The organism is Tessaracoccus antarcticus, assembly GCF_003688855.1.
Classification (GTDB): Bacteria; Actinomycetota; Actinomycetes; order Propionibacteriales; family Propionibacteriaceae; genus Arachnia; species Arachnia antarctica.
Genome location: NZ_REFW01000001.1, coordinates 686265 through 743353, shown reverse-complemented (window position 1 = coordinate 743353; position 57089 = coordinate 686265). Strand labels below are relative to the sequence as shown.

At 68.3% G+C, this 57089-nt stretch carries 50 protein-coding genes and 1 riboswitch (2 of these 51 cut by a window edge); of the genes, 29 read left to right on the top strand and 21 right to left on the bottom strand.

What is annotated here, in order from left to right; genetic code table 11:
- The 4 genes in view from cobI to EAX62_RS03125 are tightly spaced (at most 1 nt apart) and all read left to right on the top strand, a layout consistent with a single transcriptional unit that may run on beyond the window.
- Positions 1-574, top strand: partial view of a precorrin-2 C(20)-methyltransferase gene (cobI, locus tag EAX62_RS03140; RefSeq protein ID WP_121900188.1) — the 3' portion only. The gene continues 239 nt to the left of window position 1, outside the view; 574 of the gene's 813 nt are visible here — the last part of the coding sequence; the start codon falls outside the window, past its left edge; it ends in the stop codon at positions 572-574.
- Positions 571-1428: a precorrin-4 C(11)-methyltransferase gene (cobM, locus tag EAX62_RS03135; RefSeq protein WP_121900187.1), complete on the top strand. Its 858-nt coding sequence runs from the start codon at positions 571-573 to the stop codon at positions 1426-1428. Before cobI ends, cobM begins: the two co-directional genes overlap by 4 nt.
- 1 nt (position 1429) lies before the next feature.
- Positions 1430-3817: a precorrin-3B C(17)-methyltransferase gene (cobJ, locus tag EAX62_RS03130; RefSeq protein ID WP_121900186.1), complete on the top strand. Its 2388-nt coding sequence runs from the start codon at positions 1430-1432 to the stop codon at positions 3815-3817.
- On the top strand, positions 3814-5031 hold the full coding sequence (locus EAX62_RS03125) for a CbiX/SirB N-terminal domain-containing protein (RefSeq protein WP_158600486.1): 1218 nt from the start codon (positions 3814-3816) through the stop codon (positions 5029-5031). Before cobJ ends, EAX62_RS03125 begins: the two co-directional genes overlap by 4 nt.
- A 30-nt stretch (positions 5032-5061) precedes the next feature.
- Here the strand turns inward: EAX62_RS03125 and EAX62_RS03120 are convergent, their stop codons facing one another.
- Complete coding sequence (locus tag EAX62_RS03120) at positions 5062-6177, bottom strand: cobalt-precorrin-5B (C(1))-methyltransferase (protein WP_121900184.1); 1116 nt, start codon at positions 6175-6177, stop codon at positions 5062-5064.
- Positions 6177-6839 carry a precorrin-8X methylmutase gene (locus EAX62_RS03115; protein WP_121900183.1) on the bottom strand — a complete coding sequence of 221 codons (663 nt, stop codon included), beginning with the start codon at positions 6837-6839 and terminating at the stop codon, positions 6177-6179. Before EAX62_RS03115 ends, EAX62_RS03120 begins: the two co-directional genes overlap by 1 nt.
- A gap of 287 nt (positions 6840-7126) precedes the next feature.
- On the opposite strand from EAX62_RS03115, the gene EAX62_RS03110 reads away from it, so the two are divergent.
- From EAX62_RS03110 to EAX62_RS03095, 4 genes are read left to right on the top strand one after another with little or no spacing between them, the layout of a single operon-like run.
- Positions 7127-7825: an energy-coupling factor ABC transporter permease gene (locus EAX62_RS03110; protein WP_121900182.1), complete on the top strand. Its 699-nt coding sequence runs from the start codon at positions 7127-7129 to the stop codon at positions 7823-7825.
- On the top strand, positions 7818-8180 hold the full coding sequence (locus tag EAX62_RS03105; RefSeq protein WP_233557787.1) for an energy-coupling factor ABC transporter substrate-binding protein: 363 nt from the start codon (positions 7818-7820) through the stop codon (positions 8178-8180). The genes EAX62_RS03110 and EAX62_RS03105 overlap by 8 nt, the downstream gene beginning before the upstream one ends.
- A 6-nt stretch (positions 8181-8186) precedes the next feature.
- Positions 8187-9002, top strand: coding sequence for a cobalt ECF transporter T component CbiQ (cbiQ, locus tag EAX62_RS03100; RefSeq protein ID WP_121900181.1), 816 nt, complete (start codon positions 8187-8189; stop codon positions 9000-9002).
- Complete coding sequence (locus tag EAX62_RS03095) at positions 8999-9847, top strand: energy-coupling factor ABC transporter ATP-binding protein (RefSeq protein WP_121900180.1); 849 nt, start codon at positions 8999-9001, stop codon at positions 9845-9847. The genes cbiQ and EAX62_RS03095 overlap by 4 nt, the downstream gene beginning before the upstream one ends.
- Here EAX62_RS03095 and cbiT read toward each other — a convergent pair.
- A complete protein-coding gene (gene cbiT / locus EAX62_RS03090) occupies positions 9813-10409 on the bottom strand; it encodes a precorrin-6Y C5,15-methyltransferase (decarboxylating) subunit CbiT (RefSeq protein WP_121900977.1) in 597 nt (198 codons plus the stop codon). The genes EAX62_RS03095 and cbiT overlap by 35 nt on opposite strands.
- Positions 10410-10476: 67 nt before the next feature.
- A riboswitch (adenosylcobalamin (AdoCbl) riboswitch) is annotated at positions 10477-10627 on the top strand.
- 33 nt (positions 10628-10660) lie between these two features.
- On the opposite strand from cbiT, the gene cobO reads away from it, so the two are divergent.
- The 3 genes from cobO to cobA are packed head-to-tail and all read left to right on the top strand — an operon-like array spanning position 10661 to position 14393.
- On the top strand, positions 10661-11257 hold the full coding sequence (cobO, locus tag EAX62_RS03085; protein ID WP_121900179.1) for a cob(I)yrinic acid a,c-diamide adenosyltransferase: 597 nt from the start codon (positions 10661-10663) through the stop codon (positions 11255-11257).
- Positions 11251-13662 (top strand): cobyrinate a,c-diamide synthase, encoded by a 2412-nt coding sequence (locus EAX62_RS03080; protein WP_121900178.1) that lies wholly within the window; start codon positions 11251-11253, stop codon positions 13660-13662. Before cobO ends, EAX62_RS03080 begins: the two co-directional genes overlap by 7 nt.
- The gene (cobA, locus tag EAX62_RS03075) at positions 13647-14393 is read left to right on the top strand and encodes a uroporphyrinogen-III C-methyltransferase (protein ID WP_121900177.1); all 747 of its coding nucleotides are present in this window, start codon (positions 13647-13649) and stop codon (positions 14391-14393) included. Before EAX62_RS03080 ends, cobA begins: the two co-directional genes overlap by 16 nt.
- Before the next feature lie 5 nt (positions 14394-14398).
- On the opposite strand, the gene EAX62_RS03070 is transcribed toward cobA, so the two are convergent.
- Together EAX62_RS03070 and EAX62_RS03065 are read right to left on the bottom strand one after the other, a co-directional pair.
- Positions 14399-15154, bottom strand: a complete 756-nt coding sequence (locus EAX62_RS03070) for a cobalt-precorrin-6A reductase (protein ID WP_121900176.1) — start codon at positions 15152-15154, stop codon at positions 14399-14401.
- 67 nt (positions 15155-15221) lie between these two features.
- On the bottom strand, positions 15222-16082 hold the full coding sequence (locus tag EAX62_RS03065) for a sugar phosphate isomerase/epimerase family protein (RefSeq protein ID WP_121900175.1): 861 nt from the start codon (positions 16080-16082) through the stop codon (positions 15222-15224).
- A 209-nt stretch (positions 16083-16291) separates the two neighbouring features.
- Here EAX62_RS03065 and iolG point away from each other — a divergent pair, with 209 nt between their 5' ends.
- A complete protein-coding gene (gene iolG, locus EAX62_RS03060) occupies positions 16292-17275 on the top strand; it encodes an inositol 2-dehydrogenase (RefSeq protein ID WP_121900174.1) in 984 nt (327 codons plus the stop codon).
- Between the two features lie 87 nt (positions 17276-17362).
- On the opposite strand, the gene EAX62_RS03055 is transcribed toward iolG, so the two are convergent.
- Positions 17363-18250: an aldo/keto reductase gene (locus EAX62_RS03055; RefSeq protein WP_121900173.1), complete on the bottom strand. Its 888-nt coding sequence runs from the start codon at positions 18248-18250 to the stop codon at positions 17363-17365.
- 131 nt (positions 18251-18381) lie between these two features.
- On the opposite strand from EAX62_RS03055, the gene EAX62_RS03050 reads away from it, so the two are divergent.
- Positions 18382-19425: an aldo/keto reductase gene (locus tag EAX62_RS03050; protein ID WP_121900172.1), complete on the top strand. Its 1044-nt coding sequence runs from the start codon at positions 18382-18384 to the stop codon at positions 19423-19425.
- A 138-nt stretch (positions 19426-19563) separates the two neighbouring features.
- Positions 19564-20136 (top strand): hypothetical protein, encoded by a 573-nt coding sequence (locus EAX62_RS03045; RefSeq protein WP_121900171.1) that lies wholly within the window; start codon positions 19564-19566, stop codon positions 20134-20136.
- An 89-nt stretch (positions 20137-20225) separates the two neighbouring features.
- Here EAX62_RS03045 and EAX62_RS03040 read toward each other — a convergent pair whose 3' ends face one another.
- The 3 genes from EAX62_RS03040 to EAX62_RS03030 all read right to left on the bottom strand — a co-directional run bounded on the left by EAX62_RS03040 (position 20226) and on the right by EAX62_RS03030 (position 22935).
- Complete coding sequence (locus EAX62_RS03040; RefSeq protein WP_121900170.1) at positions 20226-21002, bottom strand: FAD:protein FMN transferase; 777 nt, start codon at positions 21000-21002, stop codon at positions 20226-20228.
- A gap of 9 nt (positions 21003-21011) precedes the next feature.
- Positions 21012-21428 (bottom strand): FMN-binding protein, encoded by a 417-nt coding sequence (locus EAX62_RS03035; protein WP_199711085.1) that lies wholly within the window; start codon positions 21426-21428, stop codon positions 21012-21014.
- 73 nt (positions 21429-21501) lie between these two features.
- Complete coding sequence (locus EAX62_RS03030) at positions 21502-22935, bottom strand: ferredoxin reductase family protein (RefSeq protein ID WP_199711084.1); 1434 nt, start codon at positions 22933-22935, stop codon at positions 21502-21504.
- Between the two features lie 112 nt (positions 22936-23047).
- Here EAX62_RS03030 and EAX62_RS03025 point away from each other — a divergent pair, with 112 nt between their 5' ends.
- Genes EAX62_RS03025 through EAX62_RS03015 form a run of 3 tightly spaced genes read left to right on the top strand, consistent with a single transcriptional unit; the run spans position 23048 to position 29123 of the window.
- The gene (locus EAX62_RS03025; RefSeq protein ID WP_147453988.1) at positions 23048-25084 is read left to right on the top strand and encodes an SEC-C domain-containing protein; all 2037 of its coding nucleotides are present in this window, start codon (positions 23048-23050) and stop codon (positions 25082-25084) included.
- On the top strand, positions 25062-25316 hold the full coding sequence (locus tag EAX62_RS03020) for a hypothetical protein (RefSeq protein ID WP_121900166.1): 255 nt from the start codon (positions 25062-25064) through the stop codon (positions 25314-25316). Before EAX62_RS03025 ends, EAX62_RS03020 begins: the two co-directional genes overlap by 23 nt.
- A 24-nt stretch (positions 25317-25340) precedes the next feature.
- Entirely contained in the window at positions 25341-29123 is a 3783-nt protein-coding gene (locus tag EAX62_RS03015; RefSeq protein WP_121900165.1) for a S8 family serine peptidase, read from the top strand.
- Between the two features lie 140 nt (positions 29124-29263).
- On the opposite strand, the gene iolD is transcribed toward EAX62_RS03015, so the two are convergent.
- Genes iolD through iolC form a run of 4 tightly spaced genes read right to left on the bottom strand, consistent with a single transcriptional unit; the run spans position 29264 to position 33889 of the window.
- Entirely contained in the window at positions 29264-31153 is a 1890-nt protein-coding gene (gene iolD, locus EAX62_RS03010; protein ID WP_121900164.1) for a 3D-(3,5/4)-trihydroxycyclohexane-1,2-dione acylhydrolase (decyclizing), read from the bottom strand.
- A gap of 2 nt (positions 31154-31155) precedes the next feature.
- Positions 31156-32040 carry a 5-deoxy-glucuronate isomerase gene (gene iolB / locus EAX62_RS03005; protein ID WP_121900163.1) on the bottom strand — a complete coding sequence of 295 codons (885 nt, stop codon included), beginning with the start codon at positions 32038-32040 and terminating at the stop codon, positions 31156-31158.
- Positions 32037-32900 carry a Cgl0159 family (beta/alpha)8-fold protein gene (locus EAX62_RS03000; RefSeq protein ID WP_121900162.1) on the bottom strand — a complete coding sequence of 288 codons (864 nt, stop codon included), beginning with the start codon at positions 32898-32900 and terminating at the stop codon, positions 32037-32039. The genes iolB and EAX62_RS03000 overlap by 4 nt, the downstream gene beginning before the upstream one ends.
- Positions 32897-33889 carry a 5-dehydro-2-deoxygluconokinase gene (gene iolC / locus EAX62_RS02995; RefSeq protein ID WP_121900161.1) on the bottom strand — a complete coding sequence of 331 codons (993 nt, stop codon included), beginning with the start codon at positions 33887-33889 and terminating at the stop codon, positions 32897-32899. The genes EAX62_RS03000 and iolC overlap by 4 nt, the downstream gene beginning before the upstream one ends.
- Before the next feature lie 143 nt (positions 33890-34032).
- Between iolC and EAX62_RS02990 the strand changes: the two genes are divergently transcribed.
- From EAX62_RS02990 to EAX62_RS02970, 5 genes are all read left to right on the top strand, one after another.
- Positions 34033-34776 carry a GntR family transcriptional regulator gene (locus EAX62_RS02990; protein ID WP_121900160.1) on the top strand — a complete coding sequence of 248 codons (744 nt, stop codon included), beginning with the start codon at positions 34033-34035 and terminating at the stop codon, positions 34774-34776.
- A gap of 109 nt (positions 34777-34885) precedes the next feature.
- On the top strand, positions 34886-35965 hold the full coding sequence (locus tag EAX62_RS02985; RefSeq protein ID WP_121900159.1) for a transaldolase family protein: 1080 nt from the start codon (positions 34886-34888) through the stop codon (positions 35963-35965).
- Between the two features lie 149 nt (positions 35966-36114).
- Entirely contained in the window at positions 36115-36849 is a 735-nt protein-coding gene (locus EAX62_RS02980; protein ID WP_121900158.1) for a hypothetical protein, read from the top strand.
- Positions 36850-36893: 44 nt separating this feature from the next.
- Positions 36894-37682, top strand: a complete 789-nt coding sequence (locus tag EAX62_RS02975; RefSeq protein WP_147453987.1) for a hypothetical protein — start codon at positions 36894-36896, stop codon at positions 37680-37682.
- Between the two features lie 272 nt (positions 37683-37954).
- Positions 37955-40273 carry a RecQ family ATP-dependent DNA helicase gene (locus EAX62_RS02970; RefSeq protein ID WP_121900156.1) on the top strand — a complete coding sequence of 773 codons (2319 nt, stop codon included), beginning with the start codon at positions 37955-37957 and terminating at the stop codon, positions 40271-40273.
- 24 nt (positions 40274-40297) lie between these two features.
- On the opposite strand, the gene EAX62_RS02965 is transcribed toward EAX62_RS02970, so the two are convergent.
- Positions 40298-41374 (bottom strand): DUF998 domain-containing protein, encoded by a 1077-nt coding sequence (locus EAX62_RS02965; RefSeq protein WP_121900155.1) that lies wholly within the window; start codon positions 41372-41374, stop codon positions 40298-40300.
- Between the two features lie 239 nt (positions 41375-41613).
- Here EAX62_RS02965 and EAX62_RS02960 point away from each other — a divergent pair, with 239 nt between their 5' ends.
- From EAX62_RS02960 to EAX62_RS02950, 3 genes are all read left to right on the top strand, one after another.
- The gene (locus EAX62_RS02960) at positions 41614-42450 is read left to right on the top strand and encodes a hypothetical protein (protein WP_121900154.1); all 837 of its coding nucleotides are present in this window, start codon (positions 41614-41616) and stop codon (positions 42448-42450) included.
- A gap of 144 nt (positions 42451-42594) precedes the next feature.
- Positions 42595-43644: an NAD(P)-dependent alcohol dehydrogenase gene (locus tag EAX62_RS02955; RefSeq protein WP_233557785.1), complete on the top strand. Its 1050-nt coding sequence runs from the start codon at positions 42595-42597 to the stop codon at positions 43642-43644.
- Positions 43645-43707: 63 nt separating this feature from the next.
- Positions 43708-44958, top strand: coding sequence for an MFS transporter (locus EAX62_RS02950; protein WP_233557784.1), 1251 nt, complete (start codon positions 43708-43710; stop codon positions 44956-44958).
- A 27-nt stretch (positions 44959-44985) separates the two neighbouring features.
- On the opposite strand, the gene EAX62_RS02945 is transcribed toward EAX62_RS02950, so the two are convergent.
- Genes EAX62_RS02945 through EAX62_RS02925 form a run of 5 tightly spaced genes read right to left on the bottom strand, consistent with a single transcriptional unit; the run spans position 44986 to position 50740 of the window.
- Positions 44986-45978 (bottom strand): ribose-phosphate diphosphokinase, encoded by a 993-nt coding sequence (locus tag EAX62_RS02945; protein WP_121900151.1) that lies wholly within the window; start codon positions 45976-45978, stop codon positions 44986-44988.
- Between the two features lie 58 nt (positions 45979-46036).
- Complete coding sequence (locus tag EAX62_RS02940; RefSeq protein WP_121900150.1) at positions 46037-46771, bottom strand: ABC transporter ATP-binding protein; 735 nt, start codon at positions 46769-46771, stop codon at positions 46037-46039.
- Complete coding sequence (locus tag EAX62_RS02935; protein WP_121900149.1) at positions 46761-47666, bottom strand: ABC transporter ATP-binding protein; 906 nt, start codon at positions 47664-47666, stop codon at positions 46761-46763. The genes EAX62_RS02940 and EAX62_RS02935 overlap by 11 nt, the downstream gene beginning before the upstream one ends.
- Positions 47663-49561 (bottom strand): ABC transporter permease, encoded by a 1899-nt coding sequence (locus tag EAX62_RS02930; protein WP_121900148.1) that lies wholly within the window; start codon positions 49559-49561, stop codon positions 47663-47665. The genes EAX62_RS02935 and EAX62_RS02930 overlap by 4 nt, the downstream gene beginning before the upstream one ends.
- Before the next feature lie 30 nt (positions 49562-49591).
- On the bottom strand, positions 49592-50740 hold the full coding sequence (locus EAX62_RS02925) for an ABC transporter substrate-binding protein (protein ID WP_121900147.1): 1149 nt from the start codon (positions 50738-50740) through the stop codon (positions 49592-49594).
- A 199-nt stretch (positions 50741-50939) separates the two neighbouring features.
- Between EAX62_RS02925 and EAX62_RS02920 the strand changes: the two genes are divergently transcribed.
- Positions 50940-52856, top strand: coding sequence for an FAD/NAD(P)-binding protein (locus EAX62_RS02920; RefSeq protein ID WP_147453985.1), 1917 nt, complete (start codon positions 50940-50942; stop codon positions 52854-52856).
- Here the strand turns inward: EAX62_RS02920 and EAX62_RS02915 are convergent.
- Positions 52846-53292: a hypothetical protein gene (locus tag EAX62_RS02915; RefSeq protein ID WP_121900145.1), complete on the bottom strand. Its 447-nt coding sequence runs from the start codon at positions 53290-53292 to the stop codon at positions 52846-52848. The genes EAX62_RS02920 and EAX62_RS02915 overlap by 11 nt on opposite strands.
- A gap of 107 nt (positions 53293-53399) precedes the next feature.
- Positions 53400-54773 carry an MFS transporter gene (locus EAX62_RS02910; protein WP_325048769.1) on the bottom strand — a complete coding sequence of 458 codons (1374 nt, stop codon included), beginning with the start codon at positions 54771-54773 and terminating at the stop codon, positions 53400-53402.
- Between the two features lie 116 nt (positions 54774-54889).
- Here EAX62_RS02910 and EAX62_RS02905 point away from each other — a divergent pair, with 116 nt between their 5' ends.
- The 3 genes from EAX62_RS02905 to EAX62_RS02895 form a co-directional block, all read left to right on the top strand.
- Complete coding sequence (locus tag EAX62_RS02905; RefSeq protein WP_121900143.1) at positions 54890-55132, top strand: DUF6458 family protein; 243 nt, start codon at positions 54890-54892, stop codon at positions 55130-55132.
- A 205-nt stretch (positions 55133-55337) separates the two neighbouring features.
- Entirely contained in the window at positions 55338-56624 is a 1287-nt protein-coding gene (locus EAX62_RS02900) for a citrate synthase (protein ID WP_121900142.1), read from the top strand.
- Positions 56625-56775: 151 nt separating this feature from the next.
- Positions 56776-57089 carry the 5' end (the start) of an ROK family transcriptional regulator gene (locus tag EAX62_RS02895; protein WP_121900141.1) on the top strand. The gene runs 880 nt beyond the window's last position, so 314 of the gene's 1194 nt are visible here — the first part of the coding sequence; its start codon is at positions 56776-56778; its stop codon lies off the right edge, out of view.

Genomic DNA, 57089 nt, shown 5'->3' with positions numbered 1-57089 from the left:
CGCGGCCCCCACCATCCAGCGGATCCCGTTCTCCATGGCTGACCGTTCCGGCATCAGTGGGCGGCGCAAACAGGCCTGGCTCGATTCCGCCGAGGCCGCCATCAGCGCCTTCGAGTCCGGCGCCGACGTGGTGGCGTTCGCCACCGTCGGAGACCCGAGCGTCTACTCCACCTTCTCCTACCTGGCCGCCCACGTCGTCGAGCGACTGCAGGAGGTGGAGGTGGAGGTGATCCCGGGCATCACCGCCATGCAGGCCCTTGCCGCGCGGAGCCGCACACCCCTCGTGGAGGGCACGGAGACCCTGGCGCTCGTCCCCATCACGGCTGGTCTGGAGGTCCTCGGCCGCGTCCTGGACACCGTGGACACCGTGGTGGCCTACAAGGGCGGGCGCCACCTCCCCGAAGTTGTCGAACTTCTCAGGCGCAGGGGACGAGACGGGGTACTCGGCGTGCAGATCGGCCTCGACGACGAACAACTGGTCACCCTCACCGACGTGGACGAGGGACGGCGTGCGCCGTACTTCAGCACCGTCCTGGTTCCGGCGCAGCGCAGCGGCACCGGGGGCCGGCTGTGACCGGTCGCGTGGTCTTCGTGGGCGCCGGACCCGGCGCCGCGGACCTCATCACCGTGCGCGGTGCCCGCGTGATCGCAGAGGCCGACATCATCATCTGGGCCTCCAGCCTGGTCCACCCCGCCATCGTTGCCGACGCCAAGCCGGGGGCCGTGCTGGTCGATTCCGCTGGTGAAGCACTCGAGGACACCGAGCTCCACTACCGACGCGCAGCCCGGGAGGAGCTTCTGGTGGCCCGGGTGCACACCGGGGACCCGTCCATCTACGGCGCCACCGCCGAACAGGTGCGCATCTGCCGCGCGCTCGGGTTGGACGTCGAGACCGTGCCAGGCGTCTCTGCCTTCTCCGCGGCCGCAGCACGCATGAATGCCGAGATCACACTCCCCGAGGTCTGCCAGTCGTTCATCCTGACCCGCCTCGAGGGCGGACGGACCCCCATGCCACCCAAGGAGACCGTCCGCTCCTTCGCCGCCCACGGCGCCACCATGGCGCTGTACCTCTCCGCTGCACGCAACAAGCAACTGCAGGACGAACTCCTCGCAGGTGGTTACGCGCCCGGGACGCCCTGCATCATCGGCTACCGCGTCAGCTGGCCCGACGAGAAAATGATGCGCTGCACCTTGTCCACACTCTCCACCACGATGCGCGAGCACAAGCTGTGGAAGCACACCGTCGTCCTGGTGGGTCCAGCCATGGCAGAGGCGCCTGAGGGCAGCCGCAGTCACCTCTACCACCCCGGCTTTCGCCACGAGTACCGCAGCGCCGACCCGGAGGCGCGACGCGACCTCCGCGAGCGCGGCGCCGGACCTGTGACCGGGCAGGCCGAGAACCATCCCAGCGATCCCCGGGAGGGATGACATGATCCACGTCCACGGCTACCTGGGAGAGATTTCCCCTGCAACCCGCACACTCGCCAGCACCTGCGCCCTGGTGGTGGGCGGACTCCGCCACCTCGAGAGCCTCGACGTCCCCGAGGACCGCCGGGTGGTGCTCGGCGCCCTGACCCCGGCCCTTGAACGTCTGTCCCACCTACCACCGGGGCAGGATGCACTGGTGGTGGCAAGCGGCGACCCGGGCTTCCACGGCATCCTGCGCCGGATTCGGCTCGCCGGCCACCAGGTCAGGGTTCAGCCGGCCGTGACATCCGTGGCTGCGGCCTTCGCCGCCGTCGGCCTGCCCTGGGATGATGCCGTGGTGGTGTCGGCCCACGGCAAACCCCTCACCGAGGCGCTCCGCACGGCACAACATCACCGCAAGATGGCGGTCCTGACCAGCAGCACCGGCGGCATCGTGGAACTGGCCACCGCACTGGCCGCCCTGAACCGCACCTGGGTGCTGGCCGAGCGGTTGGGAGAGGTCGACGAACGCGTCCGCATCCTCGACACACGGCAGGCCATGGAACTCTCCGACGTCTCCGAACCCAACGTGGTCCTGGTCCTGGCGGGCCACCCGGACGACCCGGCGCTCATCGACCGGGAGGTGGTGGCAGTGCGCGACTCCGACACCGCCACACCCGACGTGATCGGGCAGTTGGTCAACTCGCCAGCAGCCCGTCGCCGGGCGGACCAGATCGACGCACTACTGGGCACCCCCACGCGCCGATACGACGGGTCCACTGCAGAGTTGCTCCCCCGCGCCTGGTCGGAATGTGACCTCCTGGTGAGCCACCTCGCACTGGGCGCCACGACCCGTCTGGTTGCGCCGCTCCTGCGCGACAAGAAGAGCGATCCCGGCGTGGTGGTGCTCGACGAGGCCGGCCGTTTCGCAGTCCCCCTCGTGGGGGGCCACGCGGGCGGGGCCAACACCCTGGCCACGCGGATCGCAGAAGGGATCGGGGCCACGGCCGTGCTCACCACCGCCACCGACGCCCTGAACCTGCCCGCCCTCGACACCCTCGGCTGGCACTACGACGGCGACGTGGCACGCGTCACCCGTGCCCTCATCGACGGCCGCCCGGTCCGGATCGAGAAGGAACACCCCTGGCCGTTGCCACCACTGCCAGCCAACGTCGCCACGGACGCACCCGGCGCCGAGGCACGCATCCTCGTCACGGACCGCACCGATGCCAGCCCCGGCCCCCTGCCGACCGTGGTGCTGCACCCCGACAGCCTCGTGGTGGGCATGGGCTGCAACCGCGGCACCTCCGTGGAGGTGCTGCGCGGTCTGCTGGAGGACACCCTGGGCGAGCACGGACTGTGCCTGCAATCGGTGCGCGCCATCACGACCATCGACCTCAAGGCCGGCGAGATCGGACTCCTCCAACTGGTCCGCCAACTTGGAGTTCCCCTCATCGACTACACCGCCGACGTACTGGCCGCCCAGGACGTGCCCACGCCGAGCGCACTGGTGGCGGGCCACGTCGGAACCCCCTCGGTCGCCGAAGCCTCCGTGGTCGCCCACGGGGCTGCGCTGGTGGTGCCGAAATGCAGCAACAAGGAGGCCACCTGCGCGGTGGGGCGGATGCCTGCCCGCGGATGCCTCAGCGTGGTGGGGCTCGGCCCCGGCTCACGGGACCTCCTCACCCCCCGCGCGGTCGAGGCCCTGCGCAAGTCCAGTTTCATCGTCGGCTACGGCCCCTACGTCAAGCAGATCCGGGATCTGGCCCGCCCGGGGACCCGCATCATGGCCTCGAAGATGGGCACCGAGTCAGCACGCACGGCGGCCGCCATCCAGGCGGCCCGCGACGGTGAGAACGTCGCCCTGGTGTGCGGTGGTGACCCGGCCATCTACGCCATGGCATCGCCCGTGCTGGAGCAGGGGACAGACGGCATCGACGTGGACATCGTGCCCGGCGTCACGGCCTCGTTGGCCGTCTCGGCCATCCTCGGTGCGCCACTGGGTCATGACCACGTGACCATCTCGCTGTCCGACCTCCACACGGACTGGGAGACCATCGAGCGTCGCCTGCGGGCCGCTGCCGAGGGGGACCTCGTCACGGTGCTGTACAACCCGCGCAGCCGCACGCGCCTCCGCCACCTCCCCCGCGCCCTGGAGATCATCGCCCCCCACAGGAACCCCGACACACCGGTTGCCGTGGTGCAGCAGGCCTGCCGACAGCGCGAAAAGGTGGTGATGAGCACCATGGCCGAGTTCCAACCCGCATGGGTGGACATGAACTCGCTGGTGGTGATCGGCTCCACCACCACCCGCTACGTCACCACGGGAAGCGGCGAGCGGCGCATCGTCACCCCCCGCGACTACCAGTGGATGCCGGAACGCTCCCCCGAATGCAAGGAACTGTCATGACTGCCGCCCTCGTCATCGCCGCACACGGCACACGTGACCCCGCCGGGCAACTGGTGGCACACGCCCTGACGGCGCGCGTGGCAGCACTGCTGCCCGATGTCGACGTCAGCGTGGGTTTCATTGAGCTGAGCCACCCCACCATCCCCGAGGCGTTGTCCGCCGCCCTCTCCCGCTGTCCAGCCGACGACAAGCGCGTCGTCGTCGTCCCGCTGATGCTGGGCACTGGCACCCACGTCCGCCACGACATCCCGGACTTCATCGAGGAAGTGGTGGCGGAGTTCCCCGACGCGCGCATCGACTACGCCCCCCATCTGGGGCCGGACCCGGCACTGTTTCGTGCCGTGAACCGCCGCATCGACGACGCCATGGGCGACTGGCGCCGCGAGGACACCACACTCGTGCTCGTCGGTCGTGGAGCGCTGGTACCTGACGCGAATGCCGACCACGTGAGGCTCGCCCGCATGCATTACGAACAGGGTGGGTGGCGCAACGTCACGCCCTGTTTCCTACAGGTGACGCAACCCCACCTGCCGGAGGGGCTCGACCGCGCCCGCGCCCAGGGAACGGGCCAGATCCTCGTGATCGGCCACTGGCTCTTCCCGGGCCGCATGCGCACCTGGACCCATGAGCAGGCCCTGGCCTGGGCCTGCGACCACCCTGAGACAGCTGTGCGGGTCGGGGAGGTCATCGGCGACTGCGACGAACTGGCCGGGGTGGTCCTCCAGCGCTTTCGCGACATGCGCCCCGACCACCGGGTGGAAGGGTCACCCGCCTACGTCTGCGGCCTCCTGCTGCAGGATCGCCAGGTCCTCATCGTGGGGGGCGGGAACGTGGCCCAGCGCCGGGTGCCCACCCTGCTGGAGGCGGGGGCGCATGTTCGCCTCGTCTCCCCCACGGCCACGCCCGCACTGGAACACCTTGCCGGGACGGGACAGATCGAATGGCACCGGCGTCCCTTCGAGGACTCCGACCTGGAGGGTGTCTGGTACGTGCAGGCCACCACCGACGATCCCAGGGTCAACCGACGGGTGGCCCACGGGGCGGAGGCGCGACACACCTTCTGCGTGCGCGCCGACGACGCGTGGGCAGGTTCGGCATGGACACCCGCCACCATGCGCACCCGGGGCGCCACGGTGTCGGTGCTGAGCAACAAGGACCCGCGGCGCTCACGCGCGCTGCGCGACGAGATCGCCGGACTGCTGGAGGGCGCCTGAGCGGCACGGATCCCCCACCGGAGCCGGCTTTCAGCTGCGACCGGAATCGCTGGTTCCCACGACGGCGCCGGCCCGGTCTATGCAGGTGACGTCGATGTCGACCGGCGCCCCACGCAGCACCGTGACCGCATGGTCCCGCGCCGCCAGCGCCACGAGATCACCGAGCGGGACCCCTGCGGCTGCGGCCAACTGGAGCGCAGCCATGGCCGTGGTCGACCCGCGGATACCCCGCTGCAGTTCCTCGCCCGCACCGCCATCCCGGGCGAGGGCCGAAAGATGGGCGGTGTCGATGCTGGTGCGGTGTGAATGCAGGTCCAGGTGTCCGTTGGCCAACTTGCTCAGCTTGGCGAACCCGCCCACCAGTGACAGCCGTTCGACGGGATGCCGCGAGACGTACTTGAGCACCGCGCCGGCGAAATCACCCATGTCGAGGAGCGCCAGGGTGGGCAGGCCGAACAGTTCGGTGGCGACGCGCTCAGAGGTGGATCCGGTGCAGCCCGCAAGATGCTGCAGCCCGGCGGCACGTGCGACGTCGACCCCGCGGCGGATGCTGTCGATCCAGGCGCTGCAGGAATAGGGCACCACCACCCCGGTGGTCCCCAGCACCGAGAGGCCGTCGACGATGCCGATGCGTGGGTTCCAGGTGTGTCGCGCCATCCCGGCGCCGTCATCGATGCTGATCTCGACCGCCACGTCGGTGGGGACGCCCCCGCAGCGCAGTGAGACGGCGCGCAGGTTCTCCGTGATCATCCGCCGTGGTCCGGGGTTGATGGCCGGTTCTCCCACAGCCAGTGGCAAGCCCGGCAGCGTGACCCGACCGACCCCGGGACCCCCCGTGAACGTGACGCCCCCGCCGGGGCGGCCACGTCTGACGGTGACCCGCACGAGGGCCGCATGGGTGACGTCGGGGTCGTCGCCGGCATCCTTGGTCACCCCGGCCATCGCCACGTCACCGGACACGTCCTCGACGGTGAGGGCGAAAGAGGGTCGCCGCCCCTGGGGCAGGTCCACCTCGACGGGATCGGGGAACTCGCCTGTCAGCAGCGCCTCCCATGCTGCGGTGGCGGCAGCGGTCGCGCACGCCCCCGTGGTCCAGCCCGGACGCAGCCCCGAGCTGGCCAACTGGCCCTGGCGACCGCCCACCATCAGGGGTTCTGACGCGAGGTGTTGGTCAGCTCGTCGATACTGGCGATCGCGTTCACGGCGGCCACCGTCATGGCGCTGCCGCCGCGACGCCCGTGGACGACCAGGTGTTCCAGCCGCAACCCGCTGTCAGCAAGGGCACGCTTCGACTCGGCTGCCCCGACGAAGCCCACGGGAATGCCGATCACCGCGGCCGGGCGCACACCGGACTGGGCCACCACTTCCAGAAGACGGAAGAGGGCCGTGGGGGCGTTGCCGATGGCCACGACGGCGCCGTCGAGGCGTGGTAGCCACAGGTCCACGGCCGCCATCGTCTTCGTGATGCCCTGTTCCTCCGCGATGGTGGCCAGCCGCGGATCCTTGATGAGGCAGACCACCTCGTTGTCGGCTGGTAGCCGGGAGGCGATGATGCCGGTGGCCACCATGGAGGCGTCGCACAGGATCGGGGCCCCTCGCCGAAGGGCGGCGTTGGCGGCGGCCACCACACCGGGCGTGAAGCCCACCTCCTCGGCGATGCTGGTATCCCCGGCGGCATGCACCATGCGCACGACCGCGCGGGCAACGTCATCGGGGAAGCGGGACAGGTCGGTCTCGGCGCGGATGATCCTGAAGGACTCCTCGTAGATGGCCGATCCGGTGCTCAGGTACTCCGCGCGTTTCACCATCGCAGCGTAGCCATGCCCCGGGGCCGGTCAGCGGCCGGTACCGACGAGCGATCCCGGCCTGCCCAGAGGCTCCGGGGAGGTCCGGGCCTAAACCGCCCCGCCGCGTGGTACGCGGGATCCGGGTGCAAGACTGCCGATACACATCCATTCCGCGAAGGTCACCCAGGAACCCGGGACTCATCCGGGACGGTCGCGCCACTGTGAGCCGCTGAACCATCAGGCGGAAGTCAGGAACTGGAACCCTCGCCCTGTCGCCGGGACGCGAAATCCCGGTGGAAGGACATGCCATGCACATCGCTGAAGGGTTCCTCCCTCCGCTCCAGTGCGCCCTGTGGTTCGCGGCGTCGACGCCGTTCGTGATCCACGGAGCCCGCGAAGTCATCAGGAAGGCCAAGGAATCCCCGGAGAACAAGATGCTGCTGGCTGCGGCGGGGGCCTTCACCTTCGTCCTGTCAGCCATCAAGTTGCCCTCGGTGACCGGCAGTTCCTCCCACCCCACCGGCACCGGCGCTGGCGCCATCCTGTTCGGACCACCCGTCATGGCCTTCCTGGGAACCGTCGTGCTGCTCTTCCAGGCGTTGCTGTTGGCCCACGGCGGACTGACGACACTGGGCGCGAACGTGTTCTCCATGGCCATCGTCGGCCCTTGGTGCGGCTACGCGTTCTACAGGCTCGTTCGCAGGGTGAACGGCCCGGCGTGGCTCGGCATTTTCCTTGCAATGGCCGTCGCCGACCTGGCCACCTACTGCACGACATCCCTGCAACTCGCCCTGGCCTTCCCCGACCCCGTGAGCGGTTTCGCTGGCGCGGTCACCAAGTTCCTCGGCATCTTCGCCCTCACCCAGATCCCGTTGGCGCTGGCCGAGGGCGTGCTGGGCATCCTGCTGTTCGGGTTCCTGGGCCGCGTCGTTCCCCACGAACTGCGCCGCCTCGGAGTCCTGTCCAGCAAGAACACCGGGGCGGAGAAGGAGGCCAGCCATGCGTGAGCACAGGCGCGGCATGACATGGGGGGTGGCCTCCATCCTGCTGGCAGTCCTGGTTGCCATCTTTGCCGTGAGCTTCTTCCTGGCGCCTGATGCCTCCGAGGGCGACGAGAGCTTCGCCGGCACCGACTCAACGGTCACCGCGATCCTTGAGGAGCGGGGCATCGAGCCCTGGTTCACGCCCATCTTCGAGCCGGGCAGCGGCGAGATCGAGTCAGGTCTGTTCGCGCTCCAGGCGGCGTTGGGAGCCGGTCTGCTTGGCTTCGCCCTGGGCAATCTCCACGGGCGTTCCGCGAGCCGCCGCGAGCAGGCGGAGCCGACGCCGCCCGCCTCCCCGGGGCCCATGCCGGCCGAATAGACGTCTATGAACGCGCAGAACATCGCCATCGACGCCGCAGCCTGGGACAGCCCCTGGCGGCGGCGGCGTGTGGGCGAAAAGGTACTGCTCAGCGGGAGCCTCGTGATGACCGCGCTGCTGAGTGATCCCTGGCCGGGCTGCGTCCTCGTGGCCGCGGTGGCGCTGGTCCTGATGCTGGGCCCGGCACGCATCCGCCCCCTGCTCGTGCTGGGGGTGATGGGTGCACCCGCGGTCTTCCTGCTCATCGGAACGCTTCCGGTGGCGGCCACCTGGCATGGGATGGGTGACCTCGCCTGGGGCAACCTGGGATGGGCGACCGACGGGTTCGCGCTCGGCCCCCTGAGGATCACACCGGGGGGTGTCGCCAGGGCGGCGGCCCTGTGGGCGCACAGCCTGGCGGGCACGCTGGCAGTCATCCTGCTGGCCACCACCACCCCCATGGTGGACCTGATGGGGTGGCTCAGAATTCTGAGGATCCCTGACCCACTCATCGAGATCGCATCCCTGACCTACCGGCTGTTGTTCCTCCTGCTGGGCACCACGCTGGCCATCCGGGAGGCCCAGCGCGCCCGGCTGGGGGACGTGGCCAGCTGGAGACGTCGCTGGTCCATTGTTGCCAACGCGCTCGGCAGTGCCCTGATCACCACCTGGGACCGTGCGACGCGGCTGCAGGCCGGTCTTGAGGGAAGGGGATACGAGGATGCCCTCCTCACCCTCAGCCCGACACGCGCCCGCAGCTGGGCCTTCCTCCTGACCGGGGGGGCCTGCCTGGCAGGCATATGGTCGAGCAGCCTGGCCTGGACGCTGTGGGGTGCACGATGAAGTCGGCACCGCCGCTTCTGGCGGCCCATCGCCTGGTGGCCCGCTTCCCCGGGGGTGACGCCGTCCTTCGCCAGGCGAACTTCACCGTCACGAGGGGCAGGCGCGTGGCACTGCTGGGCGCCAACGGTTCGGGCAAGACAACGCTGCTGAGGTGCCTGTCAGGTGCTCTGAAACCTGCAGAGGGGGAGATCGCCTTCGATGGTCAACCACTGCGACACGACCGCGTCAGCCTGCGCGGCCATCGCGCCCGCGTGCAACTGGTGCTGCAGAACCCTGACGAACAACTCTTCTCCGCCGATGTTCGTCAGGATGTCTCCTTCGGGCCACTGAACCTCGGTCTGGATCCGGCCGCTGCCAGCAGCCGGGTGGAGGAGTCCTTGGACCTCCTGGGCATCACCCACCTGGCGGAGCGCCCCGTGCACCAGTTGAGCTATGGGGAGCGCAAACGCGTCACCATCGCCGGTGCCGTGGCCATGAGGCCCCAGGTACTGCTGCTCGACGAACCCACGGCAGGCCTCGACCCGGCCGGGGTTGCCGAACTCATGCAGACCCTCGACAAGCTGTCATCCACGGTGGTGCTCGCCACCCATGACGTGGACCTCGCACTGATGTGGGCCGACGAACTGGCCATCGTCACCGGGCACCTGGTGCGGCAGGGCGGACCGGACATGCTGGCCGACGCCAGCCTGCTGGAAGCCGCGCGACTGCGTCGACCCTGGCAGCTCGATCTCCTGGCCCACCTCGGCCATGACATGGAGATGCTCCGCGGTGACCATGTCCCCCGCACTGTGGCCGATGTGGCTGCGGTGATCAGTCGGAGCGCTTCTGGTGCACCCACGCGATGACGGTGCGGGCCGGCTGCCATCCCGTCAGGCTCCCGAGGGGCTGGGCCGTCTCCACCTGCATCCGGCTGAGCTGGCCTCCCCACCGTCGATGCGCATCGACGCACACCAGTTCCGCCTCGATGGTGATGCCATGCACCACCACCCGGCCTCCCGGCCGCAGCCGCGCCACGGCATGCTCCACCACCTCCACCGTGCCGCCCCCGCCGATGAATACCGCATCCGGCACGGGCAGGCCGTCCAGCACACCAGCGGCCGACCCCTCCACCACCTGCAGGACCCCCGGCTCGGTGAGCCTCTCGGCATTGGCCCGTACCCTGGCCGCACGGGCGCTGTTGCGCTCAATACCTATGGCACGGGCACCCTCCGCGGCGCGGCACCACTCAACGGCCACCGACCCGGCGCCTGCCCCGACGTCCCACAGCAGCTCCCCCGGCAACGGGCGCAGATGGGCCAGTGCAGTGGCCCGGATGTGTCGCTTCGTGATGAGACCGTCGTGCTCGAAGACCTCGTCCGGCAACCCGGGTGTGCGTCCCAGCAGGTGGCAGTGGGGGTCCTCGACCATGGATGGCTCCGTCATGGGCCACATCCTCTCACCAAGGCAGCCCCGCCCTCAGTCCCACCGTGGGCTGATGCCATGATGAGACCGTTGAGGGCGATGGAATACCGGTGCAAGTCCGGAGCGGTCCCGCCACTGTGAGCGACTCGTCGCAAGCCAGGACTTTCCCCTCGACCGGTGCACCACTGGGTGTCACTGACCCGAGGTGGGCGCGGACCCTGCCAGGAGGAATTCATGACGACCCCTGAGACCACCCCATGAGCCACGGTGTCCCCCCTGTGATCCCCGACGACGGGCTGACCACCCGCTCCCGCCGTTTGCGGCCCGTGGTGATCGTCAACACCGGCGACGGCAAGGGCAAGACCACCGCCGCCTGCGGCATGGCCCTGCGCGCCTGGGCGCAGGGATGGTCGCTCGGGGTGTACCAGTTCGTCAAGGCCGCCAGTTGGCACACCGGTGAACAGGACGCCTTTGAGGCCCTGTCCGGACTTGACGGGCGGGCTGAGGTCACCTGGGAGCGCATGGGCACGGGCTGGTCATGGACCCGCGCTCCCGCCGCCGACGCAGAGGCCAGCGCCGTCGCCGGCTGGGCGCACATCCGGGCCGGACTCGCGGAGGAACGGCACCGGTTCTGGCTGCTTGATGAGTTCACCTACCCGATGGTCTGGGGCTGGATTGACGTGGATGAGGTGGTCGAGGTACTGCGCACGCGTCCGGGCACCCAGCACGTGGTCATCACAGGGCGACGCTGCCCCCAGCCGGTCATCGACCTTGCCGATCTGGTCACCGAGATGACCAAGGTGAAGCATCCCTTCGACCAGGGGCAGAAGGGTCAGGTGGGAATCGAATGGTGAGGTGCACCGCTCGTCTCGTGATCGCGGCGCCGGCCTCCGGGCACGGCAAGACCACGGTCGCCACCGGCCTCATGGCCGCGCTGAGCTCCCGCGGTCTCGCGGTGGCGCCCTTCAAGGTGGGACCCGACTACATCGACCCGGGATACCACACGCTCGCGGCCGGACGCCCCGGCCGCAACCTGGACCCGGTCCTGTGCGGTGAGGCCCTCGTGGCCCCACTCTTCGCCCACGGATCACAGGACTGCGACATCGCCGTCATCGAAGGGGTGATGGGTCTCTTCGACGGCAGGCTCGGCAGCCGCGGCTTCGGGTCGACCGCGCACGTGGCCCGGTTACTGAAGGCCCCGGTGCTCCTGGTGGTCGACGTCCGTCACACGTCACGCAGCGCTGCGGCCCTGGTGGCGGGGATGAGCAGCTTCGACCCGGACGTGGAGGTGGCGGGTGTGGTGCTGAACCAGATCGGCAGCCCCCGCCACGAGAAGGAGGTGCGCGACGCGATCGCCGAGCTGGGCATCCCCGTCGTGGGGGCCCTGCCGCGCACACTCGCCATCGAGGCCCCCTCGCGGCATCTCGGGCTCGTGCCCGCCGCGGAGCGCGACGACAGCGGCATCCGGGCCATGGGTGAGGCCGTGGCCGCGCACCTCGACCTGGACGCCATCCTCGCCCTGGCCGGCACGGCAGAGGACCTGGCGTGCACCCCCTGGACCCCGGGGGACGTCGTCGCCCCGCCCTCTGCCCGCCGTCCCAGGGTGGCGGTGGCAGCCGGCCGCGCGTTCACCTTCCGCTACGCCGAAACCGATGAGCTCCTGGTGGCCGCCGGCTGCGAACCCGTCATCTTCGACCCCATGACCGACCCGTCACTCCCCGACGACGTGTCGGGGTTGTGGCTGGGCGGCGGGTTTCCTGAGGTGCACGCCAGCGACCTGCACGCCAACCACACCCTCCTGGCCGACATCCGCCAGCAGGTGAACGGGGGACTACCCACCGTGGCCGAGTGCGCCGGCCTGCTGTACCTGTGCGAGCAGGTGGATGGTCATGGGATGGTCGGGGCCATTCCCGCGACCGCACACATGGGTGCCCGCCTGACCATGGGCTATCGCAACGCCACCAGCGCGGAGGACACCCTGCTGGGGCGCATCGGCGAAACCGTCACCGGGCACGAGTTCCATCGGACGGTGATCACCGATGACGCCGACGCCACGGCGACCCGCCGTTTCGATCCCGCAGCCTGGATTCTCGACGGGAGAGCCGACGGCATCGCCACGGCCACCCTGCACGCCTCCTACCTGCACGTCCACTGGGCCGGGCACCCGCAACTGGCCCAGCGTTTCGCCGACGCAGTCCACCAGCACGCGGCCGCCGTCGAATGTTTCGGACCCTCGGGGCCTGACGTGTGGCACCACGGGGATCGCGACCTGCGAGCGGGCCTCGTGGACTTCGCCGTGAACGTGAGACGCCCCCGCCCCCCGGACTGGTTGATGGAGGAGCTGACACGCGACGTCGACTGGGCCAGTTACCCGGACGCCACCCCCGCCCGGAAGGCCATCGCAGCCCATCACGGCGTCGAGGAGGCGATGGTGCTTCCCGTGGCCGGGGCGGCGGAGGCGTTCACGCTGATCGCCCGCGCCATCGGTGGCTCCAGCCTCGTGGTGCATCCACAGTTCACCGAGACCGAGGCGGCGCTCCTGGCGGCAGGCCGAAATCCGCAGCGCCACCTCCTCCGCGCCGACGACGGCTTCGCACTGCACCCCCTGGACGTGCCGCACGCCGATCTCGTGATGGTGGGCAATCCCACCAACCCGACCGCCGTCCTCCACACATCCGCCTCGTTGAGGCAGCTGGAGGCCGAGGTAGTGGTGGTGGACGAAGCTTTCATGGACTGCATCCCCGGGCAGGCCGAGAGCCTCATCAGCGCCGACATGACGGGGCAACTGGTCCTGCGCTCCCTCACCAAGACATGGGCGCTCGCCGGCATCCGCGCAGGCTACGTGGTTGGCGACCCCGCGCTGATACGGCTGCTGACACTCCAGCAGCCACCCTGGTCGGTCTCCACCCCCGCGGTGACCGCCATGGTGGCCTGCCTCCGCGACGGCTCCCGGTTGGAGGCCGACGCGCTCGCCCGGGAGGGCGTGTTCCACCGCATGGATCTCGCGGAACGTCTGCACCAGATCGGCCTGAGCCCGGTACCGGGCTCCGCCCCCTTCGTCCTGGTCGACACCAGCCCCATCTGCACGACGTCACTCCGCGAGCCGCTGGCCGGCAAGGGGTTCGCGGTCCGGCGGGGCGAAACCTTTCCGGGGTTGGGCCCCAGCTGGCTCCGGCTGGCAGTGCGCACCCCCTCACAACACCATCGACTGGTCGAGGCGCTCGCCCAGCTCAAGGAGGAAACGTGCACACAACCTTGACGCCCGGTGAGGTGGTCCTCGTGGGAGGCGGTCCCGGAGATCCGGGGCTCATCACGGTGGCCGGACTCCGTGCCCTGCAACAGGCCGACGTGATCCTGCACGACAGGCTCGGCCCGGTCTCCTGCCTCGACGAACTGCAGCAGAACCCCGACGTCATCAACGTGGGCAAGATCCCCCGTGGTGCCTTCACACCGCAGGAGCGGATCAACGAGATCCTCATTGAGAAGGCACGTGAGGGTCTCAGGGTCGTGCGGCTCAAGGGCGGCGACTCGTTCGTGTTCGGCCGGGGCGGGGAGGAGTGGGAGGCCTGCGCAGCAGCCGGGATTCCCGTCCGGGTGATCCCCGGCGTGACCTCGGCGGTGTCCGTACCGGCATTGGCGGGTGTGCCCCTCACACATCGTTCCCTGGTGCAGGGGTTCACCGTTGTCTCCGGGCATGTCCCTCCCGAGGATCCGCGCAGCACGGTGGACTGGAGTGCACTGGCCCACACCAACACCACCCTGGTCTTGCTGATGGCAGTGAAGTATCTGCCACAGATCACGGCCCGGCTGCTCGACTCAGGACTTGCCCGCGACACACCGGCCATGGTGGTCAGCGAAGGATCGCTCCCGGGACAGTGCACAGTGTTCTCCACGCTGGCGCAGGTGGCCGATGACGCCCTGGCCCAGACAATTGCACCCCCAGCGATCGTGGTCATCGGCGCGGTCGCCTCCCTGGCGCTCCAGGGCTGACCCCCTCACACCCCGCCCCTCAGCCCCCTGGACAACCAGTCAACGGCCTCGTCCACCGTGGACACCCGGGTGACTCCCTCCAGTGGTGGTGGCCGTCGAATGACGACCACCGCAACTCCCTGCTCGGCGGCCGCATGGAGCTTCGCCTCCGTGTGTTCACCGCCGGAGTCCTTGGTGACGAGCACCGTGACGGCGTGCCGTCGCAGGAGCTCCCGCTCCCCCGCCAGGGTGAACGGCCCCCGCGCGCACAGCAGAAGCCACCTGGGTGGAAGGAGTCCGGGCGGTGGTTCTGCAACGCGGGCCACCACAGTGCACTCGCCCAGTTGCGTGACGTAGTCCAGGGTGTGCTGGCGGCCGACGGTCAGCAGCACCGCACCTCCCAGGCCGTGGGCCGCACGGGCTGCCTCGCTGTGGTCACCGACCCAGTGCCATGTGTCGGCCAGTGGATGGTCGAACCATCCTGGACGGGCCAGCCGCACCAGCGGGACCCCCAGCCGTGAACACGCCTGCTCCGCGTTGCGGCTCATCGACTCGGCGAAGGGGTGCGTCGCATCCACGACGGCGCTGACACGCCCGTCCAGCAGGTACGCGGCCAGGCCGTCGACACCACCGAAGCCGCCGCTGCGAACGGGCCCGGCCGTCAGGGGGGTCGACGTGCGTCCCGCCAACGAGAGCACCGCCGGCACGCCTCGATCCACCAGCACCTGCGCGACCGCGCGGCCCTCAGCCGTCCCCCCCAGCACCAGAATCACGACACCCATCCAACCACCCGGCGGCTCCGCGGACAGGAGTGTGCCCGCCGACCGGTTGCGTCCCGATGGGTGGGCCTCAGGCCAGCGCCTTCAACGCCTCCAGCGATGCCTTGGCGTTGTTGACAGGTCCGCCATCGGCCGGCGGCTCCTCGTCCAGCATGATGTCCTGCTCCAGCACCCAGTAACCGTCGAAGCCAGCGTCGTCCAACAGAGCGACGATGGCGGAGAAGTCGATGTCGCCCTGACCGATGGGGGCGAACATGCCGGCCTTGATGCCCTGGCTCCACGTGATGGCACCGGGGAGCAGCTGGTCGGTGATGTCCTTGCGGACGTCCTTGGCGTGGACGATGTCCACGCGGTCGGCGTAGGTGCGCACCAGTTCCACCACGTCGGCCCCGCCGCAGGCGAGGTGCCCCGTGTCGAGGCAGAGACCCACGGTGGAGTTGTCGAGGACACGCTCCACCTCGTCAACGTTTTGCACCATGGTTCCCCAGTGCGGGTGCAGGCAGGCGGTGACGCCCCTGGCCGCGCACACCTCACGGATGCGAGACATGTTGGAGAACAGCGTCTGCCATCCGGCCTCGTCCAGGACGAGACGGTCGTCGTAACCGTCGAGACCGGAGTCAGCCGCCAGGACGAGGAACTCGCCACCGGCCACCTCGAAGGCGCGCAACTCCGCCTCGACCTGCGGGATCGGGTCGAAGTCCGGGTCGTGCATGACCGCCAGGAAGAACGAGCCCACCGGCTTGAGGCCGAACTCACCCACCACGGCCGCGCGTTCCTCGGCGTCGACGGGGAGCCAGCCCTGCGGCCCGAACTCCGTGGCTGTGAGGCCGATCTGCTGCATTTCCGCCAGGACGCGTTCGGGTGCCATCTGGTAACCCCAGTCCGGCACCTCGCACACACCCCAGCTGATGGGCGCTCCAGCAATCTTCATCTCTGCTCCAAAGGTTCGTCAGCGGTGACTCGTGCCACCGAGGCTAGCAGTGCCCTTATGTGCTAGCAAAGCAGGGTGACTCTGTGGCAGATCCGGTGGTCGACGCTCGCAAGGCCCGATTCTTGTGTGGACATATGGCATGATGACCATGCCTCAGGTTTTCGACGCCGACCGCCAGGGGGCCACACAATCCCCAGAAGGAGAAACACATGACCCGCATCGCCATCATTGGGGCCGGACGCATCGGTCAGGTCCACGCCCGCGCCGTCCTTGCGCACCCGCAAGCCGAGCTGGCACTGGTGTGCGATCCCTTCGAGGCCAACGCCCGGTCCCTGGCCGAGGCGCACGGTGTGGCGTGGTGCCTGGACGCCGCCGAGGTCTTCGCGTCCGACGACGTGGACGCCGTCATCATCGGTTCCCCCACACGCTTCCACGTGGACCACATCCTGGCCGCCGTCGCAGCCGGAAAGAAGGTGCTCTGCGAGAAGCCCGTCGCACTGGAGCTGTCCGAGGCCGAGCGCTGCCTCCGCGAGCTGGGCGAGAACACCGACGTGATGATGGGCTTCAACCGACGCTTCGACCCCACGTTCAGCGAAATCCACCACCGCGTGGCCGACGGTGAGATCGGTGACGTTCAGCAGCTCATCGTCGTCTCCCGCGACCCCGCCGCACCCCCGGCCGAGTACGTCGCGGGCTCCGGCGGCATCTTCAAGGACATGACCATCCACGACTTCGACATGGTGCGCTTCTTCCTGGGCGACATCGTGGAGGTGGTGGCCATCGGCACGAACGTCGACGAGGCCATCGCAGCCCAAGGCGACTTCGACCAGGTGATCGTCACCCTCAAGTCTGCCGAGGGGCGGATGGCCACCATCATCAACTCCCGCACCTGCTCATTCGGCTACGACCAGCGCCTTGAGGCGTTCGGCTCCGAGGGCACGCTCAGTGCCGACAACCTCACGGCCACGGCGGTCCGCAAGGCCTCCGGTAACCAGACAGAGGCAAAGTCGCGGGTCATGGACTTCTTCCTCGACCGCTACGTCGACGCGTACCGCCTGGAACTGGACGCCTTCCTCACGGCTGTCGCGGACGGCTCCCCCATGTCGCCGTCGGTGCGCGACGGCTACGAGGCGCTGCGCCTCGCTGATGCCGCGACCATCAGCGCGCACGAGGGCCGCATCGTCTCACTGTGAGGCGCGCGGCCCGCGAGCGACTGCGCCACGGGTTCCCCCCCCCAGAGAGGGGAACCCATCTGGCGGGGGTCCGCGATCAGGTGAAGCTCACCGCAGGACTGCCGCGGAGATGCTGGACAACTCCTCAGCGGAGAGTTCGAGGTTCGCAGCCAGTGCGGAGTCGCGGATGGTTTCCGGGCGGGATGCCCCGGGGATCGGGATCACGTGGCCACCGAGCGACAACTCCCACGCCAGGGTGACCTGCTGCGGGCTGACGTCGTGGGCCGCAGCCACCTTCGCGATGGCCGGGTAGCTCTCGCCCACTCGTTTCGCGCCGCCACTGGTACCGCCCAGGGGTGACCACGGGAGGAACGCGATGCCGTGTTCCCCGCAGAAGTCCAGTTCCGGCTTGCTCGTGTGGTGGAACTTCGGGGAGAACTCGTTCTGGACGGCGGCGAGCCCTCCGTCTCCGAGCACGTCCACGGCCACCTGGATCTCCTCGACGTTGGCGTTCGAGATGCCGATCTCCTTGATGAGGCCTTCACTCCTGAGGTCCGACAAGGCTTCGATGGTCTCGGAGTACAGGCGCTGACGGTCGGGACGGTGCACGTAGTACAGGTCAATGAAGTCCAGTTCCAGGGCTTCGAGCGACTTCTGCACCGCCGTGCGCAGGTACTCCGCAGACCCGTCACGTCCCCAGCCCTCAGCGCTGCGGGTGATGCCGCCCTTCGTGGCGATGACAACGTCGTCGGGCCGCCCGCCGTGGGCCTTCAGCGCCTTCGCCACCAGCCTCTCGTTGTGACCCATCTGGTCCCAGCTGGGCGCGTAGATGTCTGCGGTGTCGATGAGCGTGATGCCCGCATCGAGTGCGGCGCGGATGGTCTCGATGGCCTGTGCCTCGCCGGGCAGTTCGCCGCCGCTCATCGACGACGGCATGGCACCGAGGCCGATCGGGGACACCGTGAACTGGCCTAGGGAGCGCTTCGTCTTCGTCATGCTTCGACCCTAGCGCGGCACCTCGGTCAGAAGCAGGGACAGCCCTCCCGCGCTGAACAGCGCAGTAGCCTGCACACCAACGGCACTGCACCGCGAGTGCCTCCGCGCACCGCTGTCCAAGGAGAACCGATATGAGGGACCTTCGAACGCTGGGGCATTCCGGGCTGCTGGTCAGCCCCCTGACGCTGGGCACCATGACGATGGCCAACCCGGGCTGGGGTTCGGACGAGAAGGAATCGGGCAGGATCCTCGACCGGTTCCTTCAGGCGGGCGGCAACGCCATCGACACCGCCGACGTGTACGCCGACGGCGCCACCGAGGAACTGTTGGGTCGACTCATCTCCGACCGAGGGATCCGCGATGCCGTGGTCATCGCGACGAAGTACGGATTCGGTGGCGGCGGTGGGCTCGTGACCGGAGGTGCCGGGCGCGCCACGATGGTCCGGGCCCTCGAGGGATCCCTCCGGCGCCTGGCCACAGACCGTATTGACCTGTACTGGATGCACACCTGGGACGGTCTCACCCCCGCGTCCGAAGTGGTGCAGGGCATGGCGGACCTCATCGCTGCAGGGAAGGTCTCACACTGGGGACTGTCCAACACTCCCGCCTGGTTCGCCGCCCAGGCCATCACCCTCGCCCGCGCCCACGGGTTGCCGACCCCCATTGCACTGCAGTTGGAGTACTCGCTCGTCGCCCGTGACATCGAACGCGAACATGTGCCGGCGGCCAGGGAACTCGGCATGGGCGTCGTGCCGTGGAGCCCGCTTGCGGGCGGCTTTCTGACGGGAAAGTACCGACGCGACGACCCGGCGGCCGCCGCCGGGGGCAGGCTGACCAAGGACAACCCCTTCAGCGACTCCAAGTTCACCGACCACAACTGGGCGGTGCTGGACGCGCTCGCCGAGGTTGCGGAGGGTGTGGGCCGGCCGGCCGCCGAGGTTGCGACCGCCTGGGTTCTGGACCGCCCCGCCGTCGACACCGTGCTGGTGGGGGCCAGGACTCTCGACCAGCTGAACACCAGCCTGGCGGCAGCGGAGCACCCGCTCCCCTCCGATGCGCGGGAGCGGCTGGACGCAGCCAGCGCGCAGGACCTCGGCTACCCCTACGACATCTTCACGCCACGGATGGCGGCAAACATATGTGGTGGAGGCACGCCCGTGCACCGCCTTCGGTGACTCACTGGTGGCCCACTCCCGGCCATCTTCCACGAAATCCTCACGTGGTTCCCAGCCGCACCACAGACTCCTGACAGTCTCGTTTCGGATGGTGGATTCCACACCGGAGACTCCGGTTCAGCTGTGGAAGGAATCACCATGAGGAAGAAACTGATCGCCGGGGCAGCCGGCGTTGCACTGGTCTCCGGCATCGGGCTGGGCATGACCCAGATGGCCCAGGCCGAGACCCCCGCCCCCACCCCCAGCACCAGTTCATCCGCTGCACCGGGTGACACCACATCGACCATGCACCGCCATGAGGGCCGCCGGCACGGCGGCAAGGGGCTGGAGGTCTCGGCCCTTGCCACCAAGCTGGGGCTGCCCGAGGCGACCGTTGCTGACGCCCTGTCCGCGGTGCGCGATCAGGTCCAACCCGCCACACGCCCATCGCCGGAGGCCACACCGGCGGAGAGGGAAGCCGCCCGGGGGGCACGACAGGCCGCCCTCGCCAAGGCGCTCGCCAGCGAGCTGAACATCGACGAGGCCAGGGTCACCACGGCCCTGACCGAGCTCCGGACCGAGAGGCACGCCGCCCGCACGGACGAGGAGAAGGCCACCCTCGACAGGGCCGTCGCCGACGGCAAACTGACCCGCACCGAGGCGGACGCCGTCCAGAAGGCCATCGATTCCGGCATCGTCTCCACCGGGGGCGGAGGCCACGGCCGACGCTGAGGGGACTGCACGAGGGGGCCTGCGGCCGATGGCCGCAGGCCCCCTCAGCCTGTTCCCCAGCATCGTGTGACGAACAGCGCCGCGATGCCCTACGCCATGGTGACGGCGTAGCCGGGCGCGCCCGTCGCGAAGGCTCCACGCGTCCGGGCGGCTCCAACGAAGAGGGCCGTGGCCCAGATGTCAGCCCAGAGGAGCGTGGGGCCAGTGACGGTGACCGAACCGGGACGCTCGATCATCGTGCCGCCATCAGGCTCGTAGAGGTGGGCGCCCCGCGCATAGGTACCCGACGTCGCCACGGCTCCTTCGCTCAGGGCGAGCGCCCCCACCAGTCGCGTGCGCTCAGCGGGGTCCTGAATCCCGACGTTCCAGACGATCGCACCCTCCCCCCGGCGTGGCAGGTTGGGGTGGGCGCCGACGCGAAGGTCACCGCCTGCGTTGATGCACCATGAGACGCCGGGCAGGACCGCGAGATGTTCTGCGGCCAGGTCGACCGTCCAGCCCTTGACCAGCCCGGTGGGGTCGAACTCCAGGCCACCGTCGCCGCTGGGCAGCATGGTGGTGAACGCGCCACGGGTGACCTGTTCTGCTTGTTCGCCCAGGGCGAGGGCCTCGCGCATCCGCGTGCTGCACTGGTCGATTCCCACCTCCCCTCGCCGCAGACGCATCAACTGCGACTGCGGAGCGTAGGTGGAGAAGATCTCGTCCATTGCGTGGAAGGTGGCGAAGGCGGCTCCCACCGCCCGGCTCGCCGCGTCCGAGTCGATGTCGTTGCCGCGCAGGTGGATGCTCACGGGCATGCCCATGTGGTGCTCCACCCAGGCACGCCGCGAATGCGGGGCCTCGTTCATGGTGTTGCGCTGGCTCATGCCTGCTCCTCAGAGGTGCGCCTGGTCGAGGGCGGACTGGAGGGATGCGGTGTAGCCGCCCCAGGTGAGCGTCGCACCGGAGACGACGTCGATCTGGGCGGACTGTACGTCGATGACCTCCCCGTTGTACACGGGGACGGCTCGGGAGTTGATCTCCTGGTCGTGCCCGTCCGCCATCGGCGCCTGGAGCGCCTGCGCCGCCGTCACCTTGCCGTCGGCGACGGTGATCTGTACCTGGACGGCCCCGTAGGGGGTCATCACGGCCTGTCCGTCGTACGTCGCGGCCGCCGCGGTGCTGGCGCCCGTGGCCGGATCGGCTCCGGGCAGGGCTGAAGGCCGGGAGGCAACGGGAACCGAGCCGTTGACGGTGGAGCCCAGCGACGTGTGGTAGTTGAACAACAGCACGAGAACGCTCAGGGTGCTCATGCCCCAGAGGGTGATGCGTCGCATGATGTCTCGTCTCTGATCGGGGGTTGCGGGGAAAGTGAAGTGGAGTGGCTCAGTAGCTGAAACGCTCGTGGTGGATGGAGCCCCCGGGTACGCCGGCTCCCCGGGCAGCGGCAACCACGGTGTCCATCCATCGCGGCGCACCGCAGATGTAGACGTCACGGTCGGCGATGTCGGGGACGATCCTTCGGAGTGCCTCTGCGTCGTCCACATCACCCGCCTCGACGGGCAGCCAGCTGTCCCGCGCAGGATGGCGATGACCGACGACGGGAATCACACTGGCTCCACGCACGGCAGCCAGGGCCGTCAGTTCCCCGGCCAGCACCATGTCGTCCCGGCTGCTGACGCGGTGGATCACCACCACGTTTCCGGGGCCTGCGGGCAGTTCCTCCAGCAGTGCGCGCAGGGGTGTGATGCCAATGCCCGCACCGATGAGCACCGACTTCTCCCGGGTGCGGACCCCCGCATGGAGCCGGCCGTAGGGCCCCTCGACCAGCACAGGGGTCCCCACCCTCAGGCGGGACAGCCGCGCGCTGGAATCCCCGACGGCGTCGACGGTGATGCGCAGCGACCGGCCGTCCGGGGCGGCCGAGAGCGAGTACGGGTTGGCGCGTGAGGACCCGGGACCGTCGATGAAGCGCCACTGGAAGAACTGTCCGGCCCGAACCTTCAGGCGGTGGAGCTCGCGTCCCGTGACGACGACGGACATGACGCTCGGCGACTCCGCGACGACCTGGGAGACCACGAGCCGGTGTCGAAGCGAACGGGTCAGCGGCACCACGACCCTGAACACCAGGACTGCGGCCAGCGCGGTGGCGTAGAGGCCCCACCAGAAGACCGTGGACACCGCGCTCACCCGGAAGTCCTGGCCCGTCCACAACTGGTGCGGCAGGGCAAGTCCTGCGCCGACGTAGGCGTAGAGATGCAGCAGGTGCCACGACTCGTAGCGCAGGCGTCTCCGGGCCGCCCGGATGGACGTCACCACGACCATGACCAGCGCCACGGCGCCAGCCAGCGCCAGCAGCATTCCGGGTGAGTTGAGGACCTCGTCAAGGAATGTGCCGACGACCCCCACGCCGGTGCCCACGCTGTAGCCGACGATGACGAGGACGATGTGGGCGAGCATCAGGTTGAACGACGTGAAGCCGACCAGCCTGTGCACACGGGCCAACTCGTCCTGGCCCCACGCCTGTTCAACGAACGGGATGCGCGCCATGAGCAGCACCTGCAGCAGGATCAGCGCCGAGGCGAGCAGACCGGTAATCCGCCCGACGCTCGTCACACCATCGGCCACCGTGCCAAAGCTGGCGAGACCCCCTCCCGCCACCCAGAGTGCGCCCACGAACAACAGAACTGCCCACGCCAGCGCCGCCGAGACGTCGCGCCACCAGCGGGGCGTCACCCCGTCCACGTGGGGCATCGAAGGCGTCGAACTCTCCTGGGGGATTGCCGGGAGTGGCCTGTCGGGCGCGAGGGCTGTGCTCATGGACGAAACATTCCAGCTGGATGCTGTGACGGCGCTGTGAAGCAGTCAGCCGCACCCTGTGACCGGTGCGCCCTCGTGGCTCTCGTCCGGCCACGCCGGTAGTGTCGCCACCATGTCCGCCACCCCACTCGAGCCTGCCGAACCGGTGATCCGTCGTCACCTCGCGGCGCACGGACCGATGACAACGGATGCGCTCATCGACGCTCTGGTGGCCGAGGGCGTCGACCTCGGAGCCTGTCCGGAGGATCGGTTGCTGGAGGTGCTCGACGAGGGCACGGACGTGGTCGTGGCGTTGACCGATGGACGTCTGGCCTGGCTGCCGGGGCTGCTGGAGGGTCGCGTCTTCACCCACCGTCTCAGTGGAGCGGAGGCGGCGCACGACTTCCTCGGCATCGGGCCAGACCTGATGCCTGTCACCATCCTCACCGAGAGCGAGATCCATCGCCGACTCGTGGACGGGTCCCAGATCGGGGAGGTGGGGCCCTGGTCCGACGTCGCGTTGTGGGAGGCGCGTGGCCTCGACGTCGCGGACATGGAACACGACCAGAACTGGTTGCTGCCGCCTGGCCACTTCGAGGGAGTGGGTGCGCAGGCCGGGGACCTCATCGGGGTGCGGGTCACCGACGCCGGATTCGACATCATCGCCGTGGACGCCGTGAAGAAGTCGACTGCTGCCGCCGCGATTGCCGCCCGACTCGGCCCGCCGGATCACCCGGAAACGGTGGCTGAAGCGGTCTGGATGGTCTGCGACAAGCACATCGATGCCTTTCGGGAGCCGGTCGCACCACTGGGTGAACTCCTCACGGCCCTGGGACTCGTACTGGAAGGCGAGTGGGTGGCACCCGCCGGGTTCGACTTCGACATCTGGAGGGCGAGCACCAGGATCGGGGACCTCATGACCCACCACGACCTGGACCTCGACGAGGCCACGGCCGTCCTCACGGCCCTGAGGCTCCATGAAAGAATCAGCGACGTCGTCGACACCGTGTTCGACACCTCGGAGGAGTCCGACTGGGGCGACGACAACGCCCCCCTGCCCCAGCTGATGCAGCGCGCGCACCAGGCGGCCACCTCCACCGATTTCGAGGCCGACACCAGATTCATGGACACCCGCGATGCCCTGGACTTCTTCGACGAGCCCATCGTCGCGGAGGCGTTCCTGTCCGAAGCCAGCTCCGGTGACGGCTTCTTCGCCACCACCCTGGTCGTGTTCGCCCAGTTCTTCGAGAAGCTCGCCCCGCGCGCTGCACGCCCGGCGATGCTGTGGTTGCAGGGCAGGGCCCACGAGCATGTCGGGGAGATCGAGCTGGCCGAACAGGCCTTCCGTGCTGCGGAGGCGCTGGATCCCGCGTGGCCTCTGACCCTGATGTCACTGGCCCGCCTTGCCAGTGATCGGGGCGATGCGGAGCGTGGCTTGTCACTGCTGCGCCGCGCGGGGACGCTGCCCGATGCCCCCCTCATGAAAATGTTGGAGGCGTTTCAGCCGGCCCCCCACCCCGACCTTGCCCGAAATGCGCCCTGCTGGTGCGGCTCGGGGCGCAAGTACAAGCAGTGCCACCTGCGGGAGCAGCTGTCCCTTGCTGAGCGGGCGGCCTGGCTGTACGAGAAGGCAGTCACCGACCTGCTGGCCGGCCCCTTCTCCTCCCTGCTCCTGGACGTCGCGAGCGCACGGACCGAGGACCGGGAGGTTCAAGACGCCCTGGGGACGGCGCTCGATGACCAACTCGTACGCGACGTCGTGCTCTTCGAAGGTGGCGCATTCGCGCATTTCCTGGACCGTCGCGGCTCCCTCCTCCCCAAGGACGAGCTGCAGCTCGCCGAGCAGTGGCTGCTGGTGGAGCGCTCGGTGCACGACGTCGTCGGCGTCCAGCCGGGCGTCTCGATGACCCTGCGCGATCTGCGGACCGGCGACGTCAACGAGGTGCACGCAGCCGCCGTCAGCACAGGGGTCCAGCCCGGTGAGCTGTACTGCGCCCGGGTGGTCCCTGCCGGGGGCACGATGCACATCGTCGGCGGGCTGGCACCCGTGTCACCCGACGAGCGCGACGACCTCGTCGCCCTGCTGGACAACCTCGCGGACCCGGTGGAACTGGTCGCCGTCCTGTCGCGACAATCCCTCAGGAGTGGTGAACCTCCAGCGCCTCGATGAGGTGTTGCATGACCACAAGGGCTGCGCGGAGGTCGTCGCCCCCCACGGCGTCGCCGATGCGATCTGCCCACGGGTGCTGCGCAACCAAGATGCGCCGGACTGCCCAGTAGCCCGCTTCGGTGCAGGCGAGCAGCTGGGAGCCTGGCGCGTCATGCCCATGAGCCGGGCGATGTATCAACCGAACCGGCGCGTCCTCTTCACCGGTACAGGGCATCGCCAGCACGGGCGGTAGCCCCCACCAACAGGAGGCACTGCAATGTCGCAACGCTACGTTGTCATCCACAGAACCGAGACCCACAGACCACTCGTCGAGGCTGAGGGAGTCGACGTCGTGAGTGCGCTGGACCGCGGCTTCGTCATCGACGCTGATCCTCCTCAGGTGGCGAACCTCCAGAAACAGGGGTGGCGCGTCAAAGCCGTTCGAGACCCGCACACGCTGCGTCTCTTCACCTACGAGATCGACACTGCGGAGGGCACAGTGCCGCCGACACCGCCCGAATTCTCCACACTCGAGAGCGACGACGGCATCAACCACCTGCTCCAACTCGTGGGACCGGTTCAGGAGTCATGGCTCGCGACGCTCGCCGAGCGTGGTATCCGCATCGTCGAAGCGGTCAGCCCGCACGCGTACTACGTGCGTGGCGACGCTGCGGCGGTTGCGTCGACAACTGCACTGGAGTTCGTCGAGTGGACCGGTCCGCTCTCGCCCGCCTACAAAGTGAACCCGGAGCTGCTGAGCGGGAACGCCGAGGCCGGAGCCGATCGCGGTCTGGGACCCATCGAGGCGGTCGACATCGGCGTCCTCGACGAGGGTGACATCGACGGCGTCGTGGAGCTCGTGGTCGCCCTCGGTGGGAACGTGGTGGCGATCGGACCCGAATCATCCGATGCCTTCCGCAGCATCACCGCGCAACTACCCACGGAAGCACTCCCCACGGTTGCTGCGCGCGACGACGTGCGCTGGATCGACGCGGTGCACGCGCCAGTGCTCGAGGACGAACGCAGCGCGCAGATCGTCATGGAGGACCTCAACGCGACCCCGGCACCCAACACGCTGCCGAACACGGGATACGCCGCACAGCTGACGGCACTCGGCATCGACGGCGCGGGCGTCACGATCGCGGTGTGTGACACCGGTATCGACACGAACGATCCGGCAACAGTTCACGCCGACGTGGCCGGCCGCCTCGCGTTCGTCGTCACTTCAACGGGGGCGGCCCTCGCCGGCGCCGACACCGATGGGCACGGAACGCACGTCGCCGGTATTGCCGCCGGCAATGGAAGCTCCGGCGACGTCGACCCGCAGGGGTTCCTGCTGGGACAGGGCGTTGCCCCCGCCGCCGACGTCGGGTTGGTCCAGCTCGGAGGCACCGTCGAGGCGCGCGTGCGCCAGTCGGCCCTTCAGGGTGCCGATGTCATGAACAACTCATGGTCGATGAATGGCGCCGGGTACTCGGCGGACGACCGCACCATCGACCTGGGCGTGCGGGATGCCGACCCCACCGCCACGGACCAGACACCGATGGTGATCGTGTTCTCTGCGGGCAACAGCGGGTCGGGCGCCAGTACCGTCACGAAGAACCCGAAGAACGCGATCCTCGTGGGCAACTCGTTGAACGCGCGGCCGGGTGAGATGACCCAAAACGACGACATCCGCGGGTTGGCAGGGACCTCGTCGCGCGGTCCCGCCACGGACGGCAGGATGCTGCCCACCGTGGTGGCACCCGGAACAGACATCATTTCCACCTTCAGCCCGGTGGGTTTTCGCAGCGCGCCCTACACCGACACCGGTGGCACGCTCCATCCGGTGCACGCACCGATGTCGGGAACATCGATGGCGTCGCCGCATGTGGCGGGCAACGCTGCGCTGCTGATCGACTGGTGGCGTCAGACCCGCAATGGCAGGACGCCGAGCCCCGCACTGGTCAAGGCGCTGATGATCTCGTCCACCGAGCCTGTGACGGGGGGTGCGGACGGCGCAGGGGGAACGATCGCTGCCGGACCCAACAACAACGTGGGGTGGGGTCGCGTCTCCATCGAGAACGCGCTGCTCCAGTCCCCCGCCGCGGATCGCGGACCGAAGATTCTGGTTGATCAGCGACAGGCGTTCACGGCGATGGGCCAGGAGTACACGATTCGTGTGGCCGCCGCCGATGCAGCACTGCCGCTGCGCGTGGTCCTGTCGTGGTCGGATGCCCCGGCCACCATTGGCGCCAACCCGGCGCTCGTGAACGATCTGGATCTCGAGGTGCGTCACGTCCCCACGAACCAGGTCTTTCTCGGCAACGTCTTCGCCGGGGCATTCTCCTCGACGGGTGGCGTCGCCGACGACCTCAACAACACCGAGGCTGCCGTCATCCAGAACCCGACCGGCGTCTACGAGGTCACCGTCATCGCGGCCAACATCGCAGCGTCCGCCCGCACGGACATCGCGGGACCATGGCAGGATTTCGCCCTGGTCATCGACAACGCCGAGGTACCTGCGGGCGACCCCGTCAGCGTTGTCACGGTGCTCGATCGATCGGGCTCGATGCAGACATTCGGCTACGTGGACATCGCCCGCCAGACGTCGCGACAGTTCATCGATCTCATGGGAGTCGACGACTCCGTCGCGGTCGTGAGCTTCGGCAATTCGGGCGACGTGGAATACCCGGGAACGGGCATTCCCCAGCAGATCGTGGACCAGAGCACCCGGGACGCTGCCACCGCAGCGGTTGACGGCGTCGGGTTCGGCGGATGCACGTTCATGGGAGCGGGCATCCAGAGGGCGGGTGGTGTTTTGTCCGGATCCGGAACGCGTCGGGCGATGGTGCTGCTCTCGGACGGCTACGACAACAAGGGGTGCGACGAGGCCAACCCTGCCAAACCATGGGCGGTCGACGCGGCAGCGGCGCTGCCTGCCGATCTGCCCATCCACAGCTGCGCCATGGGCCCGGCATCAGATCAGACCCTGCTGGCAGAACTGGCCAACAGCACCGCCGGCCGGTACTACTTCATGCCGACGATCGACGACCTCTTCGAGATCTACAACTACATCCGGGGTCAGGTGACCGGCGACGGCGTCATCGTCAACGAGTCGTCCATGGCATCGGTGTCGCAGGTGTCGGGCTGGGTCGACGGATGCGCCGAGTCGGCCATGTTCACCGTCGCGTGGCACGACAGGACCCTGCGACACGTGTCGAGGGAGCCCAAGGGTCCGGGCGAGATTGCCGTGCGGCTCCGCTCTCCGGGCGGCCGCTGGCTGCCCCGCTCGGCCACTGAGTTCCTGCGGCACGCCGGCGACGGGTACGTGAGCTTCACCATCCACGACCCGCAGCCGGGCCGCTGGACGGTCGAGGTTGCCACCGACCGTCGACAGCACACGCCCTACACCGTGGGCGGTTTCGTCCGTTCACCCCTCACGCTGCAGCTGGACGTGCCCACGCTCGTTCGTGCCGGCGACGTCATCGACGTGAAGGCCACCGTCGGGGACCGTCGCGGCGGTATCGACGGCATCAGGGCGCGGGCCTCCATCACGTCTCCGGTCGCGCCAATCGCCGACGTCCTCGACACGTACCGCGACCAGTTCTCACGCATCACGTTGCCGCGAGACTTCCGCTCTGACGGGAAGCCCGAGGTGGGCCGCGCCGAGCTTGCCCGGCTCGTGCTTCTCAGGGATCAGCTGATGGCGACCACCGGTGAGGACATCCTTGCCCCCAGGAATGAGAGCCTCACTCTCGGGGGGACCACGCTGAGGCCCGCGCGTCCGACCCGGCTCGATGCCACGCCGTCGAGGCCTGTGAGCCGCTTCGACGGCCTCTCCGCCACCGGTGGCGGAGAAGGCAGCGTGGCCACCGTGCATCCCGGCCGCATCACGGTGAGCGACCCGCGACTCGTGCTGCGTCCCCAGCGTGTCGGTGTCCTCGCCGGCACCCATGAGCGGACGAAGATCCCCGGCAGCTACTCCGTCACCGTGACGGCGACCGGCTTCAGTCCCACCTGCCAGACGCGTTTCGTCCGCAAGGACTTCGCGAGCGTCGTGGTGGTGGACAAGGGCTGATCGACAAGGCGTGGTTCCCCTGCGGACCCATCATCCAGGTGTTCGCACAGTGCGCAGCCTGAGTCAGGAGCCACGACCCCGTCCAGCCGGCGGTCGTGGCTCCCCGGCGTGCGCCGGGATCACGTCCCCGGGACGGCAGGTCAGCGAAGGTAGTGGCGCTGGGTTGCCTTCATGGACTCGTACCAGTCTCGGGCCTGCTGCGTGGACTCGATGCGGGACACCTCTGACACCGGCACCTCCCACCAGCTGGAGGAGGGCGGGTTGGGGCCCATGAGGTCGGTCTCGATGTGGATCATGACGGCCCGATCCATGGCGACGGCCTCGGCGTAGGCCTCCTTGAACTCGGCGATGGTCGTCACCCGCAGCACTGTGATGCCCCAGGACTCGGCGTTCGCGGCGATGTCCACGGGCAGCAGTTCGGCGTCGACGGTGTGGCCCTTGCCCGCCTTCCGGTAGCGGGTACCGAAGCGCTGCGAGCCGAGCGACTCCGACAACCCGCCAATGGAGGCGAAGCCGTGGTTCTGCAACAGCACAAGGATGACCTTGAGCCCCTCCTGCACGATGGTCGCCAGCTCCATGGGCAGCATCTGGTAGGTGCCGTCGCCCACGATGGCCACCACCTCCGAGTCCGGGCGGGCGAGCTTGACGCCCATGGCCGCGGGGATCTCGTAGCCCATCGTGGAGAAGGCGTACTCCACGTGGTACTGGGCGGGGGTGCGGGCCTGCCACAGGCACTGCAGGTCGCCGGGCATGGAGCCTGCCGCGTTGATGACGACGTCGTCGTCGCCCATGAGCTCGTTGAGTGCACCGAAGACCTCGGTCTGCGCCGGCAGCGGCCCGTGGCCGAGGTGGTAGCACTCGTCCGTGATGCCGGCCCACTCCTCACGGAGGCGGGTGACCTCGGCACTGTAGTCGTTGTCCACGCGGTGCCCCTCGAGCGCCGAGGTGAGGGCCGTGAGGGCGTCGCGGGCGTCAGCGACCACCATCTCGGCCGCGTGCTTGGCTGCGTCGAATGCGGCGACGTTGATGTTGACGAACGTCACGTCCGGATTCTTGAACTGCGTGTGGGAAGCGGTGGTGAAGTCGGAGTAGCGGGTACCGACACCGATGACCACATCCGCCGCCTCCGCCAGCTTGTTGGCTGCCGAGGTGCCCGTGGACCCGACGCCGCCGACGGCGCACTCGTGATCGAAGTTGATGGCACCCTTGCCGGCCTGGGTGTCAGCCACGGGAATACCCGTGGCCGTCGCGAAGTCCCGTAGCTCTTGGCTGGCACGGGAGTAGACCGTCCCACCGCCGGAGACCACGAGGGGACGCTTGGCGCGGCGGATGATGGTGGCGGCACGTTCGATGGCGACCGCTTCCGGCGCGGGACGACGGATCCGCCACACGCGGCGGGCGAAGAACTCCTCGGGGAAGTCGTGGGCCTCGGCCTGGACGTCCTGGGGCAGTGCGACGGTGACGGCGCCGGTGTCGACGGGGTCCGTGAGCACCCGCATCGCGGCCATGAGGGAGGGCACGAGCTGCTCGGGGCGCTCGATGCGGTCGAAGAACCGGGACACGGGACGGAAGCAGTCCGTGGCCGCCGTCAACGGGGAGGTGGGGTCCTCCACCTGCTGCAGCACCGGGTCGGGGTTGCGGGTGGCGAACTGGTCGGAGGGGAACAGGAGCACCGGCAGCCGGTTGGTGGTGGCCACGGCGGCACCGGTCACCATGTTGAGCGCGCCGGGCCCGATGGACGACGTGCACATCCACGTCTGGCGACGCTCCGTGGCTTTCGCGAAGGCGGCGGCAGCATTGACCATGCCCTGCTCGTTGCGGGGCATGATGTAGGGCATCTCCCCGCCGTCGGGCACGGGGTCCAGCTCGTTCTGCAGCAGCGCCTGTCCGATGCCGGCGACGTTGCCGTGGCCGAAGATGCCGAAGGCGCCCGCGATGAGTCGCTGCTCCTGCCCGTCGCTGTCGGTGTACTGGTTCACGAGGAAGCGGATGACGGCTTGGCCGACTGTGAGGCGAACTGTTGCGGTCATGGTCACTGTCCTTGGGTGGTGAGGGGAGTCATGGGGAGGCGGGGGTCGACGTCGGCGTCCGCCCACGTCTCACGGATCCACGTGTAGTGGGGGTCGTCGGTCATGAGCCACGTGGCGTCCTCGGCGGGGCCGGCCATGACATTGAGGTAGTACAGGTCGTAGCCGGGCGCGGCGATGGAGGGCCCGTGGTAGCCGTGCGGCATGATCACGACGTCGCGGGAGCCCACTTCGGTGCACACGTCGATGTCATTGCCGGGAGACGGGTAGATGCGTTGCAGCGCCATACCGGTGGTGCCGTTGGCGGCGGGCCGGACCTCGTAGTAGTAGATCTCCTCCAGCACGCGCTCGTTCTCGTTGTGCTCGTCGTGCTTGTGGGGCGGGTAGGAGGACCAGTTGCCGCCGGGGGTGAGCACCTCGCACACCAGCAGATGGGAGGTCGTGAGCCTGTTGCCCAGCGCGTAGTTGTTGACCTGGCGCGAACAGTTTCCCGTGCCGCGGAGAGACGTGATCACGTCGGAGGCCGGGCAGTGGCGGACGGGCAGGTCGGCGGTGGCCTTCGACCCGGGGAGTGCGAACCGGCCCCCTGCCTCGCTGCGGATTGTCGCGGTGACACCTCGTGGGAGGTACAGGTAGTCGGTGACGGCGGTCCACACCGCCTCGCGGCCGGCCAACTCGTGGACCTGGCCCGCCACCTCCACGGTGCAGGATCCAGCAAGCGGCACCACGAGGACTTCCTCCCCGCCCGTGGAGATCTCCTGCGAAGCCCCGGAGGGCAACCCCAGAACCCGGATGGAACACCAGTCCCAGCCAGCGCGCTCCGCGTCCACGTCGGTTTCGAAGTGACCATGGCTGGTCGAACCGGATGGGATCACGTACTTGTCGTTCACAGAACCTCCACGAGTTGGTCCACGGCAGCAGCGACGTCGCCGCCCCGCGGGAAGAGCAGTGCTCGCCCGATGACGAGCCCCTTGACATTGGGTATGCGCAGCGCGTTGCCCCAGGTCCGCACCGAGGCGTCGAGATCGTCGGACACCTCACCGCCCAGCAGCAGGCAGGGCAGCGTGGTGGCCGCCATGACGCGCTCCATGTCCTTGACGCACGGTAGCTTCAGCCAGGTGCGGGCGGACGTGCGGCCCAGCCCCGACGCGATGGCCATGGATCGCATGACCGCCTCGGGCGTGAGGTCGTTGGTGAGGACACCGTCGCGCCGACGGGAGATGAACGGCTCCACGAGTGCGATCCTCTGCGCCGCGGCAAGTTCGTTCACGGCGCGCGCGGCGCGCTCCAGCGTCGGGGAGGTCAGCGGGTCTGCAAGGTCGATCCGCAGCAGCATCTTGCCGCCGTCAAGACCGGACGAGACGATGCCTGCCGCGTCGAACGCCGTCATGCGGTCGTCCACCTCGAAGGTGGAGCCGCCGAGACCTGAACGGTTCATGGAGCCGAACACCGTCTTGCCGTCCAGCGCCCCCAGCAGTGCCAGGTCCTCGACCATGTCGGGAGTACCCAGGAAGCCGTTGACGCCGGGCCTGGACAGCGCCGTGCAGACGCGTGCCAGCAACTCCTCACGCGACGACAGTGCCAGGGGGTCACCACCGGCGCCGAGTGCACCCCGTGCCGGGTGGTCTGCGGCCACCACCATGAGGTGTTCGCCGGGCTTCCTGCTGGCCGGCACCCGTCGGGCCAGTGCATCGGCGACAGCATCCGGGGCCGAGAACCGGATGTCGGAGAGGCGTTCCACGAGACTCATCGGAGGTGATGCCCTGGTCGCGGTTCGCCTGTGGAGCCGAGGAGCGCCTCAACCTCGGTGGTGGTGGGCATCGCCGTCGAGCACTCCAGCCGGGACGCCACGATGGCGCCGGCAGCAGAAGCGAAGGCGATGGTGCGGTGCAGATCCCAGCCGTCCAGCAGGCCGTGGCAGAGCGCACCACCGAAGGCGTCGCCGGCGCCGAGTCCGTTGAGTACCTTGACCCGCGTCGCCGGCACGAACGAGCGCTCGTCACGCGACTTCGCCAGCGTTCCGGTCATGCCCTGCTTCACGACGGCGATGTCGACCCCGCGCTCCAGGAGGGCGTCGGCGGCCCGCTCCGGGTCGGTCTCCCCCACCGCCACCCGGCACTCCTCAATGTTGCCGATGGCCACGTCGACGCGAGCCAGCATCTCGCCCACCTCATGCGTGGCGGTGGCCTCGTCGCTCCAGAACCGAGGACGGTGGTCAAGGTCCAGGACGCTGAGGCCGCCCGTTCGTGCGCTGACGGCGGCGTGGTGGGCAGTGCGCGACGGCTCGACCGACAGACCGCTGGAGGTGAGCCAGAGGATCTTGTACTCGCGGATCCTGGACGGCAGGTCCGCGGCCGTCAGTTCCAGGTCGGGGGTGGTGGGCTGCCGGTAGAAGTAGAGGGGGAAATCATCTGGCGGGAAGATCTCGCAGAACGTGACGGGGGTGTTGAAGGCGGCGTTGGTGACGACGTGGGACGCGTCGACCCCGAGGCGGCCGAGCTCCTTGATCACGAATCGTCCGAAGGGGTCATCGCCCACGCCCGTGAGGACGCTCGCCCCGTGGCCGTGCCGTGCCGCGGCCACCGCCACGTTGGTGGCGGAACCGCCCAGGAACTTGCCGAAGGTGGCCACGTCCTCGAGCTTCACCCCCACCTCGAGGGGGTACAGATCGACGCTGCAGCGACCGATTGTCAGGACTTCGGGCGTCCAAGAGTCATCCACCTCGACGACCTCCTTCATCCGCCGTCAGTCTGCCCCAGTCAACGAAAGCGGTCAACTCTTTGTCCATACATGGCAAGGGGCCCACATCCGGCTACGATTGGCCTCCACCAGCCGGGCGCACCGCACGGGACGCTCCAACACCGGACATGAGGAGGGGTTGCATGGACAAGGCCTACACGCCGGCGATCACGATCGACCGCGACTCCGCCCTCCCCCTGTACGAGCAGATTGCACGCCCCATCGAGGCGGCCATCACCTCCGGTGAGCTGCCGGCGGGGGCCATGATCGAGGACGAGGTGTCGATGGCGGCCCGCCTCGACGTCGCACGCCCCACCGCCCGCCGCGCACTCCAGGAACTGGTCGCCAAGGGACTGCTCTCGCGGCGCCGGGGAGTGGGTACGCGCGTGACCCCCACCCACGTGCACCGGCCCATGAAGCTCTCCTCCCTCAACGAGGACCTGGCGGACGCGGGGTTCACCCCCTCCACCAAGGTGCTGAGCTACCTCGTGAGGGAGGCGAGCGCAGAGGAGGCCGAAAACCTCGGCATCGCCGCCGGGGAGGGCGTGCTGTCCGTCAGCCGCCTCCGGTACGCCGACGACAAGCCACTGGCCATCCTCACCAACGTCATACCGTTGGACATCGCCCCCACGTGGCAGGAACTGGGGACCCAGGGGCTGTACCGCTGCCTCGGCCTCCGAGGCGTCCAGATCGCCTCGGCGCAGCAGGAGATCGGCGCCCGCGGAGCCGACAGGGACGAGGCGGAGATCCTGGGCGAGGAGGTCGGCGCACCCCTGCTGACCATGCACCGCGTCGGACGCAACGCCGAGGGACGCCCCGTCGAGATCGGCAATCACGTCTACCGGCCCGGCCTGTACTCCTTCAAGTTCTCCCTCTTCAGCAGCTAAACCCGTCATTTGTACTAACAAGTGCTTGACATGGTGCGAACATTCGAGTTCAATGAGGGCGTCGCACACCTGACGGCGAGGATGCCGTCCGTCCTTCCAGGAGCACTCGATGACTGACTTGTCCCCCACCCCCGGACCACTGCTTGACGCCGCCCGCACCACGAAGACGGCCCTGTGGAACGACTCCTCGGATCTCGACGAGCTCACCAAGTCAATTTCCTGCGGGGCAGTGGGTGCCACCTGCAACCCCGTCATCGCCTACACCACCATCAAGAATCACCTCGACGCCTGGACCCCCCGGCTGCGGGCCATCGCTGACGCCCACCCCACCTGGGGCGAATCCGAGATCGGCTGGCAGGCCGTCAAGGACATGTCCGTGGAGGCCGCGGCGCTCCTCAAGCCCATCTTCGACGAGCACAACGGCCGCAACGGCCGCCTGTCGGTCCAGACGGATCCCCGTCTGCACCGCGACGCCGCCGCGATCGTGGCCCAAGCCGTCGAGTTCAGTGAACTGGCCGAGAACATCGTCGTGAAGATCCCCGCCACCAGGGTGGGGATCGACGCCATCGAGGAGGCCACAGCACGGGGCGTCAGCATCAACGTCACCGTGTCGTTCTCCGTCCCGCAGGCCGTGTACGCCGCCGAGGCCATCGAACGCGGCCTGAAGCGACGAGAGGACAACGGCCACGACGTCTCCCGCATGGGCCCCGTCGTCACCATCATGGGCGGGCGTCTCGATGACTGGCTCAAGGAAGTGGTGGCGCGCGAGGGCATCTTCTTCGACATGTCAGCCCTGGAATGGGCGGGCGTCGCCTGCCTCAAGAAGGCGCATGCCATCTTCACCGAGCGTGGTCTTCGGTCCCGCGTCCTGTCGGCCGCGTTCCGCAACGTGAACCAATGGGCGTCGCTGGTGGGCGGCGACCTCGTGGTGTCCCCCCCGTTCAAGTGGCAGCAGATCATCAACGACTCCGGCTACACGGCCGTCTCGCGCATCGACGAGCCCGTTCGCCAGGACTACCTGGACGAGCTCAACCGCCTCGAGGACTTCCGCCGTGCCTACGACGAGCACGGCATGACGGTGGAGGAGTTCGAGGACTTCGGACCCACCCGCAAGACGCTGCGGCAGTTCCTGGCCGCCGACGCGGACCTCGACGCACTCGTGCGCGACATCCTCGTACCCGCCCCGTGATCCACGCGCGGTGACGGACGGCTTCTGCCCCCTTGGGGGCAGAAGCCTCCTCATTTTCATGCGCAGGGTCTATGCATGATTATCCAGAGCTTTTATTCTTGGATGCATGTCGGGCAACGCTGGAGCGTCCGGGACGATCCGGGCGGATCGTGGCTGGACACCGTGCGCGCCACGTCCCCACCGACGAGGGTTGGCCGCCCGACGTGGTCATCGTTACTGATGCAGCCCGGCGACGCCCCGGAGAGATGGAGCATCATCGCATCCCCCTTCCTGCGGCTCTGTCCATCGGTGTCGTGGCAGGCGCCCTGGCGGGTGGGGTGTGGGCGCTGGGCGCGGCCGGGTACACCCCATCCCCCCCGATCCCTGTGACCCTCGACACATTTCCCGGTGAACTGTTCGGGGAGTCACGCGACGACCCCGCGCCGCTGGCTCGCATCTCCACTGGCGCCTCGGACCTCGACGGCGCATTCGAGGTGCAACTCGTGGCCCACCGATTCGCCTACGGCGGGGACGGCGCCACGATCCACTACGGCGGGCGCCTCAGCCTGACGATCGTCAACGGCATCCTGACACCGTCGGTGCCACGGGACGGCACCATCGGCGTGACGTGGCGAACACAGGAGCCCCGACGTGTCGTATCCCTGCGGGCCGCCGACGTGCGATGCATCTTCGAGCCCGAAGGTGTCATCGACAGCGTCACGGCCACCGGGGAACTGGGAGGCCTTCTGAGCGAGGGCACAACCGAGTGTGTCCTCGTGGACGCCGAGCGGAACCTCAGCCTCCGGATCGCAGAACTCCGCACGGCCCCCGGCAGCGACGCATCCACCACCGCCGACTCCTTCCGCGACGCACTCCGGAGCCTTCATGCAGCCCTCATCGATTGACGCATCCACACCTTTGGGCGTGTACGCGGCTTACGCTGGGGCACATGTCCGACAAGGGATTTGAGCGGCCGGGCGCTGCCGCCCGCCCTGTCCCTGAACACTGGCCCTACCACTCCCCCACCCCTGAAGAGCTGCCACCGCCGATGCTGCGTGAGGTCATCTCCCAGTCGCCGAAGAAACCCCAGCGACCACCGAGGGGAAGGGGCCACGTGGTGGTGTCCGTCACGCTCGGCGTCGTGGCAGGAATGATGCTGGGCGGAGTGTGGGTCTCCGGAGTCGTCAGGGAGCCCGACGTGCCACCCCCGATTCCGATCCTCCAGGACACGTTCCCCCGGGAGTTGATGGGCGCGCAACGCACGGACATGCAGCTGCGCGAGGCCGGCTTCGGCCCCACCGTCGAACGTCTGGACCGAGAATTTGCGGAGCAGCTGGCCGCGTACCGCTTTGCCTACGGCGGCGACGGCGCAACGCTGCAGTACGGACGCCTGCTCAGCCTCACCATCGTCAACGGCATTCTCCCTCCGCCCCTCCCACGCGACGGCGCTGTGGATTTCAACGGCCGGGCCCGACTGTCCAGCAGGCTGGTCTCACTGCGCAGCGGCAACGTCTCCTGCACTTTTGAACCCGAACCGGTGGTCGTACCGGAGACGGGCCTTGAGTCACTGGGTGACCTCAGCAGCGACGGCCGGACGGACTGTGTCCTCGTGCACGCCGAGAGGAACCTCAGCCTGCGGATCGCCAACCCCGCCGTGGCCAGGGGGGCCGACGCGTCCGACACCGCCATCTCGTTCCGCGACGAGCTCCAGCGCATCCTCGATGGCCTCATCGGCTGACGGCACCCTCCGCAACGGACCCGGAAATTCACCACGTACCCGGAACCCGACACATCACGCACCCACGAGAGCCTCGCTGACTGAACATTCCACCGCTGATCGAGTGCTCTGGCCACGGCGGAGGTGGCAACCCCGTCCGCCCCATCCTCATCGACTCCTCAGCACCACTTCGCACAGCTACCCGTCTGCATCGCTGTCGCTCTCGACGCCACGGGGGCGTCGCCAGTGGCCCGCGCGGCCGTCGTGTCATCGGTCCATGACAGGGTGGGGACATGACTGACTCTCGCCCGTTCTGGGCGGACGAACCGCCGCCGGATCCCTGGGACCTCCCACCGGACCCGTTCCACGAGCCCGCACCCTCCGGACCCGACGCCTCGTCCACGCCGCAGGCCGGCGGCGAGCAGCGGCGTGCCCCCGTCAGGGAGGCGAGCCGCACCACCACGGCGCACCGCGGCAGCGACGGCCTCCGCGACGAGGCGCTCGCGATCCTCCGGGACCTGACAGGTCGACCCGACGCAGACTTCCACCAGGGCCAGTTCGAGGCCATTGAAGCGCTCGTCGCCGACCACAAACGTGCGCTCGTGGTGCAGCGCACGGGCTGGGGCAAGTCGGCCGTGTACTTCATCGCCGCCCTGCTGCAGCGACGCGCAGGCGCAGGTCCCGCACTGATCGTCTCCCCACTCCTGGCCCTGATGCGCGACCAGGTGGCCGCCGCCGAACGCGCCGGAGTCCGGGCGGCAGCCATCAACTCGGCGAACGCCACGGAGTGGCGAGAGATTGAACAGCTGCTGGCGGAGGACGCCGTGGACGTGCTGTTCGTCTCCCCCGAACGCCTCGTCAACCCGCGGTTCCGGGAGGAGCAACTCCCCCACCTCGTCTCGGCCATGGGCCTGCTCGTCATCGACGAGGCCCACTGCATCAGCGATTGGGGCCACGATTTCCGGCCCGACTACCGCCGCATCCGCACCCTCATCGGCGAACTGCCCGACGAGGTCCCCATCCTCGCCACCACCGCCACGGCCAACGAGCGGGTGGTCGAGGACGTCGCCGAGCAGATGGGAACCGGCGGCCACGACGTGTTCACGCTGCGCGGCCCCCTGGCCCGCACGTCGCTGCGGCTCGGCGTGCTGGACCTGGGCACCACATGGCGGCGGCTGGCGTGGCTGTCCGAGCACCTCGACGCCCTTCCGGGCAGCGGCATCATCTACTGCCTCACCGTCTCCGCTGCCGAGGACACGGCCGCGCTCCTGTCCAAGGCCGGCCATACCGTCCGCCCCTACACGGGCCGCACGGACCCAGCGGAGAGAATCGAGGCAGAGGAAGCACTGAAGGCGAACGAGGTCAAGGCACTGGTTGCCACCTCGGCGCTGGGCATGGGTTTCGACAAGCCCGACCTCGGATTCGTCGTCCACCTCGGCGCCCCCAGCTCACCGGTGGCCTACTACCAGCAGGTGGGTCGCGCAGGCCGCGCCACCGACAACGCTGACGTGCTGCTGCTTCCCGGCCCTGAGGACCGTGACATCTGGCATTTCTTCGCCACCAACGCCATGCCCACACAGGCCCGCGCGGATGCCGTCCTCGGCGCACTCGCGGAGGCCCACGGCCCCCTGTCGACGCCCGCGCTGGAGTCCCGCGTGGACCTCAAGCGCGGTCAGCTGGAACTGCTCCTGAAGGTGCTGGCGGTGGAGGGCGCCGTGCAATACGTGCAGGGTGGCTGGACCGGGACGGGTCAGCCATGGACGTACGACAAGCCCCGATACGACCGGATTGCTGCGGCGCGCGTCGCGGAGCAGGAAGCCATGCTCGCCTACGAGAGGGGCGACTCGTGCCGCATGGCGTTCCTCACCTCCGAGCTTGACGACCCGCACTCCGCACCCTGCGGCCGGTGCGACGTCTGCACGGATGCGTGGTACCCCACCCACGTCACGGTGGAGACTGGCGAGTCCGCCCAGAAGCAACTGGACCGTGTGGGTGTTCCCCTGGCGCCGCGCGCGTTGTGGCCAAGCGGGCTGGACCGCCTGGGCGTCACCGTCGACGGCAAACCCGTCAAGGGCAAGCTGCCCGCCGCCGACCAGGTGCTGGAGGGCCGCGTCGTCGCCCGACTCACAGACCTCGGGTGGGGTGGCGCGCTGCGTGAGCTGTTCACCACGGACGAGGCTGGCCGGCCCGTCGACTCCGACGTCCCTCCGGCACTGGCAGCCGCCTGCCTCCGGGTCCTCAAGGGGTGGGACTGGGAACAGCGCCCGGGCGCGGTCGCGTGGATACCCAGCCTCACCCGGCCGCGCCTGGTGGAGACACTGGCCACCGGGATCGCCACTGCCGGAAAGTTGACAGTCCTCGGCCCCCTCGCCCTCACACCCAACGCTGAGGAGTTGACCCGCTCCACCAACAGCGCCTACCGCGTCCGCGACGTCTGGGGCCGCTTCCGCATCCCCGATGCCATGGCCGCCGAAGTCACAGCGCTGCAGGCTCCGGTGCTGCTCATCGACGACCTCGTGGACTCCCGATGGACCATGACCGTCGCCGGTCGCCTGCTGCGGCGATCGGGCGCCTCCGCGGTGCTGCCATTCGCCCTTGCCTCACAGGGGTGATCGCCCCCCAGGGGTGAGGCCCCCTCACAGGGTGATGGCCTCGCGTGGGTCCGCAGGGAGCGCCGGAAGGTCGTCGACGGCAGCGGCGACGGTGCGGATGAACAAAATGAGCCAGATGAAGACGGTGCCGACTGCCGCGATCTCGAAAGCCGTGATGTTCAAGTACTTGACGCCGACGTTCAGCCATCCCCCGAGCGCCATCATCGCCGCCACAACGATGGTGACGCCCACGAAACCACCGGAGAGCCGGCGGAACAGGAACGGAACGGCCAGCAGCATCACCGCGAAAGCACCGACGGCCACGTAGGTGACCATGTTGTGCCAGAAAAGGCTGCGGTTGACAGGGATGACTCCCACCATTCCCAGCATGATGCCCAGCACGATGAACCCCACCCGGACGAAAACCACCTTCCAGTTGGGTTCCCCCGTGTGGGCGGCCCAGCGGCTGAGGTCGTGGGTGAGGAAGTCGGCAAGGGTGGTCAGGACGATCCCCGTCAGGATGAGGGTGAAGTTGAACGTGATGCCGGAGGCATCCGAGGCCGCGCCGAGCGCGGAGAAATGCGCCTGCCACCACTGAGGATCCGATGATGTGAGGGCACTCGTGAAGGCCCCCACCACAAGAAAGGCGGCCACCAGCACCGACAGCGACTGCGTCGTCAGGGAAGCGGCTGAGCTCGCCGCCACGTAGGCGCCGACGGCGCATGCACCGGCCACGAGGAAGCTCCCCGCCCAACGATCCATGTCAAGTTGTTGGAAGGCGTCGGCGAAGACGGCGAACACCGCAGCGGTGGCGAGCATGCTGATGATGGCATGTACCAGCGTGAGCCCGATGAGGTCCACCACCCGGCGGAACAACGACAACCGGTGCTGCCACGCGTTGCCCCGGGACCCCAGGTGGCGGGCCATGGCCAGGAACGCGACGCCGGAGACGGCGCCGCCCAGAAGCGCTGCCGCTTCACCGACCGAGCCCTTCCCGAACAGCGGGGCGGGGGGGTCCAGCACCAGCAGCGCCACCACACCGCCGACGACGAACCCGAGGCCGCCCAGCAGCAGGCTCAGGTCTTCCAGGTTGCGCCCGTGTCGGGTCTGCGTCGCATGCATGACTCAAGTGTCGGGCACATCACGGCCACGCAGGGGGTTGGCCACGGCCCCACTCCAACCGGCCGACCGGGCCGGCGTCGCGCACGAGGACATCGTCACCGGGGCACCCGGGGCGGGGTCTGACTCGTCGGTTCGAGCAGTCGTCGTGCCCGGGAACCACCGCACAACCCCGCCCGTTTGACTTTACTGAGAATCCTGAGAGACATTGGAGCCTCCCCCCGCGAACGAGGAGTCTGCAGTTGCGCGCTCTGCTGGTCACAATCACCACCGCTGTCATGGTGATGTCGGCATCCCTCTGGATCCCCCAGGCCGCAGCGCTTCCCGTCGCCCCCGAACCCGTCGCCCCCGTCACCGGCATCCCGACACCCTGCCCCGTCACGCATGCATGGCCGGGCGATGACGCCCCCCTGGCCACCATCACGGCGGCACTGACAAAGAACTTCGGCTTCAAGCTCATCGGATCCCAGTGGACCGAGGCGAGCCGTGCGTCCATCAAGATTTTGTGGCAGACACTGGACGCCGTCGACTGCACGGGATACGTCACCGCCCTGCAGGCGAAGGTGAACGGCAACGTCGGCATCAACGCCGCCACCATCTCCGGCTTCGCCTGGGGCGACTGGAGCCTCACCAAGCCCAACTACGTCACCATGGACTTCTCCAAGTTCCAGCGGGCCCTGGACAGCGGCGACGAGGGCCGCCTCGTCCGCCTCGTGACACACGAGATGGCTCACGTCCTGAACTCGGACCGCTTCGAGGATCCGGCCTACTGGAAGACCTTCACACAGCTGTACGCCGAGCAGGGCCGCTTCTCCGAGTACGCCTCCAGCAGTGTCACCGAAACCTTCGCCGACGTCGTCGGCTACTACGTGGGGCGTTGCGCACTGGAGAATCCCTACGACACCGGTGAGCACGACGCCTACTACGAGTTCGCCAGGACGTATGTCTTCGGTGGCAAGGAATTCGGCCCCGCCCCCGGCGAGAAGCCCAACTGCACCGTGCCCGCCCCCGGTGCCGAGACGCCGTTGCCCGGCAAGCCCACACCGCAGAGCTGGGTCGAGGCCGTCAGCGGGGAGTGAGTGGTGAGCCCCCGGCTCTCCCCCTGGACTCGTCCACTCCGGTGATCGTCCGTGGGCCATCATGTGGTGGCGCTGGCGTCCACGCCACGAATGGCTGTTGCGGCGGCACTACGATGGAGCCAACTCACCACCCAGGAGGTTCCCTTGCCCGAGGTCACTGCTTACGCCATCGACTCCCCCACCGGGAGCTTTCACAAGACGACGGTGACGCGCCGCGACCCCGGCCCCACCGAGATCGCCTTCGACATCGCCTTCGCCGGCATCTGCCACTCCGATATCCACACCGCCCGCGAGGAATGGGGCAAGTCCCGGTTCCCACTGGTCCCCGGCCATGAGATCGCCGGCGTGGTCACCAGCGTCGGCGCCGAGGTCACCAAGTTCCAGGTGGGCGACCGCGTGGGCGTGGGCTGTTTCGTCGACTCGTGCGGCGAGTGCGACGAATGCCGTGAGGGCTACCAGCAGTTCTGCACCGGCAGCGGCATGATCGGCACCTACAACTCCATCGGCCGCGACGGTGAACCCACCATCGGCGGGTACTCCACGGCGTTCGTGGTGGAGCAGGACTACGCCCTGCACATCCCCGAATCGATTCCCCTGGAGAACGCCGCCCCCCTGCTGTGCGCCGGCATCACCACGTACAGCCCGCTGAAGCACTGGGGTGCCGGCCCGGGCAAGCGTGTCGGCGTCGTCGGCATGGGCGGCCTCGGCCACATGGCCGTCCAGATCGCCGCCGCCATGGGCGCCGAGACCATCGTCCTCAGCCGCACATTGTCCAAGAAGGACGACGGCATGAAGATGGGCGCCTCCGGCTACTACGCCACGCAGGACGACTCCACCTTCAAGGAGTTGCGCGGCACCTTCGACATCATCGTCTGCACCATTTCCGACGGTCTGGACCTCAACCAGTTGCTGCAGTTGCTGGCCGCACAGGGCGTCCTCGTCAACGTGGGACTGCCGTCCACCCCGAATGAGCTCCACGTGGGCGGCCTCATCGGCGGCAACAAGGTGCTGGCGGGTTCCAACATCGGCGGGATCCCCGAGACCCAGGAGATGCTCGACTTCTGCGCCGAGCACGATCTGGGTTCCTGGGTGGAGGTCATCGGCGGCGAGGACATCAACCAGGCCTACGACGACGTCGTCGCCTCGAAGGCGCGGTACCGCTACGTGATCGACACCTCCACCTTCGACGCCTGATCCAGCTTGGACACCGCCGCGGTGCGCCCCTCCTCCAGGGCCTGGGTGGTCTGGGGGGTGGGCATGGCCGCCTACATCTCCGCTGTCATGCAGCGCACGTCGCTGGGTGTCGTCGGCACCCAGGCCGCAGAGCACTTCGGGACGACGGTGGGCATCGTCTCCACCTTCGTGGTGGTGCAGATTGCCACCTACGCGCTCATGCAGATCCCCGTCGGTGTGTTGTTGGACAGATTCGGCTCGCGCGCAGTACTGGTCGCCGGCTCCATCGTCATGACGCTGGGCCAGACCACGATGGCACTGACCGACGACCTCGGCGTCGCCATTGCGGCCCGGATCGTGCTCGGCGCCGGTGATGCCTGCATCTTCACGGGGATCCTCCGGTTGCTCCCCTTCTGGTTCCGGCCGCAGAGGGTACCCATCCTCAGCCAGTTGACCGGCATGCTCGGACAAGTGGGGCAGGTGGCGGCGGTGGGGGTGCTCCTCCCGCTGGTGGACGTACTGGGTTGGCGGCCGACGTTCCTGTTCTCGGCGAGCGTGTGCCTCGTGTTGGCGTTTTGCTGTCTGCTCGCCGTCCGCGACGTCCCTGACGGTGTGAAGCGTGTGGTGACGGGGGGCAGCTTTGTCGAGATACCACGCCAGGTCTCACAGGTCCTGAAACACCCGGCCACGCAGCTGGGGTTCTGGATCCACCTCACCTCCGGTTTCTCCGTCAACTCCTTCGTGCTGATGTGGGGCATCCCGTATCTGACCATCGGCGAGGGCCGCACCGCCGCCGAGGCGGGAATTCTGTTCAGTCTCACCGCGATCTTCGCGGCGTTCATCGGTCCCCTCATGGGCTGGCTCACGGCGCGACACCCGCTGCGTCGCAGCAACATGGCGCTCTCCGTGATCTTCGCCAACATGATCAGCTGGGCGGCCGTACTTCTCTGGCCCGGTCCGGCGCCACTGTGGCTTCTCGTGGTGCTGGTCGTGGCGATATCGGCCGGTGGCCCCGGGACTGGCATCGGCTTTGACTACGCCCGCACCCAGCTCCCCGCCAATCGCCTCGGGGCCGGCAACGGCATGGTGATCTCCGGATCCTTCGCCGGCGGAACCTTCATGATCCTGGCCATCGGCCTCTTCCTGGATGCGGTGAGCAACGGAGGCTCCTACACCCCGGAACACCTCGGCTGGGCGATGGCGCTGCAGTTCCCTCTCTTCTTCGTAGGGCTCGTGGGCATTTTCGTCTCCAGGAGACGGCTCCGCCTGCACATGGAGACCGAGGGCGTCGTGGTTCCGACGTGGCGTGAAGTGGTGCGACGCTACCGGCGCTGAACCACGCAGGGTTCAGACGAGCAGGCTTCAGAACAGGCCGGCCTGCGGAGGGGCGTAGGACGGGTCGACGTCGCGGAACAGCCGGGAGACGGACTTGCCGTCGTGGATGCGCTGGATGGCCTCGGCGAACAGGCTGGCGACACTGATGACCTTCAGGCAGTCGAAACCCTTCGGGGCGGGCACGGTGTCGGTGGACACCACCTCGTGAATGTCGGGGTTGCCCATCAACTTTTCCACTGCCCTGCCCGTGAACAGCCCATGGGCGCAGGCGACGGAGGCGCCGGTGGCGCCGAACTCCATGAGCTTCCTGACGATCTCCATGATGGAGCCGCCCGTGGCGATCTCATCGTCGAGCACGATGGCCTTCTTACCCCTGACGTCCCCCACGATCGACTCGATGACCACCTTGTCATCGGCCAGTCGCTGCTTGTTGCCGGCCGCCACGGGCAGCCCGAGCAGCCGCGCGAGCAGCGTCGACTGCTTGGCGTTGCCCAGGTCCGGTGACACCACCACGTGGTCGGTGAGGTCCTGGCCGCGGTAGTGGTCGGCAATGACACCCAGCGACGTCAGATGGTCAAGGGGAACGGAGAAGAAGCCGTGCACCTGCGGTGCGTGCAGGTTCATGGTGATGATCCGGTCAACACCAGCCGACTCCAGCATGTCGGCCACCAGACGCCCGCCGATGGAAATGCGGGAGGAGTCCTTCTTGTCCGAACGCGCGTAGGCGTAGTGCGGGATGACGGCCGTGATGTTGGCCGCCGAGGCCCCCCGTGCCGCATTGATCATCAGGAGCAGCTCCATGAGGTGCTCCTGGGTGGGCGGCACCAGCGGCTGCACGATGTAGACGTCGCGCTGACGGCAGTTGGCGAGCAACTGCGTCTGCAGGCAGTCGTTGCTGAAACGCGAAATGGCGACGCCGCTACGCGCCAGGTTCAGGTGGGCACAGATGTCGTCTGCGAGCGCGGGGTGAGCCGAACCCGAGAACACGACGATGCCGCCAGCGGCTGATCCCTTGTCCATGATGGCCTCACCCTATCCGTTGGCGCCCTCAGCGCGGACGCCGTTCCGGCCACGTCACTCAGGCGGCCTTCTGCCCCAGGTAGGCCTCCCGGATGCGCGGATCCCGGATCAGCTCGTTGGCACCGCCGGAGAGTGTCACGACCCCGTTGACGAGCACGTAGGCGCGGTGCGCGATGGACAGCGCCAGTTCCGCGTTCTGTTCCACCATGAACACGGAGATGCCAAGCTCCCTGTTGATGCGCTGGATGGTGTCCAGGACCTGGTCGACGATCTTGGGCGCCAATCCCATGGTGGGCTCGTCCATGCAGATCAGCTTCGGCCTGGACATCAGTGCCCGGGCGAAGGCGAGCATCTGCTGCTCCCCTCCGGACATGGTCCCGGCGACCTGGGTGCGCCGTTCAGCCAGCCTCGGGAACAGGTCGAACTGGGCTGCGACGTCGCGTCGGATGGCTGCCCGTCCGTCCCGCCGGGTGTGGGCACCCACGAGAAGGTTGTCCTCGATGGTCATCTCCGGGAACACCCTGCGCGCCTCCGGCACGGAGGCGATCCCTCGGGACACGACGTCCGCCGTCGACTCGGAGGCCGTGGAAGCGCCGTCGAAGATGATCTCCCCGGACGTCAGCGGCACCAGCTGCAGCAACGTCTTCATGGTGGTGGACTTCCCGCAGGCGTTGCCCCCCAGCAGGGACACGATCTCACCGGGCGCGATCGTGTACGACACGTCCTGCAGCGCGTGGAAGTGCCCGTAGTGCACGTTGAGGTTGCGTGCATCCAGCAGCAGGTCAGATGGCATAGTCCACTCCCAGAGGGTCGCCCTCGGTCAGTTGTTCGATGTCGACACCCTCCCGCAGCCGGGTGGCGCGCCGGGTGCCGAGGTAGGCCTCGATCACACGGGGATCGCGCTGGACCTCGGCGGGTGTCCCCTCGGCGATGATGCGACCGGAGTCCATCACCACCACCCGATCCGAGACGGTCATCACGAGGTCCAGCTTGTGCTCGACGAGCAGCATCGTCTGCCGCTGCGACTTCAGCACCAGCAGTTGCTCCATGACCTCAGCGGTCTCGGACGTGTTCATGCCGGCCGTGGGTTCGTCGAGCAGCAGCAGGCGGGGCGACGACGACAGCGCGCGGGCGATCTCGGTGCGACGGCGGTTGGCGTACGACAACGTGGCGGCGTTGTGGAGGCGGCGCGGCACCAGACGGTCACCGAAGCGTTCCAGCTGCGCCGTGACCCGCTCATCCATCTGCGCCGCCTCCTCGCGCCGCGCACGTGAGGGGAGCAGTGCCAACCCCACTTCCGCCACCAGCGAGACCCATCGCAGCACGGGGAACCGGCGCAGCCCGCTCAGGGGGTGGACGGCGCGCACCAGGGAGGCCTGCCCCACGAGCAGGTTGTCCTGCACCGTGGCGTTGCCGAAGACGCGACCGTTCTGGAAGGTACGCCGTGCCCCCGCAATTGCCACGGCATCAGGGCTGGCGCCGGTGATGTCGGCGCCATCGAGGATGACCCGCCCGGCATGGGGGGCGAGTTCGCCGGAGATCAGGTTGATGGTGGTGGACTTGCCGGAGCCGTTGGGTCCGATGACGCCCACCACCTCGCCCTCCTCGATGGTGAAGGTGGAGTCGTCGACGGCGGTCAACGAGCCGAACCGCTTCGTCAGGCCCACCACTTCGAGGACGGTGCTCATGCCAGTGCTCCTTCGTGCTCGTGGGTGGAGACGGCCTCCGCCGTGGACCGACGGGTGAACCGTTGCTTGAGCCGGGACCACGTGCCCGTGTCGGTCCACAGCCCCTGGGGGCGGAAGTGGATCAGGAGCAGCAGCACGACACCGTAGACCAGCAACCGGCCCGAGGAGGAGAAGCGGAACAGCTCCAGTCCGCCGACCATCACGATGGAGCCGAGGATGGCGCCGAAGGGGCTGAGCATGCCACCCAGCACCGCGATGATGACGATCTGGAAACTCATGAGCGGGTTGAAGATGGTGGCGTTGATGTAGCCGTACTGGCCCGCCCAGAACCCGCCCGCTATCCCGGCGATGAAGCCCGACAGACCGAACGCCAGCGACTTGTACTGCGGGGTCGGGACGCCCGCGGAACGTGCTGCCGTCTCGTCCTCGCGGATGGCCCGCCAGTACAGCCCCAGGTGGGAGTTGGACCAGCGACGCACGAGCCAGCACACGGTGAGCAGGAGCACGAAACCGAGGGCGTACAACATGGTGTTGCTGTCGAGTTGGACGCCGAACACCGAGGGCAGGGGAATCAGCGAGATGCCTGCCCCACCGCCCGTGACCGGGTCCCAGACCTGCGCCACGGCCGCGATGAGCGCGCCTGTGGCCAGGGTGGCGATGGCCGGGTAGTGACCGCTGAGCCGCCAACTGGGCGTGGCCAGCACGGTCATCACCACGGCGCCGAAGATGCCGGCGAGCAGCAGGGCCACCAGGAACGGGACCCCTGCCGATTTCGTCATGATGGCCAGCGCGTACGCCCCCAGCGCGACGGCGCCAGCCTGCCCCAGCGACAATTGGCCGGCCTGCCCACCGAGGATGGTCATGGACAGTGCCGCGAGCGCGAACGTGATGATCTGCACGCCGACGCCCACCACGTAGCCGGAGAACAGACCCGGGATGATGGGCAGGGCGCCTGCCACCACCAGGGCGGCCACGGCCCAGGGCGGGATGGTGATTTTTCGTGCGGCCGAGAAGAAGGTGCCGGTCAGGGGTTCACGTTTGACGCTCCTGGAGCCGAGCAGTCCGTGCGGTCGGAGCCAGAGGCAGCCGAGCAGCACGCCGAAGGTGATGACCTGGCGGGCCGAGTCGCCGAATGTGGCGACGCCCAGCGCCTCCACGACGCCGAGCAGCAGACCGCCGATGACGGCTCCCAGCAGCGAACCAAGGCCCCCCAGGGTGGCAGCGGCCAGCCCGGCCAGCCCCACCGTGAACCCCTGCGTCGGGGAAATGGTGGTGAAGTAGGCCGCCACCAGCACCCCGGCCAGGCCGCCCAGGGCGGAGGCGATCATGAATGCACCGGACTGGACCCGGTTGATGGGCACGCCCATCTGGGCGGCCGCCTCCCGGTCCTGCGACGTGGCGCGGATGGCCCTCCCGAAGCGGGTCCACCGCAGGAAGGAGGCCAGGCCGGCCATGAGGACGACGCTGGTGCACAGGATGACCATGTCGATGGCGTTGATCCGCAACCCCAGCAGCTGGAAGGATGCCGTGGGCAGCCCTGAGGCCATGGGGCGGATCTCGGGACCGAAGATCAGTTCAGCGGTGGCGTCGAGGATGATCATGATGGCGATGGTGGCCAGCACCGACGCAATCGGGGCCTTCCCCGCGAACGGTTTCACCGCCACCCTGTTGATGACCCAGCCCAGCAGCGCGGTCACCACCATGGCCGCCACCGCGGCCAGCCACAGGGGCAAACCCAGGGAGGTGGTGACGAACCACCCCACCATGGCCCCGACGGCGAACAGGGAACCCTGCGCAAAGTTGATGATGCCCGTCACCCCGATGACCAGGGAAAGGCCGAGGGCCACGAGCGCGTAGGCGTTGCCGTTGATGAGGCCGGCGAGGACTGTATCCATGGGAAAGGTCTCCTTGGTTGAACTGCCGGGTCAGCTGCGAGTGGGGTCCTGGGCCACGAACGTGCCGTCCTTGACCACCAACCAGGTGAAGGTGGGGTTCTCGATGCGACGCTCGTCGTTGTACTGGGCGGGGCCGTAGATGATGGTCGGGACCTCGGTGCCATCACGCAGGGCGTTGCGGATGCCCTCGCGGCTGCCGTCGGAGTTCTCGCTGGCCCAGGCAAGTTCCTTCAAGCCGTCGTAGGCGTAGGCGCTGAAGACGTTGGGCTGGCGGTCGTACTTGGCCTGGAACCCGTCCACGAACTTCCTGACATCCGCGTTGTCGGAGCCCGGGTAGAACGAGGTCTCGACGTAGACGCCCTCTGCGGCGTCGCCAGCCAGTTCCAGGAACTCGCTGGAGTAGTTGGACCCCACGGCTGAGAGTGCAACATCGGTGAGGCCCACGTCGGTGGCCTGCTGCACGAGAAGCGCCGTGGTCTTGTAGTACGTCAGGAACTGGATGACGTCGGCGCCGGACTCCTTGGCGCGCAGAAGCAGCGGCTTGAAGTCGGTGGATGTTTCCTCCACGGAGCTGGAGTAGACGATGTCCAGCCCGTTGGTCTTCGACTGGTCCGAGAAGACGTCGAAGGCAGCCTTGCCCCAGTCGGTGTTGAGGTAGAACACAGCAGCCTTGTCGCCCAGCTTCTTCGCGCCATCGGCCATCACCCTGCCCTCCGTGTCCTGGGTGATGCTGGGGCTGAAGATGAAGTCGCCCGTGGTGGTGAAGTCGGGATGGCTGTTGGTGATGCCGAGCTGCAGAAGGCCCGCGCGCTGGTAGACGGGGCTGGCGACCATGGAGGTGGCCGAGGAGAAGTCGCCCATGACGGCGCTGATCTTGTCGTCGGAGACGAACTTCTGCGCGATGTTGGTGGCCTGGGCAGCCTGCCCCTGACTGTCCTGGAAGTCGATGGCGTAGGTGATGTCGCCTTCGGCGTTGAGTTCGTCGAGGGCGAGGTCGAAGCCGGCCTGCCAGTCCTTGCCGTACTGGGCCTGGTCGCCGGTGAGGGGGCCGGAGACACCGAACGTCACCGTGTCACCGTCGCCGCCGTCGGCCCCTGCGTCCTGCGAGCACGCCGTCATGGCCGTCAGCGTGAGGATCGAGGCGGCAACTGCCGCGGCCTTGCGAATGACTGGTCGCATGTCGGAACTCCTGGGTGTTGCGTCAGCGGCGGAGGATTCCGCCCACTCGCCTCCCTCAAGCCATCCGATGCCGAAGTTATTCCCGTCTCATCCACGGGAATGATCTGGCGGTGTTGTGGGTTGACCAGACGTGCACCACACCGCCACGAAGAACTCCGACGTCGCCCGAGAGGCAGCATTGTCCCTAGTCATCATTGGAATGGGACCCCGCGGGGCCTCCCTCATGGAGCGGATCGCCGCACGCCCCGGCTCCGTGGCGGATGTCCACATGGTGGACGACCACGCACCCGGTGCAGGGCGAATCTGGCGCACCGACCAGGACCGTGACATGTGCATGAACACCCTTGCCGGAGCGGTGACGCTGTTCACCGACGCCTCCTTCTCGGGTGTCGGCCCGGTGGTGGAAGGACCTTCCTTCCACGAATGGTGCCAACTCGTGGCCGAGTTCGCTGATGGCGAACGGGCGGATGTCGCTGCGGCTCGCCGTTCCTACTTCGAGGCCGGAGCCGACGTCAGTGCAGTCCTGGCTGACCGGGGTTTCCGCGCCGAGGTGCGCCGCACCGGCCCCGGCTCGCACCCCAGCCGCGCGTTGTACGGCTTCTACTGCGACTGGGTGCTCCGCACATCCCTGCGACGACTCGGACCGGCCGTGCACGTCACGAGGCACACGACACGCGCCACCGCCATCCGCGCCGCGGGCCCCCGTCGGACACTCGTGGAGTTGGCCGACGGCACCACGCTGGCCGCCGACGCCGTGGCCCTGGCACCCGGCTGGTTGCCCAGCGAGCCGGGACCTGCGGACCGGGCGTTGGCGGCAGCCACGACTGGCCGTGACGTCTCGTGGGTGTTGCCGGAGAGTCCCATCCATCAGGACCTGACGGGTATCCGTGCCGGGGAGGACGTCATCGTCCGCGGACTGGGAATGGGGTTCTTCGATTCGCTGTCCATGCTGACCATTGGGCGCGGGGGCCGCTTCGATGAGGCACCCGGCAACAGGTTGCGCTACATCGCCAGCGGGGAGGAGCCCGTGGTGCACGTCGGCTCGCGGCGCGGACTGCCGTTCTTGGCCAAGTCCGTCTACCAGGGCCTGCCGCCCGCCGCGACGCTGCGCCGCGTCAGGGCGGCCGAGGCCCGGGGCCTGTCGACGCCGCTGCGCTTCGCCGACGAGGTGTGGCCGCACCTGGTGCGCGACGCGAACGAGGCGTTCTACACGACTCTGGCGCGCCGCCTTCCCCTGGACCTGGCCGCCATTGGCGCCGCCATTGACGCAGATGACCTCGCGACGCTGCCGGAGCGGGTCCGTCCTCTCCTGCCCGAGGGTGTCAACCCGTTCGATCTCCAGGCCCTCCTGACGCACCGGATCGCACCGTGCAGCACGCAGGAGTACCAGCGCATCATCCGGGATGCCGTCGGCGTTGACCTGGACGAGGCCGACGCAGGCCTCGCATCACCCCTCAAGGCTGCCCTGTGGGAGGTCAATGGCGCCCGGCGCTGGTCCATCGAACGTGCCGCGTTCGACGGCAGCGACACCGAGGGCTACGACGGCGACCTCGCCGAGTTCCTGGGCTTCGGCGGCATGATCGGGAGTGGCCCACCCGCCTTCCGTGCCCGCCAACTGCTGGCGCTCATCGACGCGGGGCTCGTGCGGTTCATCGGCCCGGGCGTGCAGGTCGGGCTCGACGGCCGCGTCTTCACGGCGCACTCCCCCATCGTCGCGGGTTCGGGCGTCACTGCCCGGGTGCTGCTGGACGCCTGGGTCCGCCTGCACGACGCGCGGCACACCACTGACCCACTTCTGCAGCAACTCATGGCCGACAAACTGGCCGAGCCCTTCGGCCGCAGGAATGCGGCGGGTGGCCGCACCCCCGGACCCGGCTTGCGCATCGACGAGGTGAGCAGCGAACTGATCGGCCCGGGCGGCCGTCACGGAATCCACCTGCTGGGTGTGCCCTCCGACGTCGCACGTGGCGACACGATCATCGCCCCCATGCCCGGGACCGACCCCACCATGCTGCGCGAGCTCGATGCCTGCGTCGAGGCCATGCTGCCGGGAGGCGGCAGGGCCACGGGGCAAGCGATCGGGCGTCACGCTGCACAGCGCGCCCTCACCGCCTGAGCTGCCCCTGGCCGACTGCCTCGTCCACAGCTGCGGCGAGCTGCTTCGACCCTGCGCCCCTGGTGAGCGCCCGCACCGCGTCGAGGGCCAGCAGGATCGCCGGGTCGTCGAACTCGCCGAACCACCTCGGACGCTTCGGCCACGGCCATGGCCAGGGCCATCCGACCGGGCAGATCTCGCCGTCCCAGTCAGTGAACGCGCTCAGCGCCGCCATCTTCTGTTCCGCGCCGAGCTCCACGCGCTGAGCCCCATCGGTCATCACTGCCCCGGCTGCGACTCCAGCCAGGTGTCGGCCACGCTCCTTGCCCATGAGCGGCGCGAGGGTGGTGACCACGGTGTGCGCCACGATGGCGTCGATCTCGTCGACGAATCGCGCGCGGATGAGCAACTGCCAGGGGACCTTGTCGGCCCCGGGAAAACCATCCTGCGTCCACATGTCGTGCTCCTTGGTCCGGGGCGGCCCATCCGCCCTTCAGGGGTGAGGAGGGCGTGGACAGCCCGCTGATACACAGGGGCGCAACGCGACCTGCAGGAAATCCTGGCTCACTCGAAGCTGTGCCCCTTCTCCTTGACGGGGATCATCGCGGCGAGGCCGATGAGCAGCACCAGCACGATGCCGAGGATGCCGAAGTACTGGGCGTCGCCGGTTCCGGTCAGTTTCCCGAGGAGGATGGCACCGCCGAAGGCCAGGGGCGCCAGGAAGGAGACCGCGCGGCCGGTGGTGGCGTAGAGACCGAAGATCTCGCCGGCCTTCCCCGCCGGAATGGCACGTGCCAGGAAGGAGCGGCTTGCGGACTGTGCAGGCCCCACGAACAGCGTCATGGCGAGACCACAGACCCAGAAGACCTGCTTGCCGCCGTCATGGAGGACGAAGATGGCCGACCCCAGGACCACCAGGGCCACGAGCGAGATCATGATGACTTTCTTGGGCCCGATCCGGTCATCGAGGAGGCCGAACAACATCGTGGAGACACCGGCTGCCACGTTCGCGACGATGCCGAAGATGATGATTTCGCCGTAGGTGAAGTCGAAGGTGCCCCTCGCAAGGATGGCCCCGAAGGTGAACACCCCTGCCAGCCCGTCGCGGAACAGCGCCGAGGCGATCAGGAACCTGATCGTGTCGGGTGAGCTCCGGTGGATACGCCTGAGCGTGGTGAACAGGGCACCGTACGCCTTCCGCACACCCAGCCGTGGCACCGGTTCCGGGCGCGGTTGGTCGCGCAGCGCCAGGAAGATGGGGATGGTGAAGATGGCCGTCCACGCACCACACATGAGCATGGCGAAGCGCACGTCATCGGAGTCGAAGTCGATGCCGCGGATGGCGACGATCAGCAGCAGGATCGCGATGCCGCCGATGTAGCCCATGCCCCACCCAAGGCCGGACACCTTGCCCACGGACTTCGGCGTCGACACCTGGTCGATGGCGGCGTAGTAGTTGACGTTGGCGATCTCCGCCACTACGTTGCCCACGCCCAGCAGCACCAGCCCGAGGATGAGGAAGCCGGGTTCCGGCGCCACGAACCACAGCGAGGCAGACAGGGCCGCCAGCACCCATGTCTGCCAGCGCAGGTTGAACATGCGCTTGCCTGTGCGGTCCGAGCCCTGCCCGAGGACGGGTGCGAGGAGCGCGATGAAAAGTCCCGCAATCCCCGTGGACAGCGACAGCGCCAACGACGTCGACTCGGTGGTGCCGAAGGCCTCCGAGGTCAGGTACACCGAGAACACGAAGGTGGTGATGACCGTCTGGAAGGGCTGAGTTCCCCAGTCCCACAAGCCCCAACTGAGCACCTTCCACGGGGGAGCCTTCTCCGTGGCGAGGTTGCCCTCCACCAGGGCCCGCTCGGCGGCCTCCAACGAGTCCGTGTCGTAGGCGGGCAAGGGCTGCGGACCGGCGCCGTCGCCGTCGATAGTGCTCACAGGCGTGAGGGTAGCCGCAAAGGGCGCCCACCAAACCCTGTTCCATGTGACCGATCCGGCGCTAGGGTGAGGGGGCCCCTCTCGTGGGCAACACATTGTGCACTAGGAGAATCACCATGCGTATCGGCACTTCCATCTTCCTGCTCGCCCTGGGCGCGGTCCTGGCCTTCGCCGTCAATGCTGAGGTCCCCTTCATCAGTCTGGACCTCGTCGGCTACATTTTGATGGCCTGTGGCGTCGTCGGTCTCATCTGGTCGCTCATGGCCTCGCAGCGCAACCGCAGCGTCGAAACCCGTACGGTCAATGACCCCGGCACCGGCGAAACCATCACCCGTTCAGAGTCGCACGACGGCCTCTGAGTTCCCGTCCTGGACGAACTCGACGGGGTGCACCCACCCCGTGTGACCGCGGGCAGGGCCACCAGTCCATGCCCCCGCGGCAACCCACCCCTTGTGGATTCCCCACAACCCCTGTTCCCGTGGCCTGTATGGTTGCGAGGGCAAACCAGCGTTGGACCATCCGCGACCACGATGTCGTCGGCACCAGGAAGGCACTCTGAAGACGATGACCGAAAGCGCCACTTTCAAGCATCAGGACACCGAACTGCAGTTCCCGGTGGTCCATGCCAGCAACGGCAACGACGGGTACGACATCAGCCAGCTGCTGTCCAAGACCGGCAATGTCACTCTGGACCCCGGTTTCGTCAATACGGCGTCGTGCGAGTCCACAATCACTTTCATCGACGGCAACGAGGGCATCCTGCGCTACCGCGGGTACCCCATCGAACAGCTCGCCGAGCAAGCAACGTTCCTCGAGGTCTCGTTTCTCCTCATCTATGGCCACCTGCCCTCGCAGGACGAGCTCTCGACGTTCGAGGGCAAGGTCTCGAACCGCATGATGCTCGATGAGCGGATGCGCGAGCTGTACCGTTGCTTCCCGCGCGGCGCCCACCCCATGCAGGTGCTGGCCTCCGGCGTGATGGCGCTCGGATCGTTCAACCGCGACACGCTCGACGTCCACGATCCGGACCAGGTGGAGGCTGCGAGCCTGCGCCTCATTGGCTCCATGCCCACCCTGGCGGCCTATGCGTACAAGAGCTCCGTGGGGGAGCCCTTCCTGTACCCGCAGAAGCACCTCAGCTACGTCGAGAACTACCTGCGCCTGTCCTTCGGCACGCCGCAGGAGGAGTACGAGATTGACCCGGCAGTGGTCAAGGCCTTTGAGACCCTCTTCATCCTGCACGCCGACCACGAACAGAACTGCTCCACGGCGACGGTCCGTATGGTCGGCTCCGCGGACGCCAGCATCTACGCCTCCATGTCCGCTGGCGTCAACGCCCTGTCGGGGCCGCTCCACGGCGGTGCCAACCAGGCCGTGCTGGAGATGCTGGTCAAGCTCCGCGAGGAGGGCGTGGACATGAAAACCTACGTCTCCCAGGTCAAGGACAAGAAGTCCGGCGTGAAGCTCATGGGCTTCGGACACCGGGTCTACAAGAACTACGACCCCCGCGCCAAGATCATCAAGGGGCACGCCGACGAACTGCTGCGCGCCTCGGGCAAGTCCAACGCCCTGCTGGACATGGCGCTGGAGTTGGAGGAGACGGCGCTGAACGACGAGTACTTCATTGAGCGCAAGCTGTACCCGAACGTCGACTTCTACACCGGCCTCATCTACGAGGCCATGGGCTTCCCCGCCAAGTACTTCACGGCACTGTTCGCCCTCGGCCGGCTCCCCGGCTGGATCGCCCAGTGGCGCGAGGAGCACGCGGACCCGTCCCGCAAGATCAGCCGCCCCCGCCAGGTCTATGTGGGCGAGACGGAGCGCAACTACGTGCCCATCGCCGAGCGTTGAGCTGCTGACCCCATGACTGCCTGACGGGCCGTCGGACCTCCGGGGGCCCGACGGCCCGTCGTCGTGTGCGGTCACAGGTTATGTCCACAGCGTTGACAATACTTCGCCGTCCACCTACCGTGGCCGCAACGAAGGAGGCCGACGCCGCACCGTGAGCTCCACAGCACTCAGCGCCATACGACTGGCCAACACCCGTGCCGTCATCGGGGCCCTCGACGCCCACGGGGGCATGTCCCGTGCGCAGCTGTGCACCGCCACGGGCTTGTCCCGCACCACCACGCACGCCATCCTGCGTGAACTGATGGATGACGGCGTCGTGATCGAGGGCCCCGCCACCCCCCTCGGCGGCCCGGGCAGACCCGAGCGCCGCCTGCGCCTGGATCCTGGTGCAGGCGTTGTCATGGGCATCGAGTTGGGGCGCTCCCAGGCTGCAGCGGTGGTGCTGAACTGGTCCGGCGTCGTCCT

What these genes read in the sequence shown, in the direction of transcription:
- EAX62_RS03110 (WP_121900182.1), top strand. Translation starts at nt 7,127, where the DNA reads ATGCACATCGCTGAAGGGTTCCTCCCTCCGCTCCAGTGCGCCCTGTGG.
- iolG (WP_121900174.1), top strand. Translation starts at nt 16,292, where the DNA reads ATGACCCGCATCGCCATCATTGGGGCCGGACGCATCGGTCAGGTCCAC.
- cbiT (WP_121900977.1), bottom strand. Translation starts at nt 10,409, where the DNA reads ATGGTCGAGGACCCCCACTGCCACCTGCTGGGACGCACACCCGGGTTG.
- EAX62_RS03080 (WP_121900178.1), top strand. Translation starts at nt 11,251, where the DNA reads ATGGTGAGGTGCACCGCTCGTCTCGTGATCGCGGCGCCGGCCTCCGGG.
- EAX62_RS03065 (WP_121900175.1), bottom strand. Translation starts at nt 16,082, where the DNA reads ATGAAGATTGCTGGAGCGCCCATCAGCTGGGGTGTGTGCGAGGTGCCG.
- EAX62_RS03035 (WP_199711085.1), bottom strand. Translation starts at nt 21,428, where the DNA reads ATGAGCACCCTGAGCGTTCTCGTGCTGTTGTTCAACTACCACACGTCG.
- EAX62_RS02950 (WP_233557784.1), top strand. Translation starts at nt 43,708, where the DNA reads ATGGCCGCCTACATCTCCGCTGTCATGCAGCGCACGTCGCTGGGTGTC.
- EAX62_RS02925 (WP_121900147.1), bottom strand. Translation starts at nt 50,740, where the DNA reads ATGCGACCAGTCATTCGCAAGGCCGCGGCAGTTGCCGCCTCGATCCTC.
- EAX62_RS02920 (WP_147453985.1), top strand. Translation starts at nt 50,940, where the DNA reads ATGGGACCCCGCGGGGCCTCCCTCATGGAGCGGATCGCCGCACGCCCC.
- EAX62_RS02965 (WP_121900155.1), bottom strand. Translation starts at nt 41,374, where the DNA reads ATGCATGCGACGCAGACCCGACACGGGCGCAACCTGGAAGACCTGAGC.
- cobJ (WP_121900186.1), top strand. Translation starts at nt 1,430, where the DNA reads ATGATCCACGTCCACGGCTACCTGGGAGAGATTTCCCCTGCAACCCGC.
- EAX62_RS03015 (WP_121900165.1), top strand. Translation starts at nt 25,341, where the DNA reads ATGTCGCAACGCTACGTTGTCATCCACAGAACCGAGACCCACAGACCA.
- EAX62_RS03025 (WP_147453988.1), top strand. Translation starts at nt 23,048, where the DNA reads ATGTCCGCCACCCCACTCGAGCCTGCCGAACCGGTGATCCGTCGTCAC.
- EAX62_RS02940 (WP_121900150.1), bottom strand. Translation starts at nt 46,771, where the DNA reads ATGCCATCTGACCTGCTGCTGGATGCACGCAACCTCAACGTGCACTAC.
- EAX62_RS02970 (WP_121900156.1), top strand. Translation starts at nt 37,955, where the DNA reads ATGACTGACTCTCGCCCGTTCTGGGCGGACGAACCGCCGCCGGATCCC.
- cobO (WP_121900179.1), top strand. Translation starts at nt 10,661, where the DNA reads ATGAGCCACGGTGTCCCCCCTGTGATCCCCGACGACGGGCTGACCACC.
- EAX62_RS03055 (WP_121900173.1), bottom strand. Translation starts at nt 18,250, where the DNA reads ATGACGAAGACGAAGCGCTCCCTAGGCCAGTTCACGGTGTCCCCGATC.
- EAX62_RS03070 (WP_121900176.1), bottom strand. Translation starts at nt 15,154, where the DNA reads ATGGGTGTCGTGATTCTGGTGCTGGGGGGGACGGCTGAGGGCCGCGCG.
- EAX62_RS03115 (WP_121900183.1), bottom strand. Translation starts at nt 6,839, where the DNA reads ATGGTGAAACGCGCGGAGTACCTGAGCACCGGATCGGCCATCTACGAG.
- EAX62_RS02935 (WP_121900149.1), bottom strand. Translation starts at nt 47,666, where the DNA reads ATGAGCACCGTCCTCGAAGTGGTGGGCCTGACGAAGCGGTTCGGCTCG.
- EAX62_RS03030 (WP_199711084.1), bottom strand. Translation starts at nt 22,935, where the DNA reads ATGAGCACAGCCCTCGCGCCCGACAGGCCACTCCCGGCAATCCCCCAG.
- EAX62_RS03045 (WP_121900171.1), top strand. Translation starts at nt 19,564, where the DNA reads ATGAGGAAGAAACTGATCGCCGGGGCAGCCGGCGTTGCACTGGTCTCC.
- EAX62_RS02900 (WP_121900142.1), top strand. Translation starts at nt 55,338, where the DNA reads ATGACCGAAAGCGCCACTTTCAAGCATCAGGACACCGAACTGCAGTTC.
- EAX62_RS02915 (WP_121900145.1), bottom strand. Translation starts at nt 53,292, where the DNA reads ATGTGGACGCAGGATGGTTTTCCCGGGGCCGACAAGGTCCCCTGGCAG.
- iolC (WP_121900161.1), bottom strand. Translation starts at nt 33,889, where the DNA reads ATGAAGGAGGTCGTCGAGGTGGATGACTCTTGGACGCCCGAAGTCCTG.
- EAX62_RS02930 (WP_121900148.1), bottom strand. Translation starts at nt 49,561, where the DNA reads ATGGATACAGTCCTCGCCGGCCTCATCAACGGCAACGCCTACGCGCTC.
- EAX62_RS03105 (WP_233557787.1), top strand. Translation starts at nt 7,818, where the DNA reads ATGCGTGAGCACAGGCGCGGCATGACATGGGGGGTGGCCTCCATCCTG.
- iolD (WP_121900164.1), bottom strand. Translation starts at nt 31,153, where the DNA reads ATGACCGCAACAGTTCGCCTCACAGTCGGCCAAGCCGTCATCCGCTTC.
- EAX62_RS03000 (WP_121900162.1), bottom strand. Translation starts at nt 32,900, where the DNA reads ATGAGTCTCGTGGAACGCCTCTCCGACATCCGGTTCTCGGCCCCGGAT.
- EAX62_RS02945 (WP_121900151.1), bottom strand. Translation starts at nt 45,978, where the DNA reads ATGGACAAGGGATCAGCCGCTGGCGGCATCGTCGTGTTCTCGGGTTCG.
- EAX62_RS02990 (WP_121900160.1), top strand. Translation starts at nt 34,033, where the DNA reads ATGGACAAGGCCTACACGCCGGCGATCACGATCGACCGCGACTCCGCC.
- EAX62_RS03040 (WP_121900170.1), bottom strand. Translation starts at nt 21,002, where the DNA reads ATGAGCCAGCGCAACACCATGAACGAGGCCCCGCATTCGCGGCGTGCC.
- EAX62_RS02905 (WP_121900143.1), top strand. Translation starts at nt 54,890, where the DNA reads ATGCGTATCGGCACTTCCATCTTCCTGCTCGCCCTGGGCGCGGTCCTG.
- EAX62_RS03120 (WP_121900184.1), bottom strand. Translation starts at nt 6,177, where the DNA reads ATGGTGGGCGGTCGCCAGGGCCAGTTGGCCAGCTCGGGGCTGCGTCCG.
- cbiQ (WP_121900181.1), top strand. Translation starts at nt 8,187, where the DNA reads ATGAACGCGCAGAACATCGCCATCGACGCCGCAGCCTGGGACAGCCCC.
- EAX62_RS03125 (WP_158600486.1), top strand. Translation starts at nt 3,814, where the DNA reads ATGACTGCCGCCCTCGTCATCGCCGCACACGGCACACGTGACCCCGCC.
- EAX62_RS02985 (WP_121900159.1), top strand. Translation starts at nt 34,886, where the DNA reads ATGACTGACTTGTCCCCCACCCCCGGACCACTGCTTGACGCCGCCCGC.
- EAX62_RS03095 (WP_121900180.1), top strand. Translation starts at nt 8,999, where the DNA reads ATGAAGTCGGCACCGCCGCTTCTGGCGGCCCATCGCCTGGTGGCCCGC.
- EAX62_RS03050 (WP_121900172.1), top strand. Translation starts at nt 18,382, where the DNA reads ATGAGGGACCTTCGAACGCTGGGGCATTCCGGGCTGCTGGTCAGCCCC.
- EAX62_RS02975 (WP_147453987.1), top strand. Translation starts at nt 36,894, where the DNA reads ATGTCCGACAAGGGATTTGAGCGGCCGGGCGCTGCCGCCCGCCCTGTC.